The sequence below is a fragment of the Microbacterium pollutisoli genome, assembly GCF_053586795.1.
Map to the genome: position 1 here is coordinate 1 of NZ_JBNYWT010000007.1, position 56,407 is coordinate 56,407.

Sequence of the window (56,407 nt, forward strand, 5' to 3'; positions counted from 1 at the left end):
GACGCCGACCTCGCCGAAACCCAGCGTCTCCTCAACATCCGCCCCCGCGCCGTCCTCGGCTTCCACACCCCATCTGAAACACTGAACTCACACATAGCGCGTGTTGCACTGACCACTTGAGACCGCCTGCGGGATACCCCACGTAAGCGCCAACTTCGGCGGGCGCGCGTGTGGGGACGGGCGCGCTCAGTGGTGGCCCGCGCCGACCTTCGTGGTGGTGAGCGGCTTGGCCGCGCCCGAGGCCAGGCCGGACGCCACGACGAGCGCGACCAGGATGAACAGGGTGTTCAGCAGGCCGATGTGATCGCTGATCAGGCCCAGCACCGGGGGCCCGCACAGGAAGGCGACGTAGCCGATGGTCGCGGCGGCGCTCACCCGGGCGGCGGCCTTGGCGGGATCGTCCGCGGCCGCTGACATGCCCAGCGGAAACCCGAGCGAGGCGCCGATGCCCCACAGCGCCGCACCGACGAAGACGAGCGACAGGTTGGGCGCGAGGATGACCAGCAGGATGCCTACGGCGGCGGTCGCGGACAGCACCCGCAGGGTGGCGACGCGGCCGAACCGGTCGACGAGCGGTCCCCCGGCCACGCGCACCGCCGTCATGGCGACCGCGAACACCGTCAGCGCCACGGCGCCCAGCTCGGCCCCGCCGCGGTGGTCCTCGCTCACGGCGAGGGCGAGCCAGTCGTTGGCGCCGCCCTCGGCGAACGACATGCCGAGCATGACGACCCCCAGGGCGTACGTGCGCGGCTCGCGCCAGGCCGAGAGGGCCACGCCCAGGCGCTCGCGCCACCCGGGCCGGGCCACCGGACGATCGTCGACCGTGTCGCCGGTCGCCTCGCGCGCGGGCACGTTGGCGTAGGCGGCCACGGCCACCACGAGGATCACGATCGCGATGGCCGCGGAGTGCGTGAAGACATCGACGCCCAGGCTCGCGGCCAGCGCACCCAGCCCCGCGCCGAGCACCGTCCCGAAGCTGAAGAACGCGTGGAACAACGGCAGGATCGTCTTGTTCACCTGGGTCTCGATGGCGGCCCCGTCGACGTTCATCATGACGTCGCACGCGCCGTTTCCCGCGCCGAACAGGGCCAGGCCGATGAGCACGAGCGGCAGCGAGGGCACGACGTCGACACCCACCCCGATGAGGACGACACCGCCCGCGAAGGCGATCATGGCGCCCAGCATGCCGCGGCGGGTGCCGAACCTCGCGATGATCACCGAGGCCGACGACAGGCCGAGGATCGACGCGACGCCCATGCCCAGCAGCAGCAGTCCGATCTCGGTGTTCTCGATGCCGAGACCGACCTTGATCGACGGTACGCGCGCCGCCCACGTCGCCACGCTGAGCCCGCTCGCGGCGAAGATCGCGAACACGGCGGTGCGCCACCGGACGAGCTGGGAGGGGGTGAGAGCGAGATCCACCGCGTCAGCTTACCGAATCGATTCGATCGCCGAGACATTAGGATCGACCTCGTGCAGCCACGCCGACCCACCATCGCCGACGTCGCGCGCGAAGCCGGGGTGGCCGCGTCGACGGCATCCATCGTGTTCAGCGGAAAGGCCGGGGTGTCGGATGCCACGCGCGAACGGGTGCTGTCCGCCGCGAACACGCTCGGGTACACCGGGCCCGACCCCCGGGCCGCTTCACTGCGCCGTGGCCGCAGCGGCATCGTCGCGGTCGTGTTCGAGGAGCAGCTCGGCGCCGCCTTCCTCGATCCGGTCAAGCGCCTCATGATGGACGGACTGACGGCGGCCGTCGCGCCGCTGGGCGCCGGCCTGCTGCTGCTGCACGACGACGCGTTCGGTGCCACCGAGGATGCCGGTGCTGCGGCCGACACCGACAGCCTCCACGACGCGCACGGTGGCGCGGTCACCGACGACGAAGCCGCTGACCGCGGCGGAGTCGACCGTGCCGAGTCGGACAGCGGCGACGACCCCGACCCCGACCGCACTGACGAGCCCGACAGTGGCGCCGAGCAACACCCCGACACCCCTCCGCTGCTGACGACGACGCCGATCGATGCCGCGGTGCTCGTCGGCTGCAGCGCGCGCGTGCGCGAGTCGCTCGAGGTGCTGCGCGGCCGTGGCGTGCCCGTCGTGGTGATCGAGGCGGATGCCGGCGCCGGAGTCCCGCAGATCCGGCTCGACAACCGCGAGGCGCAGCAGCTGGCCGCCGTGCATCTGCGCGAACTCGGGCACACGCGCGTCGCGACGGTCACGCTGCCCACCGACGACCGCTCCGGTCCCGGGTGGATCGGGCCGGACCCCGTCATCATGATCGACGTCACCGCCGAGCGGCTGGAGGGCGTCCGCGCCGTATTCCCGCAGGCGCCGGCCTACGCGGCCGCGGCCAGCTCGATCGACGAGGGCCTGGCCGCCGGCCGCGTCGTGCTGGCCGATCCCGCCACTCGTCCGACGGCCGTGCTCGCGCAGAGCGACCTGCTGGCGGCGGGGGTCATCCGTGCCGCGGAAGAGGTCGGACTGCGTGTGCCCGAAGACGTCAGCGTGACCGGATTCGACGGCGTGCGGGTCGACGGCCTGGCGCCCTACGAGCTCACGACCCTCGTGCAGGAGGCCGTCGCCAAGGGCCGGCTCGCCGGTGAGGCGATCGCGACGATGCTGGCCGGCCGCACACCGGCATCCACTCGTCTGGCGTGCACGTTCCGGAAGGGAGATACGACCGGTCCGGTCCCCCATCCGGGCGAATCGGACCTCAGCGGCCCCGTAGAATAGAGCGCACGACCCCCGGCGGCGCTTTGAGGAGGCCTAGCGAATGCTGATCCTCCTCGGTGTGTTCGCCGCCGTCGCGCTGACACTGCCGTGGCTGGTCAGCCGCTGGGGCGCCCGGGCCTTCTATGTCGCCGCCTCCGTGCCGGCCGTCGCCTTCGGCCACGCCGTCGCGATGGCCCCGGCCGTCTTCGCCGGGGACGCGCCGTTCGAGTCGCTGCCGTGGATCCGACCGCTGGGCGTCGACCTGTCGATGCACATGGACACGCTCGGCTGGGTCATGACGCTCATCGTCACCGGTGTCGGCGCGCTCGTCATGCTGTACTGCCGGTGGTATTTCGCGGGGCACGAGGCCGGCACCGGGCTGTTCGCCGCCGTGCTGCTGGCCTTCGCCGGGGCCATGTACGGGCTCGTGCTGACCGACGACATCATCGTGCTCATCATGCTGTGGGAAGTCACGAGCGTCCTGTCCTACCTGCTGATCGGGCACTACCACGCCCGTGGTGCGAGCCGCCGCGCCGCCCTGCAGGCGCTGCTGGTCACCACCATCGGCGGGCTGGTCATGCTGATCGGCATCGTGATCTTCGTGGCCGCGTTCGGCACCTCGAGCATGACCGAGATCTTCGCCGCGTGGGCCGCCGGCGGCGGCGACGACCCGCTCATCGCCGTCGCGGTCGTGATGATCCTCGTCGGCGCGCTCAGCAAGTCGGCGATCTTCCCCTTCCACTTCTGGCTGCCCGGTGCCATGACCGCGCCCACGCCGGTCAGCGCCTACCTGCACGCCGCGGCGATGGTCAAGGCCGGCATCTACCTGATCGCCCGGTTCGCCCCCGCCTTCGCCGACATCGAGCCGTGGCGCCCGATCGTGCTCAGCCTCGGCGCCTTCACGATGCTGCTGGGCGGTGTGCAGGCGATGCGCGAGACCGACCTCAAGCGCATCCTGGCCTTCGGCACGGTGAGCCAGCTCGGCCTGCTCACGGTCGTGCTGGGCTTCGGCGAGCGCAACACGGCGCTGGCCGGCCTGGCCCTGCTGCTGGGGCACGCGCTGTTCAAGTCGGCCCTGTTCCTGGTCGTCGGCGTGATCGACCGGCAGCTGTCCACCCGTGACATCCGCGAACTGTCGGGGGTGGGGCGGCAGGCGCCGACCCTGGCGGTGTTCTCGATCATCGCGGTGGCCTCGATGGTGGGCATCATCCCCACGCTCGGCTTCATCGCGAAAGAAGCCGCCCTGTCCGCGCTGCTGAGCGCCGTCGCCCAGCCCGCCGGAGCAGTGGTGCTCGTCGCCATCCTGCTCGGCTCTGCGCTGACCGCCGCCTACGGACTGCGGTTCGTCTGGGGCGCGTTCTGGACGAAGAAGGATGCCGTCGGCGCGGCCCTGCCGCGCACCGAATGGCCCGACCCGCCGATGGGCTTCCTCGCCGCCCCCGTCGTGCTGGGCGGGTTGTCGCTCGTGACGGCGCTGGTGGCTCCGCAGCTGGACGTCGTGCTGTCAGGCTACGCCGACACGATGCCCGACGTCGGGGGCGAGGCCTACCACCTCGCGCTGTGGCACGGGTTCGAGCCGGCCCTGTTCCTGTCCCTCGGCAGCATCGCGATCGGCGCGGTCGTCTTCTGGCTCGTGCAGCGTGCACCCTGGCACAAGCGCCTGCTGCCGTTCACGGCCGTCGACGCCTACAACGCCGCGATGCGCGGCATCGCGCGGGTGGCTGTGGCCGTCACGACCACCACCCAGCGCGGCTCGCTGCCGGTGTACGTCGGGACGATCTTCATCGTGTTCGTCGGCACCGAGGTCACCGCCCTCGCGATGGGCGGCCCCTGGCCGACACACCTCGACGGCTGGCACACCGCCACCCAGGTCGCCGTCGCGCCGGTGATGATCATCGCCGCCCTCATCGCCGTGCGCGCCCGCAAGCGGTACACGGGCGTCGTGCTGGTATCGGCGACGGGTGTCGGCATGACCCTGCTGTTCGCGACCAGCGGCGCACCGGACCTCGCCCTCACCCAGATCCTGGTCGAGACGGTGACGATGGTGGCGTTCGCCCTCGTGCTGCGCCGCATCCCCGCACGCCTGGGTGAGCACAACGCCTCGGTGGCCCCCGTCATGCGCGGCATCATCGCCGTCGCGGTGGGCGTCACCATGGCGGCGGTGGCGATCGTGGCCACCGGCGCCCGCATCGCCCAGCCGATCTCCGAGAGCTTCCCGCACCTGGCGTACGAGATCGGCCACGGCAAGAACGTCGTCAACGTCGCACTGGTCGACCTGCGCGGCTGGGACACGATGGGCGAACTGTCGGTCCTGATCCTGGCGGCGACCGGCGTCGCCTCGCTCGTGTTCGTCACGCACCGCTCCGACATGCTCTCCAGCGGCATCTCACCCCTGCCCACCGGCATGACCCGCACGCGCCGCCCCTTCATCGAGACGAGCGAGGGTCCGCGGCCGCGCACGGCGGCGCCGGACAGCTCGCTGCAGACCTGGCTCATCGGCGGCCAGCGACTGCAGCCGCGCACGCGCTCGATCATGCTCGAGGTGATCGTGCGGGTGCTGTTCCACACGATCATCATCGTGTCGATCTATCTGCTGTTCGCCGGTCACAACCTGCCCGGCGGCGGGTTCGCCGGGGGACTGGTGGCCGGCATGGCGCTGGTCATGCGCTACGTCGCCGGCGGTCCGTACGAGCTGGGCGCCGCCGCCCCCACCGACGCCGGTCGCCTGCTGGGTGCGGGCATGACGGTGGCGGTGGGCTGCGCGATCGTGCCGATCTTCCTGGGTGACGCGCCGCTGACGAGCTACTTCTTCGAGGCGACGCTGCCGGTCATCGGCCACATCGAGTTCGTCACCTCGACGCTGTTCGACGTCGGCGTCTACCTCGTCGTCATCGGGCTCGTGCTCGACGTGCTGCGGTCGCTGGGCGCCGAGGTCGACCGGCAGGCCCTCGAAGCGACCGGGCGCACGCCGGTCGCCTGGCGGGTGGGTGCATGAACGCCTCACTGACGCTGATCATCATCATGGCCGTGCTGTTCGCGGCCGGGGTCTACGCGATCCTCGAGCGCAGCCTCACCCGCGTGCTCATCGGATTCCTGCTGCTGGGCAACGCCGCGAACCTCTTCCTGCTGGTCGTCATGGGCGCCCCCGGCGTCGCCCCGTTCTTCGGCGTCGGCGACCCCGACGAGATGAGCGACCCGCTGCCGCAGGCCCTCACGCTCACCGCGATCGTGATCACCTTCGCCGTCAGCGCCTTCCTGCTCGCGCTGATCTACCGGTCGTGGCAGCTGGGGCAGGCCGACACCGTGCACGACGACGAAGCCGACCTCGAGGTGCGTGACCGCGCCGCCGTCGACGAAGACACCATGGACGACGAGATCACCGACGAAGACGACGACGCCACCACCGACTTCCTCGACACGGCCACGGCGCCCATCACGGTGCTGCACCACGAGGATTTCGACTCGCTCGCCGACGACGCCCCCGTCGACGCGCCGCAGCCGAGGAACGGTGATCGATGAACGGCCTGGTCCCCCTGCTGGTGACGCTGCCGCTGCTCGGCGCCGCCATCGCCCTCATCTTCGGTCGGCGCCGCAGAGTGCAGGTCGGGGTGTCGATCGTCACGCTCACCCTCGTGCTCGCCGTGGCGGCGGTGCTGCTGTACACCGTCGACAGCACCGACCAGGGGCTGGCCGTCTCGGTCGGCGGCTGGCCGATCCCGTTCGGCATCGTGCTCTACGTCGACCGGCTCGCCGCGCTGCTGGTGGTCGTCTCGAGCATCGTGCTGCTCGCGGTTCTGCTGTTCTCGGTCGGCCAGGGCGCCGCCGACGGCGACGATGAGACGCCGGTGTCGATCTTCCACCCGTCGTACCTGATCCTGGCGGCGGGCATCTTCAACGCGTTCATCGCCGGTGACCTGTTCAACCTCTATGTCGGGTTCGAGATCCTGCTGGTCGCCTCCTACGTGCTGATCACCCTCGGCTCCACCGAGTCCCGCATCCGCACGGGTGTCGTGTACATCGTCGTGTCGCTCGTGTCCTCCATTCTGTTCCTCGCCGCGATCGCCGCCATCTACGGGGCGCTGGGCACCGTGAACATGGCGCAGGTCTCGCAGCGGATGACCGAGCTGCCGCAGGAGGTGCAGCTGGTCCTCCACCTGATGCTCCTGCTGGCCTTCAGTATCAAGGCGGCGGTGTTCCCGCTGTCGTTCTGGCTGCCGGACTCCTACCCGACCGCGCCGGCGCCCGTCACCGCCGTGTTCGCGGGCCTGCTGACCAAGGTCGGCGTGTACGCCATGATCCGCACCGAGACGCAGCTGTTCCGCGACAGCGAGGTCAACACGCTGCTGCTGATCGTGGCGCTGGCGACCATGGTCGTCGGGGTGCTCGGCGCCGTGGCGCAGGCCGAGCTCAAACGCATCCTGTCGTTCACGCTGGTCAGCCATATCGGCTACATGGTGTTCGGGCTCGCGATCGCCACCCCCGTCGCGCTCGGCGCGACGATCTACTACATGGTCCACCACATCGTCGTGCAGACGACGCTGTTCCTCGCCGTGGGCCTCATCGAGCGACGGGCGGGGTCGACCTCGGTGCTCAAGGTCAAGGGGCTCATGAAGGCGGCGCCGGTGATCGCGGTGCTGTACTTCATCCCGGCGATCAACCTGGGCGGCATCCCCCCGTTCTCGGGCTTCATCGGCAAGATCGCGCTGTTCGACGCGGCCGCGCAGGTGGGCACGCCGCTCATGTATGTGCTGATGGCCGGCGGCATCCTCACGAGCCTGCTGACCCTGTACGCGCTCATGCGCGCCTGGAACCTCGCGTTCTGGCGTGAGGACGACGAACCCGTCGACGAGCCGGGCGAGGAGCGCATCGCCTACCTCGGCACCGCGCCAGCCGCGGCCACCGAGACCCAGCGGCGCGTGATCCCGCGCATCATGACCTCGGCCACCGCCGGAATGGTCGCGGTCACCGTCGCGCTCACGGTGTTCGCCGGGCCGCTGTACGACCTGTGCGCGAGCATCGGCGGCGCGCTGCAGAATCCGATCACGTTCAGCCAGCTGGAGTCCGAGCGATGAGCCCGCTGGCCGGAATCGCGACATCCCTCTGGCGGCAGTTGCCGTTCTTCATCTGGCTCGTCGCCGTCTGGATGCTGCTGTGGGCGCAGTTCACCGTGCTCTCGTTCGTCACGGGTGTGATCGTCGCGATCTTCGTGACGCGGGTGTTCCGGCTGCCGCCGGTGGAGCTGTCGGGCCGGGTGAACCTGTGGTGGGGGTTCGTGTTCGTGACGGAGTTCCTCTACTCCGTCGTGAAGGGCTCGCTGCTGGTCGCCTGGCAGGTCGTCAACCCGCGGGAGTACCCCGGCATGGCGATCATCGCGGTGCCGATGGTCACCGACGACGACCTGATCATGACGCACGTGGCCGTGACCGCCTCGCTCATCCCCGGGTCGCTCATCATCGACAGCGATCGCGACCGCCGCATCCTGTACCTCCACATCATCGGCGTGCGCAATGCCGCCGACGTCGAGAAGCAGCGCCGGGCCGTGATGCACTGGGAGGAGCGCATCGTGCGTGCGGTGGGCTCGCGCGCCCAGCTCGACCTGGTGCGTGAACGGGCGAAGGGACGGACGCGATGACCATCATGCTGATCGCGATCTACGTCGTGTTCGCCGTGGCCGGGCTGCTGACCCTGTGGCGCATCATCGTCGGGCCCTCGATCCTCGACCGTGCCGTCGCGTCGGACGTGCTGCTGACCCTCGTGGTCTGCGTGCTCGGCGCCGAGATGGCCATCAACCACCACACGCGGACGCTGCCGCTGCTGCTGATCGTCGCGGCCGTGGGTGTGTTCGCCTCGATCTCGATCGCGCGCTTCGTCGCACGCAGGGACGGTGACCGGCAATGATCGACCTCATCGGCGTGGCCCTCATCCTGATCGGCGCGGTGCTGTGCCTCACCGCCGCCATCGGCCTGCTGCGCTTCCACGACGTGCCCGCGCGGCTGCACGCGGCGACCAAGCCCCAGGTGCTCGGGCTGATCCTCATCGCCATCGCGATCGGGCTCATGTCCCGCTCGTGGGAGGTGGCGGCCTTCCTGGTGCCGGTGGTCCTGATCCAGCTGGCCACCGCGCCGCTGTCCGCGCACATGGTCGGCCGGCAGGCCTACCGCAACGGTACGCTCGACGAGCGGTCGCTGCTGGTCGACGAACTCGGGGAGTCGACGCAGACGCCGCCCGCCGCGGGCGGCTGACCGGTTCGGCCCGTCCGACCCGGCCTCAGGATGCCGGGGTGAGCACGAGCGTGTGCGTCGCGGCATCCCGGAGCCGATCGAGGTCGAAGAGCCACGGCGTCTGCCGGTTCTGCTGCCAGGCCTCGGTCTGATCGGTGTAGTTGGGGTGGAAGGCGTGGCCGCTGGCGCCGGTCAGGTTGTTCCACCTGGAGGCGTCGAGGTCGGCCAGGTCGACGGTCATGCGCAGCGACGGCAGGGTCACGGTCTCGAAGCTGCCGCTGGCCAGCACCCAGCCGGTCGCATCGACGACCGATGCGCCGCCGCCGACGGGGAACGGGCCGCGGTTGAACAGCGCCTCAATCGGCGCGATGCCGCTCGTGCCGAAGGTGCCGTGGGTGAGGGTCAGCGCGTGCAGCCGGCCCCAGTTCCACTGCGCGGTGTTGGTGCCCTGCAGCTCGGACAACCGGGAGTAGGCGTCCTCCGCGGAGCGGGCCAGCATCTCGCGCTGGCCGGTCACGCCGATCTCGGTGTTGGTCCACCACGAGGACTCGGGGTCGTCGAGCAGCCGGTCGACGACCTCGAACATGCGGCTCTGGCTCGACGGGCGGGCATCGGCCGCGCGCCGCGAGAACAGGTTCTGCACGAGCTCGTCCCACAGCACGTTGGCGTATGCGGCGGCCGCCGATTCGGGGTCGTTCTGCGCATCCCAGTGCTCGAGCAGCGCCAGCGCCTCCGCCGCCCCCTCACTCTCGACGCGGATGCCGGAGGCCAGGGCCGAGAGGCGCCTGCCCATCCAGAACTCCTGATCGGCCTGGATCGCCGACATGTCGTCGGCGGTGAGCTTCTTGGTCGCCGCGGTGCGCTCGATGAGGTCGGTGATGCGGGCCGCACGCCAGCCGTAGTCCCAGTCGTTCGTGAGGAAGTACGGGTAGTCCTCGCCGACGACGGCGTTGTTGGCGGTGACGATGTAGCCGGTGTCGGGGTTGTATGCGGTGGGCAACTCCTCGAACGGGATGTAGCCGCGCCAGTCGTAGGCCGAGTCCCAGCCCGGCTGGGGCATCGAGCCGTCGCCGGCGCCGCGGATGGGCAGGCTTCCCGGCGTCTGGTACCCGATGTTGCCGTCGCGGTCGGCGTAGATGAGGTTCTGCGCCGGCACCGTGAACAGCTCCGCGGCGGCGCGGAAGTCGTCGAAGTCCTGCGCGAGGTCGAGCGCGAAGATCGACGCGGCCGTCGTGCCGACATCCAGAGCCGTCCAGCGCAGGCTCACCGCCCAGTCGCCGTCAGGTCCACCGGCGGCGGGCACCGCGGCATCCGTCGACCCGGTGTACGGGGTCTCGGCGATGGCCGACAGGTCGTCGGTGAGTCCCGACACGATCGGTCCGTGCACCGTCGAGCGGATGTCGAGCTGCACGTCCTTGCCCCCGGCCACGCCGATCGTCTCCGTGCGCACATCGAGCGGCACGAGCTCGCCGTCGTACCAGTAGGAGTCGCCGTCGAGCTTCTCGAGGTAGAGGTCGGCCACGTCGGTGGTGAGGTTGGTGAAACCCCATGCGATCTGGGCGTTGTGGCCGATGATGACGCCGGGGACCCCGGAGAACCCGAAGCCGGTGACGTCGAAGGCGCAGTCGGGCGAGATGGTGCCGCAGCGCAGGCCGATCTGGTGCCAGACGCTGGGCAGCGCCGCCCCCAGGTGCGGGTCGTTCGACAGCAGCGGCAGCCCCGACTCGGTGAGCGTGCCCGAGACGACCCAGGAGTTCGACCCGACGCCCTCGCCGACCGGGCCCATCATGGTCGAGACCGCCTCGATGACGCTGCCCACCTCGGTCCACTCGATCGCGGCGGTGGCCGTCCGGGTCGCGTCCGCAGGGGATGCCGGTGCGCTCGCCGTGTCGGCGTCGGTCTCGGCGCTCGTGTCCGCGTCGGCCTGGTCGCTCGGCGGCGGGGGCGCGATGATCGTCGGCACGATCACGGGATTCGTGTCGAACGGATAGTCGGGGTAGAGATCGGCGATCTGCTCCGGGCTGTAGTCCTGGGCGAGGATCGCCCGATCGGTCTCGGCCTCGACATTGGACCGCAGGTCCCAGGCCATGGCCTTCAGCCACGCGACCGAATCGACCGGCGTCCACGGCTCGATCTCATAGTCCGGGTTCTGCAGGCCGAGCACCGCGTACTCGAGCGAGGCGTCCGCCCCGTCGTGATCGGCGAGGTAGGCGTTGACACCGGCGGCGTAGGCGTCGTAATAGCCGCGGGTGGTCTCGTCGAGCGCGTCGACCTCCTCGGCGGCGATCTCATGCCAGCCGAGTGTGCGCAGGAAGCTGTCGGTGGCCACCTGCGACGGGCCGAACAGCTCCGCCAGCCGGCCGGCGGTGAGGTGGCGGCGGAAGTCCATCTCCCAGAACCGGTCCTGCGCGTGCACGTAGCCCTGGGCGAAGAACAGGTCGTCGGTAGTGTCGGCGACGATGGTGGGGACGCCGAGCTCATCGCGGTGGACGCTCACCTCGGCCCCGAGTCCTTCCAGCGCGACGGTGCCCTCCAGCTGCGGGAAGGACCGCTGGATCGTGTACACGACGGTGCCGGCGGCGATCAGCGCGATGACAGTGAGACCGGCCACCAGCGCGAACGCGGCGATGGCGATCTTGCGGCCCAGCGAGCGCTTCGGTCGAGCGGTCGTCGGGTCGTCGGAGGTCTCGGGCGCGTCGGTCATCGTCATCGACTCAGTCTCCGGGGCAGCGGTGGAACTCAGTGCCCGTCGGGTCGGGCTCGGGTCTCACGTCCCCGGGCGCGCGAGACCGTCCTCGCATGCTACCTGCTGCCGGTGCCCAGACCGGCATCCTGGGGCCGTGATCAGTCGGCGCCGAAGTCGAACGACGCCGACTCGTTGGCTTCGTCGACGGCCTCGGCGAGCTCTTCGCGGGCCGCGTCGTAGGGCTGGGCGTGACCGGTGATCTCGGCCGAGCCGCCCGCAGCCAGCTCGCCCACCAGTTCGGCGGTCGCGCCGCCGATGAGTCCGAGCCCGGCGTACTGCTCGAGGCGGGCGCGCGAGTCGGCGATGTCGAGGTTGCGCATCGTGAGCTGGCCGATGCGGTCGGTGGGACCGAACGCGGCGTCGCCCACCCGCTCCATCGACAGCTTCTCGGGCGCATACGACAGGTTCGGGCCGGTGGTGTCGAGGATCGTGTAGTCCTCGCCGCGGCGCAGGCGCAGCGTCACCGAGCCGGTGATGGCCGAGCCCACCCAGCGCTGGATCGACTCGCGGAGCATGAACGACTGCGGCTCGAGCCAGCGGCCCTCGTACATGAGGCGGCCCAGGCGCCGGCCCTGCTCGTGGTAGGTGGCCAGGGTGTCCTCGTTGAGGATGGCGTTGACCAGCCGCTCGTACGCGGCGAACAGCAACGCCATGCCCGGCGCCTCGTAGATGCCGCGCGACTTGGCCTCGATGATGCGGTTCTCGATCTGGTCGCTCATGCCCAGCCCGTGGCGGCCGCCGATGCGGTTGGCCTCGAGCACGAGCTCGACGGCGTCGGTGTACTCCACGCCGTTGAGTGCGACCGGCCGGCCGCCCTCGAACGTGACCGTGACGTCCTCGGTCGCGATCTCCACCGCCGGATCCCAGAACCGCACGCCCATGATCGGCTCGACGGTCTCCAGCGACACGTCGAGGTGCTCGAGCGTCTTGGCCTCGTGCGTCGCGCCCCAGATGTTCGCGTCGGTCGAGTAGGCCTTCTCGGCACTGTCGCGGTAGGGGAACCCGTGCGCGACGAGCCACTCGCTCATCTCCTGCCGGCCGCCGAGCTCGGTGACGAAGTCGGCGTCGAGCCACGGCTTGTAGATGCGCAGGGCGGGGTTGGCCAGCAGGCCGTAGCGGTAGAACCGCTCGATGTCGTTGCCCTTGTAGGTCGAGCCGTCGCCCCAGATGTCGACGCGGTCCTCCTTCATGGCGCGCACGAGCATGGTGCCGGTCACGGCCCGCCCGATGGGCGTCGTGTTGAAGTAGGTGCGGCCGGCGCTGCGGATGTGGAAGGCGCCGCACTGCAGCGCGACCAGGCCCTCCTCGACCATCATCGGCTTGCAGTCGACCAGGCGCGACACCTCGGCGCCGTACTCGAGGGCACGGCCGGGGATGGCGGCGATGTCGTCTTCGTCGGGCTGACCGAGGTCGCCCGTGTACGTGCACGGCACGGCGCCCTTGTCGCGCATCCAGGCGACGGCGACGGAGGTGTCGAGGCCCCCCGAGAAGGCGATGCCGACGCGCTCGCCGACGGGCAGGGACTGAAGCACCTTGGACATGGCCTCCAGTCTACTGAGGGTGGATGCCGGTGCCCGGCCACCGTGGGCCGTGCTCACGCGGCGGCCGGGACCGGCTGGATAGGATGGGGTGTAACCGTCCGACAAACGGGGGAGTAGCCCATGCCAGGCATCGTGATCGTCGGGGTCCAGTGGGGGGACGAGGGCAAGGGCAAAGCCACCGACCTCCTGGGTGAGCGCACCGACTGGGTCGTCAAGTTCAACGGCGGCAACAACGCCGGCCACACGGTCGTGATCGGCGACGAGAAGTACGCCCTGCACCTGCTGCCCTCCGGCATCCTGTCCCCCGGCGTCAACGCCGTCATCGGCAACGGCGTCGTCGTCGACCTCGAGGTGCTGTTCGCCGAGCTCGAGGCGCTGCACGCCCGCGGGCTCGACACGTCGCGGCTGCGGGTGAGCGCCAGCGCGCACATCATCACGCAGTACCACCGCACGCTCGACAAGGTCACCGAGCGGTTCCTGGGCAAGCGTCAGATCGGCACCACGGGGCGCGGCATCGGCCCCGCATACGCCGACAAGATCAACCGTGTCGGCATCCGCGTGCAGGACCTGTTCGACGAGAACATCCTGCGGCAGAAGGTCGAGGGCGCCCTCGACCAGAAGAACCACCTGCTGGTGAAGGTCTTCAACCGCCGGGCGATCACCGTCGACGAGATCGTCGACGACCTGCTCTCCTACGCCGAACGCCTGCGCCCGATGGTGGCCGACACCGGTCTGCTGCTCAATCAAGCACTGGATGCCGGGGACGTCGTCGTCTTCGAGGGCGGCCAGGCCACGATGCTCGACGTCGACCACGGCACCTACCCGTTCGTCACCTCGTCGTCGGCGACCGCCGGCGGCGCCGCCACCGGCTCCGGTGTGGGGCCGAACCGCCTGGACCGGATCGTCGGCATCGTGAAGGCGTACACGACGCGGGTCGGGTCGGGACCGTTCCCCACCGAGCTGTTCGACGAGCAGGGCGAGTGGCTGCGCTCGCGCGGGTTCGAGTTCGGCACCACGACCGGACGGCCCCGCCGTGTGGGCTGGTACGACGCGCCCATCACCCGGTACGCGACGCGGATCAACGGCATCACCGACCTCGTGCTCACCAAGCTCGACATCCTGACGGGGCTCGACCGCATCCCGGTGTGTGTCGCCTACGACGTGGACGGGCAGCGCTTCGACGAGGTGCCGGTCAACCAGACCGACTTCCACCACGCCAAGCCGATCCTCGAGTACTTCCCGGGGTGGAAGCAGGACATCTCGGGCGCGCGCAGCTTCGACGACCTGCCCCTCGAGGCGCAGGACTACGTGCTCGCCCTCGAGGAGATGAGCGGCACGCGCATCTCGGTCATCGGCGTGGGCGCGGCCCGCGACGCCGTCATCGTCCGCTACGACCTCGTCGACTGACGGGGAAGCGCCGCGCCGATCCATCTCGACCCGCGCCGCGCGCGTCGAATCACCGTGCTGCAGGCAACGGGCGAGTACGGGCCCTCGGGGTATCGAGGGAACGCTGACGAAGCAGTTGTGCGAGTCTCTGTTCAGGCGAGAGCACCCGCAGGATCAGACCTTGGCATCCTGCTTGGGGATGAAGACCTTCTTGATGATCAGCAGGATCGACGCGGTCACGGGAATCGCCACGAGCGCGCCGAGCAGGCCCATGAGGGTGCCGCCGACGAGCGCGCCGATGACCACGAGCGATCCGGGCACCGAGATGGTCTTGTTCATAACCCGCGGCGTCAGCAGGTAGGCCTCCAGCTGCATGTAGACCAGGTACGCGAGCGCGAAGACCAGGGCCGCCAGCGGGTCGGCGAACAGCGCGATCACACTGCCGATGCCCCAGAACAGGACGGTACCGACGAGGGGGATGATCGTGATCGCGAAGGCGACGACGGCCATCAGCAACGGGAACGGCAGGGCCAGCACCGTGTACATGATGAACACGAACACCGCGTTGAAGAACGCGAGGATCACCATGCCGCCGAGGTAGCCGCCGACCGACGAGGTGATCTCCTCGGTCAGCTCCGCCGCCATCGGCCGGTTGCGTGCCGGCAGCATGCGGTACAGCGCCGCCTTCATCTGCGGCAGCGCGGCAAGGAAGTAGAGGCTCAGCACGACCACGATGATCAGACCCGACACCGTCGTCGCGATGGAGACGCCGATCTGCAGCACTCCACCGCCGATCGCCGCGATGTTGCCGGGGTCGGTGATGAAGCGCTGGATCTCGTCGAGCAGCACCGGCACCTGATCGCCGAACTGGTCGCGCACCCAGAGGTAGAACTCGGTGCCCTGGAAGTCGGTGATCATCTGCGGCAGGTCGCGGAAGAACTGGGCGACCTGCGCGACGACCGTCGGGATGACCAGCCAGAGGATGGCCACGATGACGATCGCGAACATCAGATAGACGACGACGATGCCCCAGGCTCGGGCGACGCCGTGCTTCTCGAGCCACACGACGAGTGGATTGAGCCCCAGCGCGGCGAACAGCGCGAAGGCGATGTAGATCCAGATCGTGACGAGGTCGGTGAACGCCATGCCCAGTGCGAACGCGGCCAGGCCGCCGAGCGTCAGGAAGAAGCCCGCCACGAACGGGCGGTTGATGTTCGTCCACACGCGTTTCGCGCCCGCATCGACCCCCGCGGCGCTCGCCGGCGGCGGTGCGGACACAGGCGGGGTTTCGCTGCCCCGGCGAGGCCGGCGCCGTCGACGGCCCGCACCGCGATCGGCGTCATTCATGGTCACACTCTAGGGGGCCGGGCAGTGTGACCGGCATGTCCCGGAGCGGGTAGCCTTCCTCTAGCCCGCATCGGAAGGACGACATGAGCGACGACACCGAGGCCGCCACGGCCCGCCTGCACCGCCTGCGCGCCAGCATCGACAACATCGATGCCGCGCTGATCTTCATGCTGGCCGAGCGGTTCCGCTGCACGAAGGAAGTGGGACAGCTCAAGGCGGAACACGGGATGCCGCCCTCCGACCCCTCGCGCGAAGAGCAGCAGGTCGCGCGCCTGCACCGCCTGGCCGCCGAAGCGGATCTCGACCCCGCGTTCGCCGAGAAGTGGTTCAAGTTCGTCGTCGCCGAGGTCATCCGCCACCACACGGCCGCCGCCGAAGGGCGCTGACACCGGTCGGAGACGACGGATGCCGCAGCCTTGCGGCCACGGCATCCTTCGACAGCCCGAGGTTCAGGGCACCGCGCGTCGCAGCGTCAGGTACGACGAGCCCATGAGCACGGCGATCAGCAGCAGTCCCCACAGCGACATGCCGAGGGCGCCGTTGGTCTCGATCCACATCCCCACCTGCATCCAGGCGTCCATGCGCCCGACGAGCCACAGGAGGGCCACCAGCACCAGCGCGATCGCGAGGATGACGGTGGTCAGCACTGCGGTGCCCCAGCGCTTGTAGATCGTCGCTCCCCAGAAGCCCACCACGAAGAACAGCAGTGACAGGGCGAAGAAGAACAGGCCCGCGCCGGCCGGGCCGGCCTCCCACACCCACGGGATGTGGAAGAAGTAGCCGTTCATGCCCCACCCGTCGGTCGCGTCCTCGACCAGACCCCCCAGGACGAAGACGATCGCCAGGATCAGCGACGTCATCATGGCCGTCAGGGCGGTGCCCAGGTAGAACTCCCGCCGGGTGACGCTCATCGCCTGGGAGAACGGGAAGGTGAGGGTCAGCGCCTGGGCGCCGATCACCGCGAAGTACCACAGCGGAGCCTGCGCGCCGCCGCCGTACATCGGCCCCTCGACGCCGGCACCGGCGATGATGCCGTAGATGGCGAGGGTCACCAGCAGCGCGCCGATCAGCACGATGATCGGGACCCAGACGAAGGTCTGGCGGTTGACCAGCTGCATGCGGACGACGTTCCAGGTGCGGTTCATGAGAGGGCTCCTTCCGTGGCGGGTTCGGTGAGGGCGTGCTGGGTGGTGCGGACGACGAGCTGCTGCAGCGAGACAGGCGTGACGTCCAGGCCGGCCGCGGCGAGATCGGCGCGATCGGCGTCGGTGAGCCGACCGAGCACCGTGACGCTCGACACGCGCCCCAGGCTCTCGCGGTGGATCACCTCGCGGCCGGCGACGAACGCCTCGACGGCGGCCGAATCGCCCACGATGTTGGCGGCGCGGCCCCGGATGTCCTCGGTGTTCTCGTCCATGATGATGCGGCCCTTGTCGATCACGATGACGTGCTCGAGCAGGTTCGACACCTCATCGATCAGGTGGCTGGAAAGGATGATCGTGCGCGGGTGCTCGGCGTAGTCGGCCAGCAGCCGGTCGTAGAAGATCTGCCGGGCCACGGCGTCCAGCCCCAGGTACGGCTCGTCGAAGAAGGTGATCTCGGCGCGCGAGGCCAGGCCGATGATGACGCCCACGGCGCTCAGCTGGCCCCGCGAGAGCTTCTTGATCGTCTTGTCCATCGGCAGCTGGAAGTCGGCGATGAGCTGTTCCGCGAAGGCCTGGTCCCAGTGCGGATAGAACAGCCGCGCGATCCTGAAGGCGTGCGACGGCTTCGCGTCGTCGGGGTACTTCTGGCTCTCGCGGACGAAGCACATGCGGCTGAGCACCTTCGCGTTCTCATAGGGGTGCTCGTCGAAGATGCGGACCTCGCCGTGGGTGGCGAAGTTCTGCGCCGTGAGGATCGACATGACCGTGGTCTTGCCGGCGCCGTTGCGGCCCAGCAGGCCGTAGATCGTGTTCTGCTCGATCGTGAAGCTGATGTCATCGACCGCGAGGGTGTTGCGGTACCGCTTGGTGAGGCCGTTCACCTCGATCACGCTGGTCATGCTGTGGGTCCTTCCGTCGTGAGGGTCAGGGCGGCGCGCTCGGTGATGAGGCGTCGCAGGTCGTCGGGGTCGAGGCCGATCGTGCGGGCCTCGGCCAGCAGCGGATCGACGTAGCGCTCGGCGAAGGCGGCGCGGCGCTCGCCGAGCAGCATTTCGCGTGCACCGGCGGCGACGAACATGCCGATCCCGCGCCGCTTGTAGAGCACGCCCTTGTCGGTGAGCATCGCGATTCCCTTCGCTGCGGTGGCGGGGTTGATGCGGTGGAAGGCCGCGAGCTCGTTCGTCGACGGCGCCCGCTCTTCCTCGGCGAGGCTGCCGTCCACGATCGAGTCTTCGAGGCTCTCCGCGATCTGCAGGAAGAGCGCCCGGCCGTCATCGATCATCCCGACTCCGCTTCTTCGGTTACTTACTTGACTAAGTAACCATGCAACACGGATGCCGGTGCTGTCAACACCCAGATCGCACCGCGCCGGTGTCCATATGTCGACATTCAAGTTTGCGCCGTGTAGACAATCGACGTACGGTGGAATGTCGGGCATTGCGCCCGAGACGACCAGTCCGCGGTCGCTCGCTGGGTCTCTGGGGACCGACGGCGAGCGGGCGTATGGTCGGCGGTCTGGGCGACAGACCCGATGTGTGTCGCCGGAGCATGACGCCGTTGTGTCGAGAATCGACACGTGAGGCGCGTACCGATGATCGCGACCCGGACGCAACGGAGCGGTCTGCCATGACGGCCGCCGAGGTGAAGCGCGTGAGTTCTTCCGTACCCGCCGTCGAGGTGAGGAATCTGTACAAGGTTTTCGGACGCAACCCGAAGGACGCCGTCCGGCGGCTCGCCGCTGGACAGAGCCGGGCCGATGTGGCCGACGCCGGGACCGCCGCCGTCATCGATGCGTCCTTCAGCGTGCAGCCCGGCGAGATCTTCGTGATCATGGGGCTGTCCGGGTCGGGCAAGTCCACGCTGATCCGCATGCTCAACGGTCTGCATGACGCGACCAGCGGCACCGTCACCGTGCTGGGCGACCCGATCACCGACATCCCGCCCGCCCGTCTCCGCGAGGTGCGTCGCGACCGCGTGTCGATGGTCTTCCAGCACTTCGCTCTGCTCCCGCACCGCTCGGTGGCCGACAACGTGGCCTATCCGCTCGAACTGCGCGGCGTCGCCCGCGCCGAGCGTCTGGCCAAGGCCGAGGAGATCCTCGCCCTGGTGGGGCTCGGCGGCTGGGGAGACAAGCTCCCGTCCGAGCTGTCCGGCGGAATGCAGCAGCGGGTCGGCATCGCCCGCGCGCTCGCCGCCGACACCGAGGTCCTGCTCATGGACGAGGCGTTCAGCGCGCTCGACCCGCTCATCCGCCGCGAGATGCAGGAGCAGCTGCTCGACCTGCAGCAGAAGCTGCGCAAGACGATCGTCTTCATCACCCACGACCTCAACGAGGCGATGTTCCTCGGCGACCGCATCGCCGTCATGCGCGACGGCCGCATCGTGCAGATCGGCACGCCCGAGGACATCCTCACCGATCCCGCCAACGACTACGTCGAGCAGTTCGTGCAGGACGTGGACCGCGCGCGGGTGCTCACCGCCGCCAACGTCATGGAGCGCCCGCGCCCGGTCGTCGTCGACACCGCCGGGCCGCGCACGGCGCTGCACGAGATGCGCGACGCCTACATGTCGGCGGTCTACGTCGTCGACCGCGACCGCAGGCTGCTGGGCATCGTGACCGACCGCGACGCCGTCAAGCTCGTGCGCAAGGGCGAGAAGTCCCTGGCGTCCGTGCTCAAGCCGGTGCCGCAGAGCGTGGACGAGTCCGACATCCTGATGAACCTGTTCGTGCCGTCGGTCGAGTCGTCGGTACCGCTCGCGGTGACCGACGCCGACGGCCGCCTCGTCGGGGTCATCCCGCGCGTGACCCTGCTGGCGGCCCTGGGCCCCGGCCCGGGTTCGACCGAGGAGATCACCATTCCGCTGCGCCCCATTCCGCAGGACGTGATCGACGAGGCCCTGGCAGCCGCCGGCGAAGCGGAGCCGGCCGACTCCGAGGAGGTGCGCTGATGGAGGGCTTCCGCATCCCCCTGGGGCAGTGGGTCGACGCGCTTGTCGACTGGATCCGCGACACGTTCGACCCCGTGCTCGACGTCATCTCGATGGTGATCGGCTTCCTCGTCGAGGGACTGGCCGACCTCCTCATGGCGCCGCCGGCCGTGGCCATGATCGTGCTGTTCGCGGCGATCGCCTGGCTGGTGCGTTCGTGGCAGCTGGCCGTGGGCACGATCATCATGTTCGTGATCCTCGTCGGCGTGGACCAGTGGGACACCTCGATGCAGACCCTCGCGCTGGTGCTGATCGCCGCGCTGATCGCCGTGGCGATCTCGGTGCCCGTGGGGATCTGGGCCGCGCGCAACGACCGCGTCAGCGCCGTCGTCAAGCCCATCCTCGACTTCATGCAGACGATGCCGTCGCTGGTGTACCTCATCCCGATCATCGTGTTCTTCAGCATCGGGTTCGTGCCCGGCGTGATCGCGACCGTGATCTTCTCGCTGCCGCCGGGGGTGCGCCTGACCGAACTGGGCATCCGCGGCGTCGACGAAGAGACCGTCGAGGCCGGGTACGCGTTCGGCGCCACCCCGGGTCAGATCCTCCGCGGGGTGCAGCTGCCGCTGGCGACGCCGACCATCATGGCCGGGATCAACCAGATCATCCTGCTGGCCCTGTCGATGGCCGTCATCGCGGGGATGGCCGGCGCCGACGGGCTCGGCAAGGAGGTCGTCTCGGCCCTGTCGACCATCAACGTGGCCAAGGGCGTCGAGGCGGGCCTGGGCGTCGTGTTCATCGCCATCTACCTCGACCGCGTGACCGCGGCGCTCGGCAACCCCGCCGACCACCGCTGGTCGCTGCTGGGCATCCTCGGCCGGCGTCGCGCGCAGCAGCGCCGCGATGCGGCGGCCGTGGCGCAGGCCGATGCCGACCTGGCCATCGCGTCGGGCCCGAAGCGCAATCCCGGGGCCTTCTGACCCCTACCCAGATCCATACGGAACGCAGCTGGTTTATACGGAAAGGACATTGCACCATGCGTAAAAAGCACATCACCCCCCTGGTCGCCCTCGCGGCGGCCGCATCCCTGACCCTGGCGGGGTGCGCCGCAGCCGGCGGCGACACCACGGCCGGGGGCGACGACAGCACCGGTGCCGGCGGCACCATCACCCTCGGCTTCCTGCCCAGCTGGACGGACGGCCTGAGCATGGCCTACCTCGCCGAGGACCAGCTCGAGAAGCTCGGCTACGACGTCGAGATGGAGGAGCTCTCGGAGGCCGGCCCGCTCTACACCGCGCTGGCCCAGGGTGACGTCGACGTGTACCCGTCGGCGTGGCCGCAGGTCACCCACGCCGAGTACATGGCTGAGTACGGGGACGACCTCGAAGACCTCGGCGCCTACTACGACGGCGCGGTACTGACCATCGCGGTGCCGGCCTACATGGACGACATCAACTCGCTCGAGGACCTCGTCGGCCAGGCCGACCGGTTCGACGGCAAGATCATCGGCATCGAGCCCGGCGCGGGCCTGACCGGTGTCACGCAGAACTCGATGATGCCGGCCTACGGCCTCGATGAGGAGTACGAGCTGGTCACCTCGTCGACGGCGGGCATGCTCGCCACCCTCGACACCGCTGTGGCAGCGGAAGAGGACATCGTCGTCACGCTGTGGCGTCCGTTCTGGGCCTACAACAGCTGGGAGATGAAGGACCTCGAGGACCCCAAGGGCGCGATGGGCGAGCCGGAGACGCTCAACTTCATCGCCCACAACGGCGTCAGCGACGAGTTCCCCGAGGCCGCGGAGCTGTTCGGCAAGATCACGCTGGACGACGAGCAGTACGGTGCGCTCGAGGGCCTCGTGACCTCGGACGAGTGGGAGGGCGACCCGGCCGGTGCCGTGGACGCCTGGATCGCCGAGCACGGCGACGGCATCGACTGGCTCATCACCGAGTGACCCGCATCGCCTGACAGGGGCCGCTCCGCACCGCGCGGGGCGGCCCTTGTGCATTCCGGGCGCGTGCCCGGGATGCCGGGGGCGGCGCCGGGTCAGCCGGCGTCGTCGGGTGCCGGCGGGCGAGACTCCAGCTGCAGGGCGACCTTCTTCTCGAGGATCTCGACGGCTTCGTCCGACAGGGCGATGAGTCCGTCGAGCTCATCCCGGACCCGCTTGTACGCGACCTGGCGCTCGGCGGGGGTGGCGGCCTGATCGACCGCGACGCTGATCAGCTGCTTGGCGGTGTCGAGGCGCTTGCGCTCGGCCGGCGAGAACGACGAATCACGGATGCGACGCGCATCGCGCTCGGCGAGGTCGAACGCGACCTCGTAGTCGGTCACCGCGGCCCGGTACTCGGCGAGGTCGGCGGGCTTGATCTTCACTCCGGACGACTCCGGCCGCAGGTTGTCGGCGATCTTCTTCGCGCGCAGGAACGCCGCCGTCAGCGGCTGGCGGCCGTCGCTCATGGCCGGGAACGCGATGAGCTTGGCGACATCGAGCTCGTACTCGAGCCACCGCGCGGTGGTGTCGTCGTGTTTGGCGAACAGCTGCTCGAGCTGCGTGGGCACCGCCTGGGGGCGGGTGATCGCCTTCGGCTCCGAGGCCCGGGCGACCGTGGTGTGCCGGGCGGCGGCCTTGGCCGAGTTGAGCTCGGCCTTGGCGCGGATCACCTCGAGGCGACGCTTGTGGCGCTGCCGGGCGGCACGCTCCCAGCCCCGCGCGACCGCACCGACGCCGGCGGCCAGCGGGAACACCAGCCACCAGAAGTTGCCGGCGAAGGCCCAGAACTGCTCCACCGTGCCATGCTAACGGCCGGAGTCCGGCGGCGTGGGATGGTCGCGATCGTCGTGCTTTCGGGCATCCATCATCTGCCGGGCCGCCTCGGCGGCGCGGGCGAGCGCGTCGGCGCCCTTGGCGATGGCGGTCTGCGCCATGTCGGCCCAGTCGATCGCGGGCGATGCCGCGGAGGGGTGCGGCCGGGCGCCCGGGGGCACCGAACCGCCGGCACGCGCCTGCTGCCAGGCGTGCTCCTCGGCGGCGTTGAAGGCGCGCTCCAGGGCCCGGACGGCGTCCCGGTACTCCGAGAACTGCGTGGTGCTGATGCGGGTCTGCGGCGAGGCAGGGCGCAGCTGCTGCGCGGCCGAACTCGCCGTGAGGAACGCCGCGGTCGCCGGCTGGCGCGCGTCGCTCATCGCGGGGAAGGCGAGGACCTTGGCGGCATCGGTCTCGTAGTCGAGCCAGCGGGCGATGACGGCGTCGTGGGCGGCCATGAGCCGTCCCAGCGGGAGGGTCGCCGGGTCGGACGGCTGCTGCGCCTGCAGGCTCGCGCGCGCGGCGGAGACCTGGGCACGGCGCGAGCGTACACCCGCCCCGGCGGCACGGGCCTCCTGCTCGGCGCGCTGCAGTTCCCGGCGGGCGGCGGCGACGTCGGCGGGCGTGGCCCGGCCGGCTGTGCGCTCGGCCTGCACCTGCGCGAACTCGGCGCGGGCGACCTTCACGGATGCCCGTGCCCGGGCGACCTCACCGCGCGCGGCGCGCAGATCGTTGCGGGCCGCGTCGTACTCGAGCCGGCGGGCGTTCTCGGCCCGCTGCGCGCGCACACCGAACCAGCCGAGCGCACCGGCCCCGGCCGCGGCCGGCGCGACCCACCAGAACTCGGCGAGGGCCGCGAGGAACACGGGATCCACGCGTTCAGCCTAATCGCGTGGCGGGTCGCGGCGGAGGCTCGGCCCGCACGGGATGCTCCAGGGGACCCGTGCCGGGTCCCGTCGACGACCGTGCCGGGCGCCGCCGAGAACCGTGCCGGGCTTAGCCGAAGATCAGCGAGAGCACCGTGGCGCCGCCGCCGACGAGCACGAGCGAGAGGATCGCGACCCACGCGGTGATGCGCATGCGCCGGGCGCGTTTCACGCCATAGCCGGCGTACTCGTCCTGATCGCTCACGCGGGCACTTCCGTGACGGTGGGTCCGAACGCGGCGGGCAGGGTCGCGGTCGACGTGGCGCGCAGCCCGCTCAGCGGCACGGTGAACAGGCCCTGCACCTCGAGCGCGGGCTCGTCGCCGTCGGCCGCATCGGTGACGCCGATGCGCAGCACCGGGTAGTCGCGCCCTTCGCACAGGCCCCGGAACTTGACGTCCTCTTCGCGCGGCACCGTCACGATGACACGGCCGGTCGACTCGCTGAACAGGGCGGTGGCCGCGTCCACGCCGTCGCGCTCCATGATCTCGTTGAGCCACACACGCGCACCGACGCCGAAGCGCATCACGCCTTCGGCCAGCGCCTGGCCGAGACCCCCGGCCGACAGGTCGTGCGCGGAGGAGACCAGCTCCTGCTGCGCTGCGGCCTGGATGAGCTCGGCGAGGCGCTTCTCGCCGGCGAGGTCGACCGCCGGCGGGCGGCCGCCGAGGTGTCCGTGCACCGTGTCGGCCCAGGCCGAGCCGCTGAGCTCGGTGGCGGTGACGCCCAGCAGGTAGATGTTCTCGCCGGCATCCTGCCACCCCGAGGGGATGCGCCGGGCGACGTCGTCGATGATGCCGAGCACGCCGACCACGGGGGTCGGGAAGATCGGGGTGTCACCGGTCTGGTTGTAGAAGCTGACGTTGCCGCCGGTGACGGGGACGGCCAGCTCGAAGCACGCGTCGGCGAGACCGTCGACGGCCTGACCGAACTGCCACATGACCTCCGGGTTCTCCGGGCTGCCGAAGTTGAGGCAGTCGGTGACGGCGGTGGGGACGGCCCCGGTGACGGCGACGTTGCGGTAGGCCTCGGCGAGGGCGAGCTGGGCGCCGGCGTACGGGTCGAGCTGGCAGTAGCGGCCGTTGCAGTCGGTGGCGATCGCGAAGCCGAGCCCGGACTCCTCGTCGACGCGGATCATGCCCGCGTCGTCGGGGAAGCTCAGAGCCGTGTTGCCCATCACGAAGTAGTCGTACTGGTTGGTGATCCACGACGTGTCGGCGAGGTTGGGGCTGCCCAGCAACTGCAGGAACTGGGTGCGCAGCGTCTCAGGGTCGTCGGTGCGCGGGAGCGCAGCCGCCGAGTCCTCGCGCAGCGCGTCGATCCACGTCGGGTAGGCGACGGGGCGCTCGTACACCGGGCCGTCGACGGCGACGGTGGACGGGTCGACGTCGACGATCTGCTCGCCGTGCCAGAAGATCTGCAGGCGGCCGTCGCCGGTGACCTCGCCCAGCACGCTCGTCTCGACGTCCCACTTCGCGGTGACCGCGAGGAACGCGTCGAGCTTCTCGGGCGCGACGATGGCCATCATGCGCTCCTGCGACTCGCTCATGAGGATCTCTTCGGGCGTGAGGCTCGGGTCGCGAAGCAGCACGTTCTCGAGGTCGACGCGCATGCCCGAACCGCCGTTGGCGGCCAGTTCGCTGGTCGCGCACGAGATGCCCGCCGCGCCGAGGTCCTGGATCGCCTCGACCAGCTCGCCCCGGTAGAGCTCGAGGCAGCACTCGATCAGCACTTTCTCGGCGAACGGGTCGCCCACCTGCACGGCGGGACGCTTGGTGGGTCCGCCGTCGGCGAAGGTGTCGGATGCCAGGATGCTGGCGCCGCCGATGCCATCACCGCCGGTGCGCGCGCCGAACAGCACGACCTTGTTGCCGGCGCCGCTGGCGTTGGCGAGCTTCAGGTCTTCGTGGCGCAGGACCCCCACGGCAAGGGCGTTGACGAGCGGGTTGCCCTGGTACACCGGGTCGAACACCGTCTCGCCGCCGATATTGGGCAGGCCCAGGCAGTTGCCGTAGAAGCTGATGCCGCTGACCACGCCGTGCACGACCCGGGCCGTGTCGGGGTGGTCGATGGCGCCGAAGCGCAGCTGGTCCATGACCGCGACGGGGCGCGCGCCCATCGAGATGATGTCGCGCACGATGCCGCCGACGCCGGTCGCGGCGCCCTGGAACGGCTCGATGTAGCTGGGGTGGTTGTGCGACTCGACCTTGAAGGTCACCGCCCAGCCTTCGCCGACGTCGACGACGCCGGCGTTCTGGCCCATGCCCACCATGAGGCGCTTTTTCATCTCCTCGGTGACCTTCTGGCCGAACCGGCGCAGGTAGATCTTCGACGACTTGTAGGAGCAGTGCTCGCTCCACATGACGGAGTACATCGCCAGCTCGCCCGAGGTGGGGCGGCGACCGAGGATCTTCTTGATCTGCTCGTACTCGTCGGGCTTGAGTCCGAGCGCCGCGTACGGCTGCTCCTTCTCCGGCGTGGCCAGGGCGTTTTCGACGGTGTCGGCGGTGGAAGCGACAGGGGTGCTCACGCGGGTGCTCCAAGAGTCAGGATGCCGGTGGGGAACGGCTCCTAGTCTACGTGGGCGGTCACGTGGCGCCGTCGCCGGGTTGTTCGACCACTCCGATGCCCACCGCCTCGTGGCTGGGCTCGGCCTCGCCCTCTTCGGGGGCCTGGGGGGCTTCGGCCGGCTCCTTCTCTGTGCTCGGCTCCTCGAGGTCGTCGGTGGAGGGCATCTCATCAGGTTCGTACGTGTTGCCGGTGTCGGACATGGCGGCTCCTTTCGTGGGCCGTCAGTATCAGTGGGGGTGACCCGGGATGCCAGAGGGTTGACATCCGCGCGCAGACAGAGGGGTTGACACCCAGCATCCCCCGACCTAACCTACAACCAAATGGTTGTACAAAATCCCTCCTCAAACGATGAGCTGACCGATGACGAGATCGACCGGGTGTTCCAGGCACTCGCTGCGGCGACGCGGCGCGACATCCTGCGGCGCACGATCGAGCGCGAGCAGTCGGTGTCTGCGCTCGCCGCGGACTACGACATGTCGTTCGCCGCGGTGCAGAAGCACGTGGCCGTGCTCGAAGCGGCCCGGCTCATCGTCAAGCGCGCCGAGGGGCGCGAGCGACTCGTGCGGGCGGACCCCGTCATGATCGCCCGGGCCCGCGCACTGCTGGCGCGCTACGAGGATCTCTGGCGGGCGCGCGTCGACAGGCTCGACGCACTGCTGGCCGAGCCGGAAGTCTGAACCCCGATCACAAGGAGGGTGACATGCCTGTCACCGACATCACGACCGACCCCGAGAAGCTCACCATGACCCTCGTCGCCGACTTCGCGGCGCCGGTCGACCGCCTCTGGCGCGCCTTCACCGACCCGCGGCAGCTCGAACGGTTCTGGGGCCCGCCCGGCTGGCCGGCCACCTTCACCCGCTGGGAGTTCACGCCCGGCGGGCGGGTCGACTACCACATGACCAGCCCGCAGGGCGAGGCGTCGCGCGGGTCGTGGGAGATCCTGTCCATCGACGACGGGCGCGGCTTCGAGGTGCTCGACTCGTTCGTCGACGCCGACGGCACGCCGACCGAGGGCTTCTCCGCGATGCGCATGGTGTTCTCCTTCGACGAGACCGCCACCGGGTCGCGGCTGAGCAACATCACCTACTTCGATTCGATCGGCGCGCTGGAGCAGACCGTCGCCATGGGCGCCGTCGAAGGCTCGCGGATGGCGATGGACCAGCTCGACGCGGTGCTGCAGGACCTGCGCGACTACGCCCAGGGCAAGGGCACCCGCACCGAGATCCTCGACGACCGGCACGTGCGCATCACGCGGCTCATCGAAGGGCCTCGCGACCTGGTCTGGCGTGCGCACCACGAGCCCGAGCTGCTGCAGAAGTGGCTGCTCGGCCCCGAGGGCTGGCAGATGATCGAGTGCGAGGTCGGCGAGACCTACCGCTACGTGTGGCAGCACGGCGACGACGCGTCGACCCGCTTCGGCTTCGAGGGCGAGACGGTGCTCAGCGACCCGACCCGGCGCGCGGTCACGACCGAGCGGATGATCGGCATGGCCGGCCCCGGCACCCTCAACGACACGCAGCTGTACGAAGAGGACGGCGCGACGCTGCTCACGCTGCTGATCGAGTACCCCGACAAGGAGACGCGCGACATGATCCTCGCCACCGGCATGACCGACGGCATGGAGGCCAGCTACGCGCGGCTCGAGGAGACCGTGGTCGCCGCCTGACCGGCATCCCTCACCGCGAGGGCGCCCTTACGCGCGAGTGAGGGCGTCCTCGAGCGCGACCCACGCGAGCATGGCGCACTTCACGCGCGCCGAGAACTTCGAGACACCCGACAGGGCGGCAGCGTCGCCGAAGGTCTCCTCGTCGAGCGGGGTCTTGCCGCGCGAGCGCAGGGCGTCGCGGAAGCCGGTGATCAGCTCGGCGGCCTGGGCGCGGGAGATGCCGCCCTCCTCCTTCACGAGCGAGGCGAGCATCGAGGCCGAGGCCTGCGAGATCGAGCAGCCGTGGCCTTCCCACGTCACATCGGTGATGTCCTCGCCGTGCACGCGCACGCGCAGGGTGACCTCGTCCCCGCACACCGGGTTCTTCTGGTGCGAGTCGGCGAAGTCGGCGTCGGCGGCGGCGAGGCCCTGTCCGACGGGGTGCTTGGAGTGATCGAGGATCAGCTCCTGGTACAGCGAGTCCAGTTCGCTCATTCGCCTGCTCCGAAGTAGGGGCGGATCTCGGCGACGGCCGCGACCAGCTCGTCGATGTCGTCCGTCGTGTTGTACAGGGCGGTGCTGGCGCGCACCGACGCGGTGACGCCGTAGCGCTGGTGCAGCGGCGCGGCGCAGTGGTGGCCGACCCGAACCGCGATGCCGCGGGCGTCCAGGAACTGTCCCGCGTCGTGCGCGTGCACCCCGGCGACGTCGAACGACCACAGGCCGACGCGCTCGGCATCCGGGGCATCGCCGAGCAGGCGGATGCCGGGGATTTCCCGCAGCCCGTCGCCCAGGCGCTGCGCGAGGGCGCGCTCGTGGGCGTGGATCGCGTCCCGGCCGACCGCGTCCAGGTAGCGGGTCGCGGCGGCCAGGCCGATCGCCGGGCCGACCGGCTGCGTGCCGGCTTCGAACTTCTGTGGCGCCGGCAGGTACTCGGCGCCGTCGAGGGTCACCGTGGTGATCATCGACCCGCCGGTGAGGAACGGCGGCAGCGCGTCGAGCACCTCCGCCCGGCCGTACAGACCACCCACCCCGTACGGACCCAACATCTTGTGGCCGCTGAACACCGCCAGGTCGACGCCGAGCGCGGGCAGGTCGAGCGGCAGATGCGGCGCCGACTGGCAGGCGTCCAGCACCGTGAGGGCGCCGGCCTGCTGGGCGAGGGCGACGATCTCGGCGACCGGGTTGACGATGCCGAGCACATTCGACACGTGGGTGAACGCGACGATGCGCGTGCGGTCGCCGATGATCGAGGCCGCGGCATCGAGGTCGAGGGTGCCGTCGTCGTGCGCGGGGACGTGGCGCAGCACCGCACCGGTGCGCGCGGCGAGCTCCTGCCACGGGATGAGGTTCGCGTGGTGCTCGATCTCGGTGGTGACGATCTCGTCACCGGGCTTCAGAGCCAGCGGGGTCGATGCCGGGGCGCCGCGCCCGAGGGTCGCGTTGCCGATCGCGTACGCGACGAGGTTCAGGCCCATCGTCGCGCCGCTGGTCCACACGAGCTGCTCGGGCTCGGCGCCGACGAACCCGGCGACGGTCGCGCGGGCGTCTTCAAACAGGTCGGTCGCCTCGGCGGCGAGGGTATGCGCGCCGCGGTGCACGGCGGAGTTGGTGTGCACGAGGAAGTCGCGTTCGGCGTCGAGCACCTGCTGCGGCTTCTGGCTCGTGGCGCCCGAGTCGAGGTAGATGAGACGGTGACCGCCCACCTGCTCGGCGAGGATCGGGAAGTCCGCGCGCAACGCGACCGGGTCAAGCGGAGCGGGCGCGGTCGTGGCGGGCAGGGCGGAAGTCACCCCTCTAGGCTACGCCTCGGTGTCCGGCCGAGGGCCGGGGCCCGGCGTGGTCCGAGCGCAGGACGCGCCCTGCGTAGGCTGAGCGCATGAATGGGGACCTCGTTCTCAACGTCGTGCTGGTGATCGCGTTCGTGCTGATCGGTGGCGTGTTCGCGGCCACCGAGATGGCTCTGGTGACCCTGCGCGACAGTCAGGTGACCACGATGGCCGCGCGCGGACCGCGCGGGCAGAAGGTCGCGGGCCTGGCCCGCAACCCGAACACATTCCTGTCGGCGGTGCAGATCGGCGTGACAGTGGCCGGGTTCGCGTCCGCGGCGTTCGGGGCCTCGTCGATCGCGCCGGCGGTCGCCCCGCTGTTCGTCGGCTGGGGGCTGACCCCGCAGGTCGCCTCGACGGTGGCGACCATCGTGCTCACCCTCGCGATCGCCTACCTCTCGCTCGTACTGGGCGAACTGGTCCCCAAGCGGCTCGCTCTGCAGCGCAATGCACAGTTCGCGTACGCGATCGCGCCGGTCGTCAACGGATTCGCGCGCCTGATGCGACCGGTGATCTGGCTGCTGTCGGTGTCGACGAACTTCGTCGTGCGGCTGCTGGGCGCCGACCCCGACAAGACGTCGGAGGAGCTCAGCGACGAAGAGCTGCGCAGCATCGTCTCCACCCATGCGGGGCTCCCTGAAGAGGAGCGCCGCATCCTCGACGACGTGTTCTCGCTGCGGGGGCGACACCTCAGCGAGCTCATGCGCCCGCGGCCCGAGGTGGTCACGCTCGGAGGCGACGACGCGGTCGCCGCGGCGCTCGAGAAGGTGCGGCACCAGCCCTACTCGCGGTATCCCGTCGTGGACCAGTCCATCGACGACATCATCGGGTTCGTGCACGTGCGCGACCTCTACGAGGCCGACGATGCCAACCAGGTGATCTCGGAGCTCATCCGCCCCCTTCCGTTCCTGCCCTCGACGGCACGGGTGCTGGCGACGCTGACCGGAATGCGACGTGGCGGCGACCAGATCGCCGTGGTGGTCGACGAGTACGGCGGCACCGACGGCATCGTCACCCTCGAAGACCTGGTCGAGGAGGTCGTCGGCGAGATCTTCGACGAGTACGACACCGAGACGCCGCCGGAGACCCTCGCCGCGCACGGCGGCCCGGTCGACGGCCGCCTCAACCTGCAGGACTTCGAGGACGCCACCGGGATCGTGCTGCCCCGCGGCGCCTCCGACACCGTCGCCGGGTTCGTCATCGAGCAACTCGGCCGCCTCGCCGTGGTCGGCGACACGATCGAGGTGCCCGGCGCGACGATCCAGGTCGCCGAGATCGATCACCGGCGCATCGCCCAGGTCTACGTGACGCCGCGTCCGGCTGCCGACGAGCCCGCGCCCGAGCCCGGCGGATGAGGAGCCGGTCCGCTCAGGTCTGGCGTCGGATGAAGCGCATCAGCCACGCGATGACCGCGAGGATGATGATCACGAGGCCGACCCACAACAGGAACTTCACGGCCTCGACGAACACGCCCAGCAGCAGCAGGACGATTCCGATGATGAGCAGGATCACTGCGAGTCCAACCATGCATCGAGCATGCGGTATCTGCCGGGCGGACGCACGCCTCTTGACCCCGTCCGCGCCACCTGGTAACGCGTCAGCCGGGCCCACTATCCCGCGTAGTAGTAGTACAGGATCGCGGTGACCGTCTCCCCGTCGGTGTCGGCCAGCGCCGCATAGGTGGGCACCCCGCCGGCGAACCCGGAGCGGTCGGGTTCGAACACGATGCGGGTGCCGTCGCCGCGCTCCCACTCGTCGGCCGGGTCGAGGTCGGCCACCGCCGCGCCGATCTCCAGGTCGAACTCAGCGGTGATCGCGACGTCGCCCACGGTGTTGGCGGTATAGCGGAGGTACGTCGGCTGCGTGTACTCGTCCCGCGGCAGGTCGTCGGTGGCGACCATGTCGTACAGGGCGAACCCGCTCCACTGGTACACCGTGTAGTCGGGGTAGGTGGATCCGTTCCCCTCCTCGGTGCGCTCGCTCGGCGCCGCCCCGAAGGCCTCGGTCAGCGCCTCGACCGCCGGCGCCGTGTCGTCGCCCCAGCCGAAGGTGAAGATCTCGGCGCCGGTGTCGTCGCTCAGGGTGAAGCCCGTCGCGCTGAGCACGACCCCGGTCGGGTCGGCCGCCGGTTCGCTCGGCTCGGGCGTCGACGGCGTGGTCTGGGCGGGCGTCGGCGCGGCCGGCGCCTCACCGGCGGTGGGGGATGCCGGTGGCGCGGCGGTGTCGGCGGGCGTCGCGCCGCGGGTCAGGTAGATCGACAGGGTGATCACCACGACGACCAGCAGGATGCCGGCGATGATGCCGAGGATGATCGGGGTGCGGTTGCGGTCGTTCATGCGCCGGCCTCGGTGGTGTCGGTGGTGCCCGCGCCCAGGAACTCGCGCGCGGCCACGACCATGGCCTGCACGCCACGCTCGATGGTGGGGTGGAGGACGGGGGCGAACAGCGGCGAGTGGTTCGTCGGGATGTCTTCGTTGATCGTGCCGGCCGCGAGGGCGTCGGCGTACTGCTGCGGGTCCACCCCGCCCCAGAACCAGTAGACGAGCGGCACGCCGGCGGCGCGCGCGAACCACGACACGTCCTCGCTGCCGGTGAGCATGCCCGGGTCGACCACGGTGCCCTCACCGAACGCACGGTTCCAGGCGGCGGTCAGGCGCGCGGTCGCCTCGTGGTCGTTGATGGTCGGGGGCAGCGAGTGGTCCGTCGAGAACACCGGCTCGGTCTCGGCGCCGGAGGCGGCGGCCTCGGCGCGGATGATCCGCTCCACCCGCGCCATGATGTCGGCGCGGGCCGCGTCGTTGGGATAGCGCAGGCTCAGCTCGAGCTTGGCCTCGGCGGGGATGATGTTGTTCTTCAGCCCGGCGTGGATCGACCCGACCGTCACGACACCCATTTCGCGGGGGTCGATCTCGCGCGACACGACGGTCTGCAGGCGCATGACGGTGGCCGCGGCCATCACGACAGGGTCGATCGTGGTGTGCGGGCGCGAGCCGTGCCCGCCGCGGCCGTACAGCGTCACGCTGATGCCGTCGGCGGCGGCCATCTGGGTGCCCGGGCGCACGCCGATGGCCCCGGCCGGCAGCGGCGTGAGGTGCTGGCCGAGCACGATGTCGGGCCGGGGGAAGCGGTCGAGCACCCCGGCATCCACCATCGCCTTGGCCCCGGCGCCGTACTCCTCGGCGGGCTGAAAGACGGCCACGACCGTGCCGGACCACTCGTTGCGCGAGGTCGACAGCGTCTCGAGCGCGCCCAGCATGGCCGTGACGTGCATGTCGTGGCCGCACGCGTGCATCACCGGCACGTCGGCGCCGGACGGGTCGATGCCGCGGGCCGTCGACGCGTAGGCGAGGCCGGTGCGCTCTTCGACCGGCAGGGCGTCCATGTCGGCGCGCAGCCAGACGACCGGACCCTCGCCGTTGCGGATGACGGTGGCCACGCCGGTGGTGCCGATGCCCTCTTCGAACTCGAGCCCCAGCGCCGTGAGGTGCTGCGTGATGACGCCGGCCGTGCGGGTCTCCTGGAACGAGAGCTCCGGATGCCGGTGCAAGTCGATGTAGAGGGCCTCGAGGTCGATCGTCATGGATACGAGCCTACGTGGCGCGGGGGTGCGGTCGAGGTGCGGACCACCAGGTCGAACGGTAGGGATGCCGGGGGCGCGGCGACGTCTTCGCCCAGTACGGTCAGCGCCGCCTCGGCGGCGCGCTCACCCTGCGCGTGCGGGAACTGCTCGATCGTGGTGAGACCGAAGAACCCGCTCATCTCGTGCCCGTCGACGCCGACGACCGACACATCGCCGGGCACGTCCAGGCCGAGCTCCCGCGCAGCGAACAGCGCCCCGAAGGCCATCTCGTCCGAGGCGGCGAAGATCGCGGTCGGCCGGTCCGGGCCGCTCAGCAGGCGGTGGGCGGCGCGGTGGCCGCCGTCGATCGTGAAGTCGGCGGCGACGAAGCCGGCCGGCTCCACCCCGGCCTCCCGCAGGGCCCGCTCGAAGCCCTGTCGGCGGAGGGTCGGGATGTCGAGGGCCTGGATGCCGGGCGGTGTCGCTGTGGGGCCGGCGGCACTCGGCATCGTGCTCTGCCCGACGTGGGCGATGCGCCGATGTCCGAGCGCGAGCAGGTGGGCGGTCGCCGCGTGCGCGACCGCGACGTCGTCGACCCGGAGCGTGGCCACGCGCGGGCTCGGCGCGCCCAGGCCGACGACCGGCAGACCGAGCGCGAGCAGCTGATCGATCTCGTCGTCGTCGAGCCGCAGCGACAGGGCGATGACCGCGTCGACCCGCCCGCGCCGCAGCGCGGTGCCGAACAGGTGCCGTCGCTGGGCCGCGTCGTCGGTGACGTTGTAGAGCGTCAGGTCGTAGCCGCGGGGTGCGAGGCGGGCGGCGATGCCGTCGAGCACCGTCGCGAAGAACCAGCGGTCGAGCAGCGGCACGAGCACGCCGATCGACAGGGTGCGCCCGGTCGCCAGACTCGACGCCGCCGCCGAGGCGACGTAGCCCAGCTCGGCCGCCGCGGCGCGCACGCGCTGCCGGGTGACCTCCGCGAGCCGCCCCCGGCCGCTGAGCGCGCGCGAGGCGGTCGCCGTCGACACCTGGGCGCGACGGGCGACCTCCTCGAGGCCGGCCATGTCAGCCGGCCGCGATCCACACGGCGGTGTCGGGCGGCACCGCGGTGCCGGTGAACGGCGTACTGGCCACCAGCAGCGTGCCGGCCGCCAGGGCCGCGGGCACCTCGACCGGCACGTCGCCCGTGTTCGCGATCACGGTCACGTCGCCGTTGCGGAGGGCCAGCACGTGCTCGTCGAAGCCGTCCAGCCACTCCAGCGCGCCCGAGCCCAGCGCGTGCGCGCGGCGCGTGGCCAGCAGGGTGCGGTACAGCCACAGGGTCGATTCGGGGTCGTCCTCCTGCGCGTCGCGGGCCAGCGGCGCCCAGTCGTCCGGCTGCGGCAGCCAGGCGGCGCCGGTCGGGCTGAAACCGTAGGCGGGCGCGTCGGCGACCCACGGGATGGGCACCCGGCATCCGTCGCGCCCGTAGCGCTCGCCGTTCGTGCGGAACCAGGTCGGGTCCTGCCGTGCCTCGCCGGGCAGGTCGATGACTTCGGGCAGGCCCAGCTCTTCGCCCTGGTACAGGTAGGCCGAGCCGGGCAGGGCGAGCATGACGGTCGTCGCGGCGCGGGCGCGCGCAAGGCCCACCTCGGGGATCGGCTGACCGGGTGAATCCGGCCCGATGCCGTGGCCCTGCGGGTTCTCGGCGGTCAGGGCCAGGCGTGACGCGTGGCGCACGACGTCGTGGTTCGACAGCACCCAGGTGGCCGGGGCGCCGACGGCGGGGAAGGCGCGCAGCGACTCGGAGATGACCTCGCGCAGCTGGGCGGCGTCCCACCGGGTCTGCAGGTACGGGAAGTTGAACGCCTGGTGCATCTCGTCGGGACGCACCCACAGGGCGGTGCGGTCGACGGTGGGCAGCCAGGCTTCGGCGCACAGGGCCCGGTCGCCGTCGTACTCGGCGAGCACGCGGTTCCAGTCGCGGTAGATCTCGTGCACGCCCTCCTGGCCCCAGTACGGCACGTCGTCGGCGTCGCCGCCCATGCTGTCGCCGTCGACCGCCGGCAGGTGGTCGGGCAGGCCGTCGGTCTTGACCAGGCCGTGGGCCACGTCGACACGGAAGCCGTCGACGCCCCGGTCGAGCCAGAACCGCAGGATGCGGCGGAACTCCTCCTGCACCTCGGGATTGGCCCAGTCGAAGTCGGGCTGGCTGGTGTCGAACAGGTGCAGGTACCACTGCCCGGGCGTGCCGTCGGCCTCCGTGATCCGGGTCCAGGCCGGTCCGCCGAACACCGACTCCCAGTTGTTGGGGGGCAGCTCGCCGGACACGCCCTTGCCGTCGCGGAACATGTAGCGCGCGCGCTCGGGGCTGCCCGGCGCGGCGGCCAGCGCCTGCTGGAACCACTCGTGCTGGTCGGAGGAGTGATTGGGCACGAGGTCCACGATGATGCGGATGCCACGGGCGTGGGCCTGCGCGAGCATCTCATCGAAGTCGGCGAGCGTGCCGAACAGCGGGTCGACGTCGCAGTAGTCGGCCACGTCGTAGCCGGCATCCTTCTGCGGACTGGTCATGAACGGCGAGAGCCAGAGGGCGTCGACGCCCAAGGAGGCCAGGGCGTCGAGCCGGGAGGTGATGCCGCGCAGGTCGCCGACGCCGTCGCCGCTGCTGTCGGCGAACGAGCGGGGATAGATCTGGTAAATCACGGCGGTGCGCCACCACTCGGCACCGGGAGAGCTTTCGCCGAGCGGGTGCGTCGTGGCCGTCGAGGTCGAAGTCATGCGGAACAGCGTAGTGCAAGCGCTTGCGCACCGGCGTCGCGGGCGGCAGTGCGGGTTTCACGCAGGCGGCGACGCGTAGCCTGGGGTGGTGAATTCCCCGGAGCTGACCCGTGCCCACTCGCTGATCGTGACGACCCCCGATTTCCCCGAGCCGGGCATCCTGTTCCGCGACATCTCGCCGCTGCTGGCCGACGGCGCCGCCATGCGCACCGTGATCGACGCCATGATCGCCCCGTTCAAGGGGTCCTTCGACGTTGTCGCCGGGGTCGAGGCGCGCGGCTTCCTGCTCGCCGGCGCGGTCGCCGTCGCAGCGGGGGTGGGCATGGTCCCGATCCGCAAGGCGGGTAAGCTCCCCCGGCCCGCGGCATCCATGTCGTACGACCTCGAGTACGGGAAGGCGACCATCGAGATGGCCGCCGATCTGCCGTCCGGCGCCCGGGTGCTGCTGGTCGACGACGTGCTCGCCACCGGCGGCACGCTGCGGGCGGGCCGTGAGCTGCTGGCGACCCTCGGATACGAGACGGCGGGCGTCGCCGTGCTCATGGAGCTGTCCGAACTGAAGGGCCGCGGCGTGTGCGGCGACGACGTGCACGCCGTCTTCCAGGTCTGATCCCCAGGCTTCTCCTCGTGTCACGGTGCGATACTCGCTAGGTTCGTGCCTGAACAGAAAGGTCCGTTGTGGCTACCACCATGTCCGAGCCGATCGTCCGCATCACCTCCACCACTGCCGCTGAGATCCAGGTCGGCAGCGACGTCGACGAGGTCTTCGCCTCCACGAGCGAGGGCCTGCGCCTGCGCATCGTCGAGGCGGTGCGGTTGCTGGCCGCGTCGGCCGGCGAGCCCGTGACGGCCATCGTCATCGAAGGTGGCACGCGCCGGCCGCTCATCGTCCACCCGGACGGCACCTTCGTCGAGTCCCCGACGCTGGAAGCGGGGGATGTCGGTGCCCCGGCACCGCAGCCCGAGGTCGCGGGCCCCGCGACCACAGCGATCCCCACCCTGTCTCTCGCCGACCTGCCCGGACGCGTGACCGCGCCCACCGAGTTCGCATCGTCCGCACCGGCGCCGTCCGCGGCTGCGGCGGAGTCGTTCGCGCCCGTGCCCGCGGAATCGGCCGCCCCTGCAGCCCCTGCGGCGACGCCCGCCCCGGCAACCCCGGTCGAGCCCGTGCCGGCACCGTCCGCCGTGGCCGAGCCGGCTGTGGCGCCGTCGGTGGGTGTCGGCGGTCCGCTGCGCGGCGGCGCACGACGGGAGGACGCCATCCGCCGGGACCCCACCCAGCGGGCGACGCCCACGGTCGACGACCTGCTGAGCACCCGTGCGGCGCAGCCGCGGCCCCGCGCGAACGAGGGCTGGCAGGGCGCCGTGCGCCGCATGACCGGCGGTGCGATCTCGCCGCGGCCGGGCCGGACCGAGCGGTTCCGCCTCGAGCGCGAGCGCGCCGTGCAGCGCCGACTCGACGCACCCCGGACCATCGTCGTGCTCAACCCCAAGGGCGGGGCCCACAAGACCACCAGCACGCTGCTGCTGGCCGCCACGTTCGGCACCCAGCGCGGCGGGGCGACCCTGGCCTGGGACAACAACGAGACCCGCGGCACCCTGGGCTGGCGCGCGCAGCACACGCCCCACCACCGCACCGCCGTCGACCTGCTCGACGACCTCGACCGGTTCCAGACGGCCTCCGACGCGACGCTGTCGGCGCTCGACACCTACGTGCGCACGCAGGTCGACGCCCGGTTCGACGTGCTGGCCTCCGATGAAGACGCGGCGGCCTCGTCGACCATCGACGCCGCGGCGTTCGAGCGGCTGCACAGCGTGCTGTCGCGGTACTACCGGCTGCTCATCGTCGACACCGGCAACAACATGCGCGCCTCGAACTGGGTCGCCGCCGTCACCGCCGCCGACCAGCTCGTGATCGTGTCGACGGTGCGCGAAGACACCGCCGCCAGCGCTGCCTGGCTCATCGACGGGCTGCGTGAGAAGGGCTTCGACCAGAAGATCGACGAGGCCGTGACCATCCTCGCGGCGCCGTCGGCCAAGCCGGACCGCAAGCTCGCCGAGCGGCTCGAACGCCACTTCGCCCAGGTGACCTCGGCGGTCGTGCACGTGCCGTTCGACCCCGCCCTGGTCGACGGCGGACCGATCGACTTCGAGTCGCTCGCGCCCGAGACCCGCGACGCCTGGCTCACGGCCGCCGCGACCGTGGCCGAGCGCCTGTAAGCCCGGCGTCGCCTGTAGCCCCGGCGTCGCCTGAGTGCTCAAGTTGGCGCAAAGGTGGGATATTTCCCTTGGATTCACCCCGTTTGCGCCAACTTCGGGTGCGCGTGGTGCGCCAACTTGCGGTGCGCGTGGTGCGCCGAGGAGTGCCGGCGCGCCGCCCGGCATCCCGCCTCAGGTGCGGATGACCACGTTCTCGGGCTCGCGCCCGGCGCGCAGGTGCCCGATCTGCCGCCGCACGAGGGCGGCGATCCGCGGCTGCATCGCGGTGGTCGCACCGCCCACGTGTGGGGAGATCAGCACGCCGGGCATGGACCACAGTGGGTGGTCCGCCGGCAGCGGTTCGGGTTCGGTGACATCCAGCGCCGCGCGCACGCGTCCGGCATGGCGCAGCAGCGCGTCGGTGTCGACGAGCGACCCGCGTCCGACATTCACCACGAGGGCGTTGTCGGGCAGGGCGGACAGGAAGGCGTCGTCCACGATGTGGCGGGTGTCCGGCCCGCCCGGGAGGGTCAGGATCACGATCTCGGCGTTCGGCAGCAGGGCCGGCAGCTCGTCGACGCCGTGCACGTGCAGGCCGCCGTCGTCCCGTGCCCGCGAGGCCACCACGGTGAGGTCGATCTCGAACGCGGACAGCCGCGCGGCCACGGCCGCGCCCACCCCGCCGTAGCCCAGCAGCAGCACGCGCCGGTCGGCCAGGCTCGACGCGAACTCCGGTGCCCACTCCCCGGCATCCTGCGCGCGGACGAACGCGGGGATCCGCCGCTGCGCGGCCAACGTGAGGGTGAGCGCCAGCTCAGCCGTCGAGGCTTCGTGCACGGTGGCGGCGTTGGCGAACACGACGCCGTGCGGCAGCCGTTCGGCCATGCCGTCGTAGCCGATCGACTGACTCTGCACGAGGCGCGTCGTCACCTCGGCCAGGCGCGGCAGTGCCGCGGCGAACGTCAGGTACGGCGGCACGACGATGTCGAACTCCGCGCGCGGGGGCGGTCCGTCCATCGGCCACACCACGATCTCGGCCCCTTCGACCTCGCCGATGTCGGCGGCGAGACGTTCGGTGGGCACGCTGACGCTGACGACACTCATGCCTCGACGGTACCGCGCCGGTCGCGCCGCAGGAGTACCGTCGAAGAAGACACAGGGAGGCGACGATGATCCCCGAGATCAACTACTGGGCGGTGCTGCTGGCGACGATCGCGGCCATGGTGATCGGCTCGGTCTGGTACATGCCGAGGGTGTTCGGCGAGCGCTGGACGAAGCTCGCGGGCGTGCGTGACCCCGGCACCTTCACCGAGGCGGTCCTGCCGCTGATGGTGTCCACGGCGCTGGCCTTCCTGCTGGCGTGGGTGCTGGCCGGGTCGGTGGCCATCGCGTGGCACTTCTACGGCGGGGCTTACTTCTCGTCGGCGCTGGTGACCGGGCTGACGCTGTGGGCGGGCTTCACAGCCGGCCGGTTCATCACGCACGACGTGTTCGAGGGCCGGCCCAGTCAGCTCACGATCCTCAACATCTCGCACGAGCTGGTCCTCGTGGTGGCGATGTCGATCATCATCGGCGTCTGGCCGCCGGCGGGCACCGTCTGAGCGGCGCGGGTGTCAGGCCGCGGTGCGGACCACGGCCGCGATGGCCGAGGTGAAGAACGACAGGCCGTCGACGCCCGAGCGCATCGCCGCAGCCGTGTCGGGGCCGAAGCCCGGCTCGACAGCGTGCTCGGGATGGGGCATGAGCCCCACGACGTTGCCGCGCTCGTTGGTGACCCCGGCGATGTCGTCGAGCGACCCGTTCGGGTTGACACCCACATAGCGGAACACGACCTGGCCCTCGCCGTTGATGCGCTCGAGGGTCTCGGCGTCGGCGATGTATCCGCCGTCGGCGTTCTTCAGGGGGATCACGATCTCCTGGCCGGGCGCGAAATCGCTCGTCCAGGCGGTGTCGGTGTTCTCGACGCGCAGCTTCTGGTCGCGGCGGATGAACTGCTGGTGCGCGTTGCGGATGAGCCCGCCCGGCAGCAGGTGCGCCTCGACCAGCATCTGGAATCCGTTGCAGATGCCGAGGATCGGCATCCCCCGTGCGGCGGCGTCCTTCACCTCGGCCATGATCGGCGCGCGGGCGGCGATGGCACCGGCGCGCAGGTAGTCGCCGTAGCTGAAGCCGCCGGGCAGGACCAGGACGTCCACACCGGCCAGGTCGTGCGAGCCGTGCCAGAGAGCGACCGGCTCGGCGCCGGCCAGACGGATGGCGCGCTGCGCGTCGCCGTCATCGAGCGAACCGGGGAAGGTGATGACCCCGATGCGCGCGGTCATTCGACCACCTCGATGCCCACGACGTCTTCGATGACCGAGTTCGAGAGGATGTCCTCGGCGATCTGCCGGGCCACGGCGAGGGTGGCCTCGTCGGCGGTGTCGACGGTGAGCTCGAAGCGCTTGCCGATGCGTACGGCGCCGAAGCCCTCGTGGCCGAGGCGGGCCAGCGCGCCGGCGACCGCCTTCCCCTGCGGATCGAGCAGCTCGGCCTTGGGCATGACGTCGACGACGATGGTGGGCATTCGAGGCTCCGTGAAATCGCGGGAAATGAGGGATGCCACTCCAGTCTACGGGGCCCGGATCGTTCGTGTGATCGAACCGTGACATTAGTCATGGGAGCGCTCCCTTGACATCGTGGGAGCGATCCCATACCGTCTGGAGTGCCCGGTGAGAGCGCTCTCATGGCACCCGACCGGAGCGATCCACTCACAGCATGACCTGACCACACAAAGGAGTGACACGTGAAATCACGCGCACTGCGACGTTTCGGCCTGGTGGCCGGCGTCGCCACCACCTCCGCACTCGTGCTCGCCGGTTGCACCGGCGGTGGCAACGCGGCGGAGCCCGGAGACAACGGCACCGACGGTGAGACGACCCTCACCATCGCGACGTTCAACGACTTCGGCTACACCGACGAGCTCCTCGCGGAGTTCACGGAGGAGACCGGCATCAAGGTCGTGCACAACAAGGCGGCCACCTCGAACGACGCCCGCGCGAACTTCTTCCAGAAGCTCGGCAAGACCGGCCTGGCCGACGTCGAGGCCGTCGAGGTCGACTGGTTCACCGAGATGATGCAGTACTCCGACCTGCTCGCGCCGGTGCCTGCCGACCTGCAGGGCCGCTGGCTCGACTGGAAGGAAGCGGCAGCCACCGACGCCGACGGCAACCTGGTCGCCTACGGCACCGACATCGGGCCGCAGGCCATCTGCTACCGCGCCGACCTGTTCGAGGCGGCCGGCCTGCCCAGCGACCGCGAAGAGGTCGCCGAGCTGTTCCCGACCTGGGACGCGTTCTTCGACGTGGCCGACTCGTACGTCGAGGCCACCGGCAACCCGTTCATCGACTCGGCCAACTCGGTTCTGCAGGGTGTCGTGAACCAGCTCGAGATCGCGTACGAAGAGCCCGACGGCACCATCGTCGCCGCCGAGAACCCCGACATCCGCGCCGCCTACGACACGGTCGTCGACCGTGCCGTCCCGATCTCGGCGTTCGCCGGTCAGTGGAGCGACGACTGGTACGCGGCCATGGCCGGTGGCGAGTTCGCCGCCATGCTGTGCCCGCCGTGGATGCACGGCATCATCTCGGGTGAGGCCCCGGACGTGGACGGCTGGGACATCGCCAACGCCTTCCCCGAGGGTGGCGGCAACTGGGGCGGCTCGTACCTGGTCGTCCCGGCCAACGGTGAGAACGTCGAGGCTGCCCAGCAGCTCGCCGACTGGCTGACCTCGCCGGAGACCCAGATCAAGGCGTTCAACAACGCCGGCACCTTCCCGAGCCAGCCCGAGGCGCAGTCGAGCGAAGACCTCACCGGTTACACCAACGAGTACTTCAACAACGCGCCCAGCGGTCAGATCGGCATCGACCGTGCGAACGCCATCGAGGTGAGCACCTTCAAGGGACCGCAGTACTTCCAGTTCCACGACGCCCTCCAGAACGCGGTGACCCGCGTCTTCGACGGCCTCGAGGACAAGGAGACTGCCTGGGAGACCTGGAAGACGGAGATCTCCGGCTTCTGAGTGAACCTTGTCGGGGGTGCGGCGACCCGAACGGCGCGCCCCCGGCATCCCACCCTGTATGACTTCGAAGGACGATCGTGACTCTGACTGACACGCGCCGCGCCGAGCGCAGCTCCGCGACGCCGGACGGCCGGCCCCCTCGGGTGATCTCGTTCTCCCAGCGCCTCAGCCGCTGGGACCTCAAGGTCTCGCCCTACCTGTACATCTCGCCGTTCTTCATCATGTTCGCGATCGTGGGCCTGTTCCCGATCGGGTACACCGCCGTCATCTCGTTCATGGACTGGGACCTGGTCCGCAACTCGGGCGAGTTCGTCGGCTTCGACCAGTACGTCTGGATCCTGACGCAGCCGCACTTCTGGACGGCGTTGCGCAACACCTTCAGCATCTTCCTGCTCTCGAGCGTCCCGCAGCTGATCCTCGCGATCTTCATCGCCGCGGTGCTCGACCGCAACATCCGCGCCAAGACGTTCTGGCGGATGAGCGTGCTCATCCCGTTCGTCGTGGCCCCCGTCGCCGTCGGCCTCATCTTCAACGCGATGTTCGCCGACCAGTCGGGCCTGGTCAACAGCTGGCTCGGCGCCATCGGCATCGGCCCGATCCCCTGGCACGTCGAGCCGTTCTGGAGCCACGTCGCCATCGCGACCATGGTCAACTACCGCTGGATGGGCTACAACGCCCTCATCCTCCTCGCGGCCATGCAGGCCGTGAACCGTGACTTCTACGAGGCCGCGACCGTCGACGGCGCGGGCCCGGTCCGCCAGTTCTTCAGCATCACGCTGCCCTCGCTCAAGCCCACCCTGATCTTCGTGATCATCACCTCGACCATCGGTGGTCTGCAGATCTTCGACGAGCCGCGCATGTTCGACCAGTTCGGCCGCGGCGGTGCCGCGCAGCAGTGGCTGACGATCACCCTGTACCTGTACGACATCGGCTGGGGCCAGTGGAACTTCGGCCGTGCCGCGGCCATGGCGTGGATCCTGTTCATCATCATCCTCGGGATCGGCTTGATCAACCTGCTCATCACCCGCAACCTCGTGCGCGACGAGGGTCTGCGCTCCGAGATTTCGAAACAGCAGCGGCGCGCACAGGCCAAGGCCGCCAAGAAGAGCGTGAAGGAGGCCGGACGATGAGCGTCGGCACATCGACCGTCCGCACGACGGTCAAGGAGACCCGACCGAGCGCCGCCACGCCGCGCCGCGGCGCCGGCAAGGTCGGCAAGGGGATCCGCATCCGCGGTGCGCGCCCCGGCTTCTGGGTCTACGCGACGCTCGCCGTCGTGTTCATCTCGGCCGTCTTCCCGCTGTACTGGTCGTTCGTGATCGGCTCGGGCGACTCGACCACGCTGCGCCAGCCGTTCGGCTGGATCCCCGGCGGCAACTTCCTCGACAACGCCGCGTCGGTCATGAACAACCCGGCCGTCAACTTCTGGCCGGCGCTGTGGAACTCGATCTACAGCTCCTTCCTGATCGCGGCATCCGTCGTGATCACCTCCACCCTGGCGGGGTGGGCCTTCGCGAAGCTGAAGTTCCTCGGCGGTCCTGCGCTGCTCGTGTTCGTGGTGGCCACCATGGCCGTGCCGCAGCAGTTGGGCGTCGTGCCGCTGTACATCCTGTTCAGCGAGCTGGGGTGGACCGGCCAGATCGGGGCGATCATCATCCCCGCGCTGACCAGTGCGTTCGGTGTGTTCTGGATGACCCAGTACCTGCAGCAGTCGGTGCCCGACGAGCTCATCGAGGCCGCCCGCGTGGACGGCGCGTCGATGATCCGCACGTTCTGGACGGTGGGTGTCACCGCGGCACGTCCCGCGGCGGCGATGCTGTTCCTGTTCACCTTCGTCGGATCGTGGAACAACTTCTTCTGGCCGTTCATCGTGCTCGACCGGCAGAACCCGACCCTGCCCGTCGCGCTGTCGCTGCTGCAGTCGAACTACTTCGTCGACTACTCCGTCGTGCTCGCCGGTGTCGTGCTGGCGACCATCCCGCTGCTGCTGCTGTTCATCTTCGCCGGTAAGCAGCTGGTCAGCGGCATCATGCAAGGCGCGGTGAAGGGCTGAGGCCCGCCACCGCTCACGGAAGGCTCCGCTCCATGACGTTCACTGCGCGCGCGTTCCCGCCCGGGTTCCGCTTCGGCGTGGCCACGGCCGCGTACCAGATCGAGGGCGCGGCGTTCGAAGACGGCCGCACGGCATCGATCTGGGACACGTTCAGCCGCGTGCCCGGCGCGGTGATCGGTGGGGACACCGGCGACGTCGCGTGCGACCACTACCACCGCTACCGCGACGACGTGGCGCTCATGAAGGACCTCGGCATCGACACGTACCGCTTCTCGGTGTCGTGGGCGCGGGTGCGTCCCGACGGCGGTGCGGTCAACCCGAAGGGCGTCGACTTCTACAAGCGTCTGGTCGACGAGCTGCGGGATGCCGGCATCCGCCCCTGGATCACCCTCTACCACTGGGATCTGCCGCAGGCGCTCGAGGAGCGCGGTGGCTGGACCGTGCGCGAGACCAGCGACCTGTTCACCGAGTACGCCCTCGGCATGCACGACGCCCTCGGCGACCGGCTGGCGGAGTGGACGACGCTGAACGAGCCGTGGTGCTCGTCGTTCCTCAGCTACACCGCCGGCATCCACGCGCCGGGGCGCTACAGCGTCACCGACGGGCTCCTGGCGGCACACCACCTGCTGCTGGGTCACGGCCAGACGGTGCGCGAGCTGCGCGCCCGCGACGCGGCGCTCGACCTGGGCGTCACCCTGAACCTCACTGAGGCCCAGCCGGTCGACCCCGCCTCCGCGGGCGATCTCGACGCGGCCCGCCGCATCGACGGGCAGTTCAACCGGTGGTTCCTCGACCCGATCTTCCGCGCGCAGTACCCCGCCGACATCGTCGAGGACATCCGCGCCGTGGATGCCGCAGCCGTCGACGCTCTGGACGCGGCCGTGCACACGGGCGACCTGGCGACCATCGCCCAGCCGCTGGACGTGCTCGGGGTCAACTACTACCACCGCGAATTCGTCGGCGCGCAGCCCGACCCGCACCAGCCGCCGGCCGGCGATGCGCCCACCGAGCGGCCGTCGAAGTCACCGTTCCCGTCGCACGAGGGGATCCACTGGCACGAGCGGGGACTGCCCCGCACGGCCATGAACTGGGAAGTGGACCCGGCGGGCCTGACCGCGCTGCTGCAGCGCGTGTGGACCGAGTACGCACAGCCGGTGGGGACCGCGCTGTACGTCACCGAGAACGGTGCGGCGTTCGACGACCACCCGGTCGTCGAAGCCGGGGTCGTGCGCGTGCACGACGCCGAGCGGACGGACTTCTTGCGGGGGCATCTGGGGGCGATCATCGACGCGGCCGAGGCCGGTGTCGATGTGCGCGGTTATTTCTACTGGTCGCTGCTCGACAATTTCGAGTGGGCGTGGGGGTACGACAAGCGGTTCGGCCTCGTCCGGGTCGACTACGACACCCAGGAACGCACGCTCAAGGACAGCGCTCTGGACTATCGTCGGGTCATCGCCGCCAAGGCGATCGATGTCCCCGCAGCGACGAGTGAGGTTCTGTGACGATCCAAAGCACCCGCGCGACCGCCACGATCGAAGAGGTCGCCGCAGCGGCCGGCGTCTCGCGGTCGACGGTCTCGCGCGTCGTGAACGGGTCGACGGCGGTCAGCCCGGCCGCGCTCGAGGCCGTGCAGCGGGCGATCGCCGAGCTGAACTACGTGCCCAACCGCGCCGCCCGGTCGCTGGCCAGCCGCGCCACGATGGCCATCGCGCTCGTCGTGCCCGAGGACACCACCCGGTTCTTCGGCGACCCGTTCTTCGCGGCGATCGTGTCGGGCATCAACGCCCGGCTCAGCCGGTCGGACTACGTGCTGAACCTGATCATCGCCAGCGACGACCCGCGCGACAAGACGACCGCCTACGTGCGCAGCGGCGCCGTCGACGGCGCCATCATCGTGTCGCATCACACCAGTGACACCTTCATCGACCGGATCGCCGCGGCCGTCCCGGTCGTCTACGGTGGCCGGCCCGTGCGCGAGCGCGAGCGGGACTACTACGTGGACGTCGACAACCTGGCCGGCGCCCGTGCGGCGACCGAGTACCTGGTGGGCAAGGGGCACACGCGCATCGCGACGATCACCGGCCCGCTCACGATGCCCGCCGGCGTCGACCGGCTCGACGGCTACCGCGAAGCGCTGGCGGCCGCGGGCCTGGCCGACGGGCCCATCGAAGACGGCAACTTCACCGCCGACGGCGGCGCCGCGGCGATGCAGCGGATCATCGAGTCCGGCGTCGAGTTCGACGCGCTGTTCGCGGCGAGCGACCTGATGGCGCGCGGCGCGCTCACCGTGCTCGGGCGCCACGGCATCCGCGTGCCCGAGGACGTCGCCATCATCGGCTTCGACGACTCCCCGGTGGCCACCAGCGTGACGCCGCAGCTGACCACGATGCGCCAGCCCTCGTACGCACAGGGCGAGCGCATGGCCGACATCCTGCTGACGATCCTCGGCGGCGGCCAGGCACCGCACGTGACGGTGCTCGACACCGAGCTCGTCGTCCGCGACTCTGCCTGACCGGAGCCGCCGCGCACGGGAGGGGATGCCGGAGGCACGAAGCCCCCGGCATCCGATTCACTGCTGCGGATCGCCGCCGAGCTGGCCGATCGGGACGATGGGGCCGCCGTCGTCCGCACCGGTCTTGCGGGCGCGCGCGATCGCGTTGCCCAGGTGGTAGATGACCAGGGCCGCGACCGTGCCCAGCACGATGCCGCCGAACTGCAGCTGGTCGAAGGTCATCGTGAACCCGGCGATGGCCACGACGAACGACACGGCCACCGTGTACTGGTTCACGGGGCGCGAGAAGTCGACCTGGTTGTCGACCCAGATCTTGATGCCGATGACGCCGATCAGGCCGTACAGCGCAGTGGTCACACCGCCGAGCACGCCCGCGGGCAGTGCGAAGATGACGGCGCCGACCTTGGGGGAGAACGCCAGCAGGAGAGCGATGATGCCCGCGACCCAGTAGGCGGCGGTCGAGTACACGCGGGTGGCGGCCATGACGCCGATGTTCTCGCCGTACGTCGTGGTGCCCGACCCACCGAACGCGCCGGCGATCGTGGTGGCGATGCCGTCGGCGACCAGCGCGCGGCCGGTGCGCTTGTTGATGGTGGGGTCCTCGGTCATCGTGGCCACGCCGCGCACGTGCCCGACGTTCTCGGCGATGAGCACGAGCACGACGGGGAGGAACATGGGCAGCAGGCCCCACGCGACCGGGTCGCCGAAGGCGGGGAGGTGGAACTCGGGAAGACCCAGCCAGGCGGCCGACTCGACCGCGGAGAAGTCGACCTTGCCCATGATGATCGCGACGACGTAGCCGACGACCACGCCGAGGAAGATCGACACGCGGCCCAGGAAGCCGCGGAACAGCACCGAGAACAGCACGCAGGCGACCAGGGTGATCGTGGCCAGCAGTGCGTCGACCTGGAAGTTCTGCCAGGCCACGGGCGCCAGGTTCAGGCCGATGAGCGCCACGATGGCGCCCGAGACGACCGGTGGCATGAGCTTCTCGATCCAGCCCGTGCCGGTCGCCTGTACGAGGAAGCCGACGCCGGCCAGCAGCACACCGGCGACGAAGACGCCCAGCAGGGCCTGCGAGATCTGCTCCGGGGTCTCCAGCGGAGCGCCGCCGCCGGGTCCGGCCGCGAGGATCGGCGCGATGAACGCGAACGACGAGCCCAGGTAGCTGGGCAGCCGGTTGCCGGTCAGCACCAGGAACAGCAGGGTGCCCAGGCCCGAGAACAGCAGAGTGGTCGACACCGGGAAGCCGGTGAGCACCGGCACCAGGAAGGTCGCGCCGAACATGGCGACGACGTGCTGTGCGCCGATGGCGATCGTCCCGGGCCAGTTCAGGCGTTCGTCGGGGCGGACGACGGCGGTGCGCTCGATGTGACGGCCGTCGCCGTGCAGGGTCCAGATGGGCATGCGTGTGCTCCTCGCGGGTAAGTTGCTCCCGTCACGATATCTGGGAGAAGCCTGGGAGCCGTGGATGCCACTCGGGCGACATCCGCGCGTGTGCCCGTCAGTGCGCGGTGAGGCGCTCCAGCAGTTCGCGATAGCGCGCGGTGGTCGCGGCGACGACGTCGTCCGGCAGCGCGGGCGGCGTCCCCTGCCGGTCCCAGTTGGCGGAGATCCAGTCGCGCACCGGCTGCTTGTCGAAGCTCGCCATCCGCTCGGCCGGGGTGGTCCCGGTGCGCCAGGCCTCGGCATCCCAGTACCGCGACGAGTCGCTCGTGAGCACCTCGTCGGCGAGGGTCAGGATGCCGGCGTCGTCGAGCCCGAACTCGAACTTCGTGTCCGCGAGGATCAGCCCCCGCGCCTCGGCGATGCGCGCGGCGCGGGTGTAGATCTCGAGCGAGGCGTCGCGCAGCTGCGCGGCGATATCGGCACCGACCAGCTCGACCGTCTGCGCGTAGGAGATGTTCTCATCGTGCTCGCCCAGCGGCGCCTTGTAGGCCGGCGTGAAGATGGGCTCGGGCAGCCGGTCGCCGTTGGCCAGCCCCGCCGGCAGGGCGATGCCGCACACGGTGCCGCTCTCCTGATACTCGGCCCAGCCCGAGCCGGTGAGGTAGCCGCGCACGACGCACTCGACCGGCTGCATGTCCAGCGCCCGCACGAGCATGGCGCGTCCGGCGACCTCGGCCGGCGGCTCGGCGTCGGCGACCAGGTGGTTCGGGATGGGGCGCCCGCCGTCGCCGCCGGCGAGCTGCGCGAACCACCACAGGCTGAGTGTCGTCAGCAGTGCGCCCTTGGACGGGATGGCGGGATCGAGCACGTGATCGAACGCGCTCACCCGGTCGCTGGCGACCACGAGCATGCGGTCGGCTTCGCCGTCGGGTCCGGCGGGGCGATACAGGTCGCGCACCTTCCCCGAGTACACGTGGGTCCAGCCGGGCAGGGTCAGGGGCGCGTCCGTCACCGACTCATTATCCCCTGTGGGCTGGGCGTTGACGATGTGCGCGATCGGCCGCCAGACGAGCAGGAGGGTCAAGGCCGACCCGGCGAACGCGAACCACCAGGGCGCGGTGAGTCCCCAGGTCTGCGCGATGACGCCGCCGAGCGCCTGGCCGATGACCAGGCCGCCGAACACACCGACCATGTTCACCGACGCGATCCGGCCCTGCAGGGACAAGGGGACCAGGCGCTGGCGCACGGTGGTCGAGATCGTCCCCCAGACGAACGCGTACAGCCCGAACCCGAACATGATCACCAGCGCCACCCACCCGGAGGTCGTCAGGGCGAACGACAGGTGCATGAGCACCTCGGCCGACAGGCACACGCGCATGAGCGTCGCGAACGACACCCGCCGCTGCAGCCGGCCGAAGATCAGCACCGCCACCATGCCGCCCACCGCCGACGCGGTCGTCAGGGTGCCGAACCCGACCGGCCCCATGCCGAGGTGCTCGGTGGCGTAAAGCACGAGCACGCCCCACGGCGCGGCCCAGGTGATGTTGAAGGTGAGGATGATGATCACCAGCGTGCGCACCGGTGGGTTGCGCCACAGCCATCCCAGGCCCTCCGCGATCTCGGTGTGCACGGGCTTGCGTGGTGCGGGGGCCGTGGCCGCCGGTTCGATCGGCAGGGTCAGCCGCGAGATCAGCACGATGGCCAGGGCCACGCACAGGCCCTGGACGAGGAACGGCCAGGCACTGCCGAGCGCGAACAGGAAGGCGCCCAGCGGCGGGCCCGCGAACTGGTTCACGACGAGGTAGCCGGCCTGGAGCCGGGCGTTGCCGGTGCCGAGGTCCGCGGGCTGCACGATCATGGGCAGCAGGGCGGTGCCGGCCGTGTCGACGAAGACCTCGGCGGTGCCGTAGAGGAACGAGACGGCCAGCACGATCCAGATGTCCGCGACGCCGGTCACCAGGAACGCGATCAGGGCGGCCACGACGATCGCCCGGGCGCCGTTGGCCGTCATCACGACCCGGCGCCGGTCGAACCGGTCGGCGACGGCGCCGGCGTGCAGTCCGAACAGCAGCCACGGCAGGAACTGCAGGATCGCTCCCGACGCCACCAGGATCGGCGACGAGGTCATCGAGGCGATGAGCAGGGGCGCGGCCGCCAGGGCGATGCCGTCGCCGACGTTGCTGGTCCACGACGACGCCAGCAGCCAGCGGAAGCCGATGCCCATGCGGCGCGGTGCGACCAGGTCGCCGACAGATGGCATCCGATCAGGATAGCCACAGGGGTGGGCGGCGGCGGGTGCCTAGGCCCAATACCGTTCAGTTAAGGGTTTGAACGTGAACTCGGGGACTGTTCGCGGGTTGTGGCCAACGACTGTGGTGGTCGCGTTTGGCAAGCCATTTGGAGATCTTGCGTTTGATCACGCGGGGGTTTGAGCGCTGTCGGCGCGCAGGGTTCAGGCGTTTGAGAAGGCTGAGGATGGCGTGACGCCATGCGGCGACGGCAGTGTCAGGGCGCTGAGGGGGAAAAAGAGCCCGAGGCGACTGAGCGGCGGGCTATGCGTAGCGCTGCGACGAACGAGACCCGGTCGGGGTCTCGTCCGGCGTGGGCGGCGGCGTCGACCATGAGGGTGCGGATGGCGTAGTGGCAGCACAGGTGCCCCCAGATTTCTTGTTGGACCAAATCGGGAGACTTGGAGCGCAGCACGCCCCTGGGGCCACGCTGATGTGTCTTCAACTCGTCAAAGGTGGACTCGATCTCCCACCGCTCGGAATAGGCCGCAGCGAGGTCTTCGGCGGTCACCTCGGCTGGATCCAGGATCGTGGTGAGCAGCCGATACGACTCGGGGTTCTCCCTCCCGTCCTCGATCGTGTAGTCGATGACCCGCACCTTCAGCGGCGGTGTCGACTTCCGGTCGGTGCCGGAGGTGGGGATGATCTCCGCCAACCATGACCCGTCGGGTAGAGCTTCCCGAAACCGCGGGCGCAGGTTCGTCTTGACCCGCCAGAGCAAGTCTGCACCCGTGGCCGCGGCTTGCTGCCAGAGTGTGAACCCGTAGAAGCCTCGGTCGGCGAGCACCAGCATTCCAGGCTCCAGCCTGTCGAGCAGTTCCCGAGACAACGCGATCTCCGAAGTGGTGCATGGGCCGATTTCAGCGTCGAGGATGGCATGGGTGCCGCACTCGGCCAACGCCACCAGCCGGGCCTGCGGAAACGCGGCATGCTCACCCTGAATCGCCCCGGGTTTAGTGGAGGGCGAGTTCTCCCGGCAGCGGCTGCTGTCGGGTGTTGATCTCACGGTAGTACTCGTTCTCCATCTCGATCGGGGTGAGATACCCGATCGAGGAGTGCAGCCGGTTCTCGTTGAACCAGTGCACCCAGGAAAGCGTCGCGAGCTCGAGCTCATCGACGGTGCGGAAGGGGCCGTCGATCTTGACGCACTCGGCCTTATAGAGCCCGATCGCCGACTCCGCCAGAGCATTGTCATAGCTGTCGCCCACGGTTCCGATCGATGCGATCGCACCGACTTCCGCCAACCGATCGGCGTAGCGCAGAGCGGTGTATTGCCGGCCGGCATCCGAGTGATGCGTCACCCCAGCAACGTTTTCCCCTGCCCGTCCCCGAACCCAGAGTGCCATCTCCAGCGCATCCAAGGGCAGCTCGGTCGGCATCCGGTCGGCGGTTCTCCAGCCCACAACGCGGCGGGAGAACACGTCGGTGACGAACGCGGTGAACGCCATCCCTGACCAGGTCGGCACGTAGGTGAAGTCCACCACCCAGAGCTGGTTCGGCCGGCAGGCGGTGAAGTCGCGATTCACGCGGTCCTCCGGCCGCAGCGCCTTCTCGTCCGGTTTGGTGGTGATGAACTGCTTCCCACGACGAATCCCGCGCAAACCCTGGACTCGCATGAGCCGCTCCACCGTGCAACGAGCGACCGGGGTGCCTTCGCGGCGCAGCAGATGCCACATCTTGCGCACGCCGCTGATCCCGCGACCCAGCTTGCGGTCCCAAAACACCCGCTCGATCTCGGCGATTAGCTGCCCATCGCGCAGCGCCCTGGCTGAGGCGGGGCGCTTCTTGAAGGCGTAGTAACCCGATGGGGCAATCTTCACTCCGTGCTCGGTGAGCACTCGGCAGATTGGCTCGACCCCGAACCGGTCACGATGATCGTCGATGAACTGGGTCACCAGGGAAGTCGCGGGTCGAGCTCCCGCGCGAAGAACGAGGAGGCCGCCAACAGGATCTCGTTGGCGCGCTTGAGCTCGCGAACTTCAGCCTCGAGCTCCTTGATGCGCTTGGCCTCGCTCGTGGTCATCCCCGGCCGCTGCCCGGCATCGATCTCGGCCTGCTTCGCCCACCCTCGGAGGGTGTCGGGGTTGACTCCGGTGCGTTGACCGATCCGGATCACCGCCGCGTTCAGCGACAGCTCCGGATCCTCCCGACGCGCCTCCTGCACGAGCCTGAGAGCTCGCTCCCGCAACTCCTGCGGATACTTCCTTGGTGCTGGCATGACTTGATCCTCTCGGGGAATCAAGCCCTCCATCAAACCCGGGGCGATTCAGGCCGAGCGTACGAGGGCGCGGCGCGCGGCACTCGACCAGGTGCCTGCTTCGCTCACAGCACCGAGAGCATGGGAACTTCGATGAGCAAGACCGGGGAAATTCGCTGAGCGCCGTCATGAGCGTATGGTTGTGAGTGCGAGCGGATGATCTCGGGCCGGTGAGTCCAAGTCCGCCCGATTGGCAATGAATGTCAACGATGACAAAGGAGAAGGCCGATGAACAGGCTGCAGGAGAAGATAGTTGTCATAACGGGAGCCGCTTCGGGTCAGGGCAAGGCGGCTGCGCTACTGTTCGCCCTCGAAGGCGCGACCGTGATCGTCGCCGATTTCAATGTTGATGGCGGGAAGGCCGTCGTTGATGAAATCACCGCTGCTGGAGGTTCGGCCGCCTTTGCCAGGGTGGATGTGACGAAGGAAGACGAGGTCGAGGGCCTGGTTAAGTTCGCGGCGGACAACTACGGCCGATTGGATGTCATGTACAACAATGCCGGCCTGGTCCGGATGTCCCCGATTGCGGACTTGAGCACGGAGGACTGGAATTTCACGATCCAGTTCGAACTGACTCAGGTGTACTACGGCTGCAAATACGCCTTGCGTCAGATGCAGAAGCAGGGCGCCGGTTCGATCATCAACACCGCGTCGACCTCGGGGCTTGTCGGCATTCCCGGCCATGGACCGCACGCTGCCACCAAAGCGGGCGTCATCGGACTCAGCCGATCGATCGCCGTGGATTATGGGCCACAGGGGATCCGCTGTAATGCGATCGCCCCCGGCTTCGTGCCCTTCACCGGGCAGACCGCTGAACTGTCGAACCAGCAATTCATCGATGTGATGCTTTCGCTTCAGCCCCTCAAGAGGGCTGGGACGCCGGAGGACATCGCCTCGGCCGCCCTGTTCCTCGCTTCCGACGAGTCGTCCTGGATCACCGGGCACGTGCTGACCGTCGACGGCGGGCAGACCGCAATGTGACCGACTAGCGCAAGGCATCCGCGAAAGCCAGGTGCGTTTGACCGGGATGCCCGATCGCGACTACTCTCGATCTTTGGTGTCTGCGTGGTACGCGCGATACCCGAACTTGAGCCCTCCACCGGCATCGTTTGCTTCGCAAACGTCCACGGAGCGGGATTCACGAACGCCTCATTTCGACGAGAAAGCAGTTCAACTGTGACTCGCACATTCTCACCTACTCCCGCTGATGTCCAGCGCGAGTGGATCATCATCGACGCAGCCGACGTCGTGCTCGGTCGACTGGCGAGCCACGTCGCCACCCTGCGAAAAGAGCCCTGGGTCGGCGAGCGGCGGGCTATGCGTAGCGCTGCGACGAACGAGACCCGGTCGGGGTCCCGTCCGGCGTGGGCGGCGGCGTCGACCATGAGGGTGCGGATGGCGTAGTGGCAGCACAGGTGCCCCCAGATTTCTTGTTGGACCAAATCGGGAGACTTGGAGCGCAGCACGCCCCTGGGGCCACGCTGATGTGTCTTCAACTCGTCAAAGGTGGACTCGATCTCCCACCGCTCGGAATAGGCCGCAGCGAGGTCTTCGGCGGTCACCTCGGCTGGATCCAGGATCGTGGTGAGCAGCCGATACGACTCGGGGTTCTCCCTCCCGTCCTCGATCGTGTAGTCGATGACCCGCACCTTCAGCGGCGGTGTCGACTTCCGGTCGGTGCCGGAGGTGGGGATGATCTCCGCCAACCATGACCCGTCGGGTAGAGCTTCCCGAAACCGCGGGCGCAGGTTCGTCTTGACCCGCCAGAGCAAGTCTGCACCCGTGGCCGCGGCTTGCTGCCAGAGTGTGAACCCGTAGAAGCCTCGGTCGGCGAGCACCAGCATTCCAGGCTCCAGCCTGTCGAGCAGTTCCCGAGACAACGCGATCTCCGAAGTGGTGCATGGGCCGATTTCAGCGTCGAGGATGGCATGGGTGCCGCACTCGGCCAACGCCACCAGCCGGGCCTGCGGAAACGCGGCATGCTCACCCTGAATCGCCCCGGGTTTAGTGGAGGGCGAGTTCTCCCGGCAGCGGCTGCTGTCGGGTGTTGATCTCACGGTAGTACTCGTTCTCCATCTCGATCGGGGTGAGATACCCGATCGAGGAGTGCAGCCGGTTCTCGTTGAACCAGTGCACCCAGGAAAGCGTCGCGAGCTCGAGCTCATCGACGGTGCGGAAGGGGCCGTCGATCTTGACGCACTCGGCCTTATAGAGCCCGATCGCCGACTCCGCCAGAGCATTGTCATAGCTGTCGCCCACGGTTCCGATCGATGCGATCGCACCGACTTCCGCCAACCGATCGGCGTAGCGCAGAGCGGTGTATTGCCGGCCGGCATCCGAGTGATGCGTCACCCCAGCAACGTTTTCCCCTGCCCGTCCCCGAACCCAGAGTGCCATCTCCAGCGCATCCAAGGGCAGCTCGGTCGGCATCCGGTCGGCGGTTCTCCAGCCCACAACGCGGCGGGAGAACACGTCGGTGACGAACGCGGTGAACGCCATCCCTGACCAGGTCGGCACGTAGGTGAAGTCCACCACCCAGAGCTGGTTCGGCCGGCAGGCGGTGAAGTCGCGATTCACGCGGTCCTCCGGCCGCAGCGCCTTCTCGTCCGGTTTGGTGGTGATGAACTGCTTCCCACGACGAATCCCGCGCAAACCCTGGACTCGCATGAGCCGCTCCACCGTGCAACGAGCGACCGGGGTGCCTTCGCGGCGCAGCAGATGCCACATCTTGCGCACGCCGCTGATCCCGCGACCCAGCTTGCGGTCCCAAAACACCCGCTCGATCTCGGCGATTAGCTGCCCATCGCGCAGCGCCCTGGCTGAGGCGGGGCGCTTCTTGAAGGCGTAGTAACCCGATGGGGCAATCTTCACTCCGTGCTCGGTGAGCACTCGGCAGATTGGCTCGACCCCGAACCGGTCACGATGATCGTCGATGAACTGGGTCACCAGGGAAGTCGCGGGTCGAGCTCCCGCGCGAAGAACGAGGAGGCCGCCAACAGGATCTCGTTGGCGCGCTTGAGCTCGCGAACTTCAGCCTCGAGCTCCTTGATGCGCTTGGCCTCGCTCGTGGTCATCCCCGGCCGCTGCCCGGCATCGATCTCGGCCTGCTTCGCCCACCCTCGGAGGGTGTCGGGGTTGACTCCGGTGCGTTGACCGATCCGGATCACCGCCGCGTTCAGCGACAGCTCCGGATCCTCCCGACGCGCCTCCTGCACGAGCCTGAGAGCTCGCTCCCGCAACTCCTGCGGATACTTCCTTGGTGCTGGCATGACTTGATCCTCTCGGGGAATCAAGCCCTCCATCAAACCCGGGGCGATTCACCCCGACTCGACGCGGGGCGGCCGAAGAAGTCGACATTCGCCGGCGTGTCAGCCAGATCCAAGACCGTGCCATCGATCGCGACCAGTCTTCGTCCGGCCAACCACGAACCCGGTGTCGCCGGCCTGGCCAGCGGGCGCGCCACCCGGGTGAACAGGTCACGCACGGGTTCGAATCCGAGCCGGGAGCGGGCTTGGAAGATCGCCGACTTCG

50 protein-coding genes, 5 pseudogenes and 2 other annotated features (1 of these 57 cut by a window edge) are annotated in these 56,407 nt (G+C 69.7%); of the genes and pseudogenes, 25 read left to right on the forward strand and 30 right to left on the reverse strand.

Going from position 1 to position 56,407, the window contains the following annotated elements:
* Nucleotides 1-186: 186 nt before the first annotated feature.
* Nucleotides 187-1,422 carry an MFS transporter gene (locus tag ACQ143_RS13910; protein WP_449571306.1) on the reverse strand — a complete coding sequence of 412 codons (1,236 nt, stop codon included), beginning with the start codon at nt 1,420-1,422 and terminating at the stop codon, nt 187-189.
* A gap of 51 nt (nt 1,423-1,473) precedes the next feature.
* On the opposite strand from ACQ143_RS13910, the gene ACQ143_RS13915 reads away from it, so the two are divergent.
* The 7 genes from ACQ143_RS13915 to mnhG are packed head-to-tail and all read left to right on the forward strand — an operon-like array spanning nt 1,474 to nt 8,954.
* Nucleotides 1,474-2,733, forward strand: coding sequence for a LacI family DNA-binding transcriptional regulator (locus tag ACQ143_RS13915; protein ID WP_449571307.1), 1,260 nt, complete (start codon nt 1,474-1,476; stop codon nt 2,731-2,733).
* Nucleotides 2,734-2,773: 40 nt separating this feature from the next.
* Complete coding sequence (locus ACQ143_RS13920) at nt 2,774-5,707, forward strand: Na+/H+ antiporter subunit A (protein WP_449571308.1); 2,934 nt, start codon at nt 2,774-2,776, stop codon at nt 5,705-5,707.
* Nucleotides 5,704-6,231 carry a Na(+)/H(+) antiporter subunit C gene (locus ACQ143_RS13925; RefSeq protein ID WP_449571309.1) on the forward strand — a complete coding sequence of 176 codons (528 nt, stop codon included), beginning with the start codon at nt 5,704-5,706 and terminating at the stop codon, nt 6,229-6,231. The genes ACQ143_RS13920 and ACQ143_RS13925 overlap by 4 nt, the downstream gene beginning before the upstream one ends.
* On the forward strand, nt 6,228-7,784 hold the full coding sequence (locus ACQ143_RS13930; RefSeq protein ID WP_449571310.1) for a Na+/H+ antiporter subunit D: 1,557 nt from the start codon (nt 6,228-6,230) through the stop codon (nt 7,782-7,784). The genes ACQ143_RS13925 and ACQ143_RS13930 overlap by 4 nt, the downstream gene beginning before the upstream one ends.
* Complete coding sequence (locus tag ACQ143_RS13935; protein WP_449571311.1) at nt 7,781-8,344, forward strand: Na+/H+ antiporter subunit E; 564 nt, start codon at nt 7,781-7,783, stop codon at nt 8,342-8,344. The genes ACQ143_RS13930 and ACQ143_RS13935 overlap by 4 nt, the downstream gene beginning before the upstream one ends.
* On the forward strand, nt 8,341-8,610 hold the full coding sequence (locus tag ACQ143_RS13940) for a monovalent cation/H+ antiporter complex subunit F (RefSeq protein WP_449571312.1): 270 nt from the start codon (nt 8,341-8,343) through the stop codon (nt 8,608-8,610). Before ACQ143_RS13935 ends, ACQ143_RS13940 begins: the two co-directional genes overlap by 4 nt.
* On the forward strand, nt 8,607-8,954 hold the full coding sequence (gene mnhG, locus ACQ143_RS13945; protein WP_449571313.1) for a monovalent cation/H(+) antiporter subunit G: 348 nt from the start codon (nt 8,607-8,609) through the stop codon (nt 8,952-8,954). Before ACQ143_RS13940 ends, mnhG begins: the two co-directional genes overlap by 4 nt.
* A gap of 25 nt (nt 8,955-8,979) precedes the next feature.
* Here mnhG and ACQ143_RS13950 read toward each other — a convergent pair whose 3' ends face one another.
* Nucleotides 8,980-11,643, reverse strand: a complete 2,664-nt coding sequence (locus tag ACQ143_RS13950) for a penicillin acylase family protein (protein WP_449571314.1) — start codon at nt 11,641-11,643, stop codon at nt 8,980-8,982.
* Nucleotides 11,644-11,777: 134 nt separating this feature from the next.
* Nucleotides 11,778-13,220, reverse strand: a complete 1,443-nt coding sequence (gene argG, locus ACQ143_RS13955; protein WP_449571315.1) for an argininosuccinate synthase — start codon at nt 13,218-13,220, stop codon at nt 11,778-11,780.
* A gap of 120 nt (nt 13,221-13,340) precedes the next feature.
* Between argG and ACQ143_RS13960 the strand changes: the two genes are divergently transcribed.
* Nucleotides 13,341-14,627: an adenylosuccinate synthase gene (locus ACQ143_RS13960; protein WP_449571316.1), complete on the forward strand. Its 1,287-nt coding sequence runs from the start codon at nt 13,341-13,343 to the stop codon at nt 14,625-14,627.
* A gap of 153 nt (nt 14,628-14,780) precedes the next feature.
* On the opposite strand, the gene ACQ143_RS13965 is transcribed toward ACQ143_RS13960, so the two are convergent.
* On the reverse strand, nt 14,781-15,884 hold the full coding sequence (locus tag ACQ143_RS13965; protein WP_449571317.1) for an AI-2E family transporter: 1,104 nt from the start codon (nt 15,882-15,884) through the stop codon (nt 14,781-14,783).
* Nucleotides 15,885-16,036: 152 nt separating this feature from the next.
* Here ACQ143_RS13965 and ACQ143_RS13970 point away from each other — a divergent pair, with 152 nt between their 5' ends.
* Complete coding sequence (locus ACQ143_RS13970) at nt 16,037-16,339, forward strand: chorismate mutase (protein WP_449571318.1); 303 nt, start codon at nt 16,037-16,039, stop codon at nt 16,337-16,339.
* A 63-nt stretch (nt 16,340-16,402) separates the two neighbouring features.
* On the opposite strand, the gene ACQ143_RS13975 is transcribed toward ACQ143_RS13970, so the two are convergent.
* From ACQ143_RS13975 to ACQ143_RS13985, 3 genes are read right to left on the reverse strand one after another with little or no spacing between them, the layout of a single operon-like run.
* Complete coding sequence (locus tag ACQ143_RS13975; protein WP_449571319.1) at nt 16,403-17,098, reverse strand: hypothetical protein; 696 nt, start codon at nt 17,096-17,098, stop codon at nt 16,403-16,405.
* Nucleotides 17,095-17,997: an ABC transporter ATP-binding protein gene (locus ACQ143_RS13980; RefSeq protein ID WP_449571320.1), complete on the reverse strand. Its 903-nt coding sequence runs from the start codon at nt 17,995-17,997 to the stop codon at nt 17,095-17,097. Before ACQ143_RS13980 ends, ACQ143_RS13975 begins: the two co-directional genes overlap by 4 nt.
* Nucleotides 17,994-18,380, reverse strand: a complete 387-nt coding sequence (locus tag ACQ143_RS13985; RefSeq protein WP_449571321.1) for a GntR family transcriptional regulator — start codon at nt 18,378-18,380, stop codon at nt 17,994-17,996. Before ACQ143_RS13985 ends, ACQ143_RS13980 begins: the two co-directional genes overlap by 4 nt.
* Before the next feature lie 344 nt (nt 18,381-18,724).
* Between ACQ143_RS13985 and ACQ143_RS13990 the strand changes: the two genes are divergently transcribed.
* Genes ACQ143_RS13990 through ACQ143_RS14000 form a run of 3 tightly spaced genes read left to right on the forward strand, consistent with a single transcriptional unit; the run spans nt 18,725 to nt 21,980 of the window.
* Nucleotides 18,725-20,047, forward strand: a complete 1,323-nt coding sequence (locus ACQ143_RS13990; protein ID WP_449571322.1) for a quaternary amine ABC transporter ATP-binding protein — start codon at nt 18,725-18,727, stop codon at nt 20,045-20,047.
* The gene (locus tag ACQ143_RS13995; RefSeq protein WP_449571323.1) at nt 20,047-21,006 is read left to right on the forward strand and encodes an ABC transporter permease; all 960 of its coding nucleotides are present in this window, start codon (nt 20,047-20,049) and stop codon (nt 21,004-21,006) included. The genes ACQ143_RS13990 and ACQ143_RS13995 overlap by 1 nt, the downstream gene beginning before the upstream one ends.
* 56 nt (nt 21,007-21,062) lie before the next feature.
* Nucleotides 21,063-21,980: a glycine betaine ABC transporter substrate-binding protein gene (locus ACQ143_RS14000; RefSeq protein ID WP_449571324.1), complete on the forward strand. Its 918-nt coding sequence runs from the start codon at nt 21,063-21,065 to the stop codon at nt 21,978-21,980.
* A gap of 92 nt (nt 21,981-22,072) precedes the next feature.
* On the opposite strand, the gene ACQ143_RS14005 is transcribed toward ACQ143_RS14000, so the two are convergent.
* From ACQ143_RS14005 to ACQ143_RS14025, 5 genes are all read right to left on the reverse strand, one after another.
* Nucleotides 22,073-22,816, reverse strand: a complete 744-nt coding sequence (locus tag ACQ143_RS14005) for a hypothetical protein (RefSeq protein ID WP_449571325.1) — start codon at nt 22,814-22,816, stop codon at nt 22,073-22,075.
* Between the two features lie 9 nt (nt 22,817-22,825).
* Nucleotides 22,826-23,707, reverse strand: a complete 882-nt coding sequence (locus ACQ143_RS14010) for a TolC family protein (RefSeq protein ID WP_449571326.1) — start codon at nt 23,705-23,707, stop codon at nt 22,826-22,828.
* Between the two features lie 121 nt (nt 23,708-23,828).
* The gene (locus ACQ143_RS14015) at nt 23,829-23,963 is read right to left on the reverse strand and encodes a hypothetical protein (protein WP_449571327.1); all 135 of its coding nucleotides are present in this window, start codon (nt 23,961-23,963) and stop codon (nt 23,829-23,831) included.
* Nucleotides 23,960-26,287, reverse strand: coding sequence for a phosphoribosylformylglycinamidine synthase subunit PurL (gene purL, locus ACQ143_RS14020; protein WP_449571328.1), 2,328 nt, complete (start codon nt 26,285-26,287; stop codon nt 23,960-23,962). The genes ACQ143_RS14015 and purL overlap by 4 nt, the downstream gene beginning before the upstream one ends.
* A 58-nt stretch (nt 26,288-26,345) precedes the next feature.
* A complete protein-coding gene (locus ACQ143_RS14025; protein WP_449571329.1) occupies nt 26,346-26,528 on the reverse strand; it encodes a hypothetical protein in 183 nt (60 codons plus the stop codon).
* 120 nt (nt 26,529-26,648) lie between these two features.
* On the opposite strand from ACQ143_RS14025, the gene ACQ143_RS14030 reads away from it, so the two are divergent.
* Complete coding sequence (locus tag ACQ143_RS14030; RefSeq protein ID WP_449571330.1) at nt 26,649-27,005, forward strand: ArsR/SmtB family transcription factor; 357 nt, start codon at nt 26,649-26,651, stop codon at nt 27,003-27,005.
* A gap of 23 nt (nt 27,006-27,028) precedes the next feature.
* A complete protein-coding gene (locus tag ACQ143_RS14035; protein ID WP_449571331.1) occupies nt 27,029-27,994 on the forward strand; it encodes an SRPBCC family protein in 966 nt (321 codons plus the stop codon).
* 27 nt (nt 27,995-28,021) lie between these two features.
* On the opposite strand, the gene sufU is transcribed toward ACQ143_RS14035, so the two are convergent.
* On the reverse strand, nt 28,022-28,468 hold the full coding sequence (gene sufU / locus ACQ143_RS14040) for a Fe-S cluster assembly sulfur transfer protein SufU (protein WP_449571332.1): 447 nt from the start codon (nt 28,466-28,468) through the stop codon (nt 28,022-28,024).
* Nucleotides 28,465-29,766, reverse strand: a complete 1,302-nt coding sequence (locus ACQ143_RS14045; protein WP_449571333.1) for an aminotransferase class V-fold PLP-dependent enzyme — start codon at nt 29,764-29,766, stop codon at nt 28,465-28,467. The genes sufU and ACQ143_RS14045 overlap by 4 nt, the downstream gene beginning before the upstream one ends.
* A gap of 86 nt (nt 29,767-29,852) precedes the next feature.
* Here ACQ143_RS14045 and ACQ143_RS14050 point away from each other — a divergent pair, with 86 nt between their 5' ends.
* Nucleotides 29,853-31,157 (forward strand): hemolysin family protein, encoded by a 1,305-nt coding sequence (locus ACQ143_RS14050; RefSeq protein WP_449571334.1) that lies wholly within the window; start codon nt 29,853-29,855, stop codon nt 31,155-31,157.
* A 13-nt stretch (nt 31,158-31,170) separates the two neighbouring features.
* On the opposite strand, the gene ACQ143_RS14055 is transcribed toward ACQ143_RS14050, so the two are convergent.
* From ACQ143_RS14055 to ACQ143_RS14075, 5 genes are all read right to left on the reverse strand, one after another.
* Complete coding sequence (locus tag ACQ143_RS14055) at nt 31,171-31,329, reverse strand: hypothetical protein (protein WP_449571335.1); 159 nt, start codon at nt 31,327-31,329, stop codon at nt 31,171-31,173.
* An 83-nt stretch (nt 31,330-31,412) separates the two neighbouring features.
* Nucleotides 31,413-32,138, reverse strand: coding sequence for a hypothetical protein (locus ACQ143_RS14060; protein ID WP_449571336.1), 726 nt, complete (start codon nt 32,136-32,138; stop codon nt 31,413-31,415).
* Complete coding sequence (locus ACQ143_RS14065) at nt 32,135-33,382, reverse strand: amidohydrolase (RefSeq protein ID WP_449571337.1); 1,248 nt, start codon at nt 33,380-33,382, stop codon at nt 32,135-32,137. The genes ACQ143_RS14060 and ACQ143_RS14065 overlap by 4 nt, the downstream gene beginning before the upstream one ends.
* Complete coding sequence (locus tag ACQ143_RS14070) at nt 33,379-34,425, reverse strand: LacI family DNA-binding transcriptional regulator (RefSeq protein WP_449571338.1); 1,047 nt, start codon at nt 34,423-34,425, stop codon at nt 33,379-33,381. The genes ACQ143_RS14065 and ACQ143_RS14070 overlap by 4 nt, the downstream gene beginning before the upstream one ends.
* Nucleotide 34,426: 1 nt before the next feature.
* Entirely contained in the window at nt 34,427-36,121 is a 1,695-nt protein-coding gene (locus ACQ143_RS14075) for a glycoside hydrolase family 13 protein (RefSeq protein ID WP_449571339.1), read from the reverse strand.
* 88 nt (nt 36,122-36,209) lie between these two features.
* Between ACQ143_RS14075 and ACQ143_RS14080 the strand changes: the two genes are divergently transcribed.
* Nucleotides 36,210-36,731: an adenine phosphoribosyltransferase gene (locus ACQ143_RS14080; RefSeq protein ID WP_449571340.1), complete on the forward strand. Its 522-nt coding sequence runs from the start codon at nt 36,210-36,212 to the stop codon at nt 36,729-36,731.
* Between the two features lie 80 nt (nt 36,732-36,811).
* Nucleotides 36,812-38,341 carry a MinD/ParA family ATP-binding protein gene (locus ACQ143_RS14085; protein ID WP_449571341.1) on the forward strand — a complete coding sequence of 510 codons (1,530 nt, stop codon included), beginning with the start codon at nt 36,812-36,814 and terminating at the stop codon, nt 38,339-38,341.
* A 171-nt stretch (nt 38,342-38,512) separates the two neighbouring features.
* Here ACQ143_RS14085 and ACQ143_RS14090 read toward each other — a convergent pair whose 3' ends face one another.
* Nucleotides 38,513-39,424, reverse strand: a complete 912-nt coding sequence (locus tag ACQ143_RS14090; protein WP_449571342.1) for a 2-hydroxyacid dehydrogenase — start codon at nt 39,422-39,424, stop codon at nt 38,513-38,515.
* A gap of 65 nt (nt 39,425-39,489) precedes the next feature.
* Here ACQ143_RS14090 and ACQ143_RS14095 point away from each other — a divergent pair, with 65 nt between their 5' ends.
* A complete protein-coding gene (locus ACQ143_RS14095) occupies nt 39,490-39,921 on the forward strand; it encodes a DUF1761 domain-containing protein (protein ID WP_449571343.1) in 432 nt (143 codons plus the stop codon).
* A gap of 12 nt (nt 39,922-39,933) precedes the next feature.
* Here ACQ143_RS14095 and purQ read toward each other — a convergent pair whose 3' ends face one another.
* Complete coding sequence (gene purQ, locus ACQ143_RS14100; RefSeq protein ID WP_449571344.1) at nt 39,934-40,641, reverse strand: phosphoribosylformylglycinamidine synthase subunit PurQ; 708 nt, start codon at nt 40,639-40,641, stop codon at nt 39,934-39,936.
* On the reverse strand, nt 40,638-40,883 hold the full coding sequence (gene purS, locus ACQ143_RS14105) for a phosphoribosylformylglycinamidine synthase subunit PurS (RefSeq protein WP_449571345.1): 246 nt from the start codon (nt 40,881-40,883) through the stop codon (nt 40,638-40,640). Before purS ends, purQ begins: the two co-directional genes overlap by 4 nt.
* 219 nt (nt 40,884-41,102) lie before the next feature.
* Between purS and ACQ143_RS14110 the strand changes: the two genes are divergently transcribed.
* The 5 genes from ACQ143_RS14110 to ACQ143_RS14130 all read left to right on the forward strand — a co-directional run bounded on the left by ACQ143_RS14110 (nt 41,103) and on the right by ACQ143_RS14130 (nt 46,942).
* Nucleotides 41,103-42,377: an ABC transporter substrate-binding protein gene (locus ACQ143_RS14110; protein ID WP_449571346.1), complete on the forward strand. Its 1,275-nt coding sequence runs from the start codon at nt 41,103-41,105 to the stop codon at nt 42,375-42,377.
* A gap of 77 nt (nt 42,378-42,454) precedes the next feature.
* Complete coding sequence (locus ACQ143_RS14115; RefSeq protein ID WP_449571347.1) at nt 42,455-43,507, forward strand: carbohydrate ABC transporter permease; 1,053 nt, start codon at nt 42,455-42,457, stop codon at nt 43,505-43,507.
* Nucleotides 43,504-44,430: a carbohydrate ABC transporter permease gene (locus ACQ143_RS14120; RefSeq protein ID WP_449571348.1), complete on the forward strand. Its 927-nt coding sequence runs from the start codon at nt 43,504-43,506 to the stop codon at nt 44,428-44,430. Before ACQ143_RS14115 ends, ACQ143_RS14120 begins: the two co-directional genes overlap by 4 nt.
* Nucleotides 44,431-44,462: 32 nt before the next feature.
* The gene (locus ACQ143_RS14125) at nt 44,463-45,932 is read left to right on the forward strand and encodes a GH1 family beta-glucosidase (RefSeq protein WP_449571349.1); all 1,470 of its coding nucleotides are present in this window, start codon (nt 44,463-44,465) and stop codon (nt 45,930-45,932) included.
* On the forward strand, nt 45,929-46,942 hold the full coding sequence (locus ACQ143_RS14130) for a LacI family DNA-binding transcriptional regulator (protein WP_449571350.1): 1,014 nt from the start codon (nt 45,929-45,931) through the stop codon (nt 46,940-46,942). The genes ACQ143_RS14125 and ACQ143_RS14130 overlap by 4 nt, the downstream gene beginning before the upstream one ends.
* Before the next feature lie 57 nt (nt 46,943-46,999).
* On the opposite strand, the gene ACQ143_RS14135 is transcribed toward ACQ143_RS14130, so the two are convergent.
* The 5 genes and pseudogenes from ACQ143_RS14135 to ACQ143_RS14155 form a co-directional block, all read right to left on the reverse strand.
* A complete protein-coding gene (locus ACQ143_RS14135) occupies nt 47,000-48,349 on the reverse strand; it encodes a uracil-xanthine permease family protein (RefSeq protein ID WP_449571351.1) in 1,350 nt (449 codons plus the stop codon).
* Between the two features lie 97 nt (nt 48,350-48,446).
* Nucleotides 48,447-49,343 carry a phosphoribosylaminoimidazolesuccinocarboxamide synthase gene (locus ACQ143_RS14140; RefSeq protein ID WP_449571357.1) on the reverse strand — a complete coding sequence of 299 codons (897 nt, stop codon included), beginning with the start codon at nt 49,341-49,343 and terminating at the stop codon, nt 48,447-48,449.
* Nucleotides 49,344-49,352: 9 nt separating this feature from the next.
* Nucleotides 49,353-50,591, reverse strand: a pseudogene (locus ACQ143_RS14145) (MFS transporter); the annotation flags it as partial.
* Between the two features lie 245 nt (nt 50,592-50,836).
* Nucleotides 50,837-51,574 (reverse strand): annotated as a pseudogene (locus ACQ143_RS14150) (IS4 family transposase); the annotation flags it as partial.
* A protein-coding gene (locus tag ACQ143_RS14155; protein WP_449571352.1) for an IS3 family transposase occupies nt 51,573-52,837 on the reverse strand; the annotation gives its coding sequence in 2 pieces (ribosomal slippage) (nt 51,573-52,546 and nt 52,546-52,837; 1,266 coding nt in all). The pseudogene ACQ143_RS14150 and the gene ACQ143_RS14155, both read right to left, overlap by 2 nt.
* Nucleotides 52,425-52,553 (reverse strand) — a sequence feature (AL1L pseudoknot). It overlaps the preceding gene by 129 nt.
* A gap of 267 nt (nt 52,838-53,104) precedes the next feature.
* Between ACQ143_RS14155 and ACQ143_RS14160 the strand changes: the two genes are divergently transcribed.
* Both ACQ143_RS14160 and ACQ143_RS14165 read left to right on the forward strand, forming a co-directional pair.
* Nucleotides 53,105-53,857, forward strand: coding sequence for an SDR family NAD(P)-dependent oxidoreductase (locus ACQ143_RS14160; protein WP_449571353.1), 753 nt, complete (start codon nt 53,105-53,107; stop codon nt 53,855-53,857).
* A 195-nt stretch (nt 53,858-54,052) separates the two neighbouring features.
* Nucleotides 54,053-54,160, forward strand: a pseudogene (locus tag ACQ143_RS14165) (50S ribosomal protein L13); the annotation flags it as partial.
* Here the strand turns inward: ACQ143_RS14165 and ACQ143_RS14170 are convergent.
* The 3 genes and pseudogenes from ACQ143_RS14170 to ACQ143_RS14180 form a co-directional block, all read right to left on the reverse strand.
* Nucleotides 54,157-54,882, reverse strand: a pseudogene (locus tag ACQ143_RS14170) (IS4 family transposase); the annotation flags it as partial. The pseudogenes ACQ143_RS14165 and ACQ143_RS14170 sit on opposite strands and share 4 nt — an antisense overlap.
* Nucleotides 54,881-56,145, reverse strand: a protein-coding gene (locus tag ACQ143_RS14175; protein WP_449571352.1) for an IS3 family transposase whose coding sequence is annotated in 2 segments (ribosomal slippage) — nt 54,881-55,854 and nt 55,854-56,145 — 1,266 coding nt in all. Because the reading frame shifts where the segments join, the coding sequence is not laid out codon by codon here. The gene ACQ143_RS14175 and the pseudogene ACQ143_RS14170, both read right to left, overlap by 2 nt.
* Nucleotides 55,733-55,861, reverse strand: a sequence feature (AL1L pseudoknot). It overlaps the preceding gene by 129 nt.
* 47 nt (nt 56,146-56,192) lie before the next feature.
* Nucleotides 56,193-56,407 (reverse strand): annotated as a pseudogene (locus tag ACQ143_RS14180) (transposase domain-containing protein) (its annotated part continues 106 nt past the right edge of the window); the annotation flags it as partial.

Bases quoted from the DNA above. Each gene is read 5' to 3' on its own strand.
- ACQ143_RS13920 (WP_449571308.1), top strand. From the start codon at position 2,774: ATGCTGATCCTCCTCGGTGTGTTCGCCGCCGTCGCGCTGACACTGCCG.
- ACQ143_RS13975 (WP_449571319.1), bottom strand. From the start codon at position 17,098: ATGAACCGCACCTGGAACGTCGTCCGCATGCAGCTGGTCAACCGCCAG.
- ACQ143_RS14035 (WP_449571331.1), top strand. From the start codon at position 27,029: ATGCCTGTCACCGACATCACGACCGACCCCGAGAAGCTCACCATGACC.
- ACQ143_RS13930 (WP_449571310.1), top strand. From the start codon at position 6,228: ATGAACGGCCTGGTCCCCCTGCTGGTGACGCTGCCGCTGCTCGGCGCC.
- ACQ143_RS14070 (WP_449571338.1), bottom strand. From the start codon at position 34,425: ATGGCCGGCCTCGAGGAGGTCGCCCGTCGCGCCCAGGTGTCGACGGCG.
- ACQ143_RS13990 (WP_449571322.1), top strand. From the start codon at position 18,725: ATGACGGCCGCCGAGGTGAAGCGCGTGAGTTCTTCCGTACCCGCCGTC.
- ACQ143_RS14090 (WP_449571342.1), bottom strand. From the start codon at position 39,424: ATGAGTGTCGTCAGCGTCAGCGTGCCCACCGAACGTCTCGCCGCCGAC.
- ACQ143_RS13970 (WP_449571318.1), top strand. From the start codon at position 16,037: ATGAGCGACGACACCGAGGCCGCCACGGCCCGCCTGCACCGCCTGCGC.
- purQ (WP_449571344.1), bottom strand. From the start codon at position 40,641: ATGACCGCGCGCATCGGGGTCATCACCTTCCCCGGTTCGCTCGATGAC.
- ACQ143_RS14050 (WP_449571334.1), top strand. From the start codon at position 29,853: ATGAATGGGGACCTCGTTCTCAACGTCGTGCTGGTGATCGCGTTCGTG.
- ACQ143_RS14120 (WP_449571348.1), top strand. From the start codon at position 43,504: ATGAGCGTCGGCACATCGACCGTCCGCACGACGGTCAAGGAGACCCGA.
- purS (WP_449571345.1), bottom strand. From the start codon at position 40,883: ATGCCCACCATCGTCGTCGACGTCATGCCCAAGGCCGAGCTGCTCGAT.
- ACQ143_RS14135 (WP_449571351.1), bottom strand. From the start codon at position 48,349: ATGCCCATCTGGACCCTGCACGGCGACGGCCGTCACATCGAGCGCACC.
- ACQ143_RS13940 (WP_449571312.1), top strand. From the start codon at position 8,341: ATGACCATCATGCTGATCGCGATCTACGTCGTGTTCGCCGTGGCCGGG.
- ACQ143_RS13980 (WP_449571320.1), bottom strand. From the start codon at position 17,997: ATGACCAGCGTGATCGAGGTGAACGGCCTCACCAAGCGGTACCGCAAC.
- ACQ143_RS14095 (WP_449571343.1), top strand. From the start codon at position 39,490: ATGATCCCCGAGATCAACTACTGGGCGGTGCTGCTGGCGACGATCGCG.
- mnhG (WP_449571313.1), top strand. From the start codon at position 8,607: ATGATCGACCTCATCGGCGTGGCCCTCATCCTGATCGGCGCGGTGCTG.
- ACQ143_RS14025 (WP_449571329.1), bottom strand. From the start codon at position 26,528: ATGTCCGACACCGGCAACACGTACGAACCTGATGAGATGCCCTCCACC.
- ACQ143_RS14030 (WP_449571330.1), top strand. From the start codon at position 26,649: ATGGTTGTACAAAATCCCTCCTCAAACGATGAGCTGACCGATGACGAG.
- ACQ143_RS13985 (WP_449571321.1), bottom strand. From the start codon at position 18,380: ATGATCGATGACGGCCGGGCGCTCTTCCTGCAGATCGCGGAGAGCCTC.
- ACQ143_RS13960 (WP_449571316.1), top strand. From the start codon at position 13,341: ATGCCAGGCATCGTGATCGTCGGGGTCCAGTGGGGGGACGAGGGCAAG.
- ACQ143_RS14065 (WP_449571337.1), bottom strand. From the start codon at position 33,382: ATGACGATCGACCTCGAGGCCCTCTACATCGACTTGCACCGGCATCCG.
- ACQ143_RS13950 (WP_449571314.1), bottom strand. From the start codon at position 11,643: ATGACGATGACCGACGCGCCCGAGACCTCCGACGACCCGACGACCGCT.
- ACQ143_RS14060 (WP_449571336.1), bottom strand. From the start codon at position 32,138: ATGAACGACCGCAACCGCACCCCGATCATCCTCGGCATCATCGCCGGC.
- ACQ143_RS14125 (WP_449571349.1), top strand. From the start codon at position 44,463: ATGACGTTCACTGCGCGCGCGTTCCCGCCCGGGTTCCGCTTCGGCGTG.
- ACQ143_RS13995 (WP_449571323.1), top strand. From the start codon at position 20,047: ATGGAGGGCTTCCGCATCCCCCTGGGGCAGTGGGTCGACGCGCTTGTC.
- ACQ143_RS14075 (WP_449571339.1), bottom strand. From the start codon at position 36,121: ATGACTTCGACCTCGACGGCCACGACGCACCCGCTCGGCGAAAGCTCT.
- argG (WP_449571315.1), bottom strand. From the start codon at position 13,220: ATGTCCAAGGTGCTTCAGTCCCTGCCCGTCGGCGAGCGCGTCGGCATC.
- ACQ143_RS14000 (WP_449571324.1), top strand. From the start codon at position 21,063: ATGCGTAAAAAGCACATCACCCCCCTGGTCGCCCTCGCGGCGGCCGCA.
- ACQ143_RS13935 (WP_449571311.1), top strand. From the start codon at position 7,781: ATGAGCCCGCTGGCCGGAATCGCGACATCCCTCTGGCGGCAGTTGCCG.
- ACQ143_RS14055 (WP_449571335.1), bottom strand. From the start codon at position 31,329: ATGGTTGGACTCGCAGTGATCCTGCTCATCATCGGAATCGTCCTGCTG.
- ACQ143_RS14160 (WP_449571353.1), top strand. From the start codon at position 53,105: ATGAACAGGCTGCAGGAGAAGATAGTTGTCATAACGGGAGCCGCTTCG.
- ACQ143_RS14085 (WP_449571341.1), top strand. From the start codon at position 36,812: ATGTCCGAGCCGATCGTCCGCATCACCTCCACCACTGCCGCTGAGATC.
- ACQ143_RS13925 (WP_449571309.1), top strand. From the start codon at position 5,704: ATGAACGCCTCACTGACGCTGATCATCATCATGGCCGTGCTGTTCGCG.
- sufU (WP_449571332.1), bottom strand. From the start codon at position 28,468: ATGAGCGAACTGGACTCGCTGTACCAGGAGCTGATCCTCGATCACTCC.